The 50,362-nt window shown below is 72.8% G+C and carries 42 protein-coding genes; 24 read left to right on the forward strand and 18 right to left on the reverse strand.

The window, feature by feature from the left end:
* From B7P34_RS17105 to B7P34_RS17120, 4 genes are all read right to left on the reverse strand, one after another.
* A partial coding sequence (locus tag B7P34_RS17105) for an NAD(P)/FAD-dependent oxidoreductase (protein WP_146166839.1) occupies positions 1-1,114 on the reverse strand: 1,114 nt, incomplete at its 3' end.
* Positions 1,111-1,461: a (2Fe-2S)-binding protein gene (locus B7P34_RS17110; RefSeq protein WP_223267933.1), complete on the reverse strand. Its 351-nt coding sequence runs from the start codon at positions 1,459-1,461 to the stop codon at positions 1,111-1,113. The genes B7P34_RS17110 and B7P34_RS17105, both read right to left, overlap by 4 nt.
* Before the next feature lie 41 nt (positions 1,462-1,502).
* On the reverse strand, positions 1,503-2,720 hold the full coding sequence (locus tag B7P34_RS17115) for an NAD(P)/FAD-dependent oxidoreductase (protein ID WP_223267934.1): 1,218 nt from the start codon (positions 2,718-2,720) through the stop codon (positions 1,503-1,505).
* A 130-nt stretch (positions 2,721-2,850) separates the two neighbouring features.
* Positions 2,851-3,072, reverse strand: coding sequence for a hypothetical protein (locus B7P34_RS17120; protein WP_106677468.1), 222 nt, complete (start codon positions 3,070-3,072; stop codon positions 2,851-2,853).
* Between the two features lie 205 nt (positions 3,073-3,277).
* Between B7P34_RS17120 and B7P34_RS17125 the strand changes: the two genes are divergently transcribed.
* Both B7P34_RS17125 and B7P34_RS17130 read left to right on the forward strand, forming a co-directional pair.
* Positions 3,278-3,946 carry an XRE family transcriptional regulator gene (locus B7P34_RS17125; RefSeq protein WP_223267935.1) on the forward strand — a complete coding sequence of 223 codons (669 nt, stop codon included), beginning with the start codon at positions 3,278-3,280 and terminating at the stop codon, positions 3,944-3,946.
* A gap of 3 nt (positions 3,947-3,949) precedes the next feature.
* Positions 3,950-4,420 (forward strand): NUDIX domain-containing protein, encoded by a 471-nt coding sequence (locus B7P34_RS17130; RefSeq protein WP_106677473.1) that lies wholly within the window; start codon positions 3,950-3,952, stop codon positions 4,418-4,420.
* Positions 4,421-4,442: 22 nt separating this feature from the next.
* Here B7P34_RS17130 and B7P34_RS17135 read toward each other — a convergent pair whose 3' ends face one another.
* Positions 4,443-5,351 (reverse strand): SigB/SigF/SigG family RNA polymerase sigma factor, encoded by a 909-nt coding sequence (locus tag B7P34_RS17135; RefSeq protein WP_106677475.1) that lies wholly within the window; start codon positions 5,349-5,351, stop codon positions 4,443-4,445.
* A 256-nt stretch (positions 5,352-5,607) separates the two neighbouring features.
* Here B7P34_RS17135 and B7P34_RS17140 point away from each other — a divergent pair, with 256 nt between their 5' ends.
* From B7P34_RS17140 to B7P34_RS36770, 4 genes are all read left to right on the forward strand, one after another.
* Positions 5,608-5,970: an STAS domain-containing protein gene (locus B7P34_RS17140; RefSeq protein WP_223267939.1), complete on the forward strand. Its 363-nt coding sequence runs from the start codon at positions 5,608-5,610 to the stop codon at positions 5,968-5,970.
* Positions 5,971-6,205: 235 nt separating this feature from the next.
* Positions 6,206-6,781 (forward strand): ATP-binding protein, encoded by a 576-nt coding sequence (locus tag B7P34_RS17145; RefSeq protein WP_106677479.1) that lies wholly within the window; start codon positions 6,206-6,208, stop codon positions 6,779-6,781.
* A 180-nt stretch (positions 6,782-6,961) separates the two neighbouring features.
* Positions 6,962-7,777, forward strand: coding sequence for an LPXTG cell wall anchor domain-containing protein (locus B7P34_RS17150; protein ID WP_106677481.1), 816 nt, complete (start codon positions 6,962-6,964; stop codon positions 7,775-7,777).
* 10 nt (positions 7,778-7,787) lie between these two features.
* Complete coding sequence (locus B7P34_RS36770) at positions 7,788-9,668, forward strand: COG1470 family protein (RefSeq protein WP_146166840.1); 1,881 nt, start codon at positions 7,788-7,790, stop codon at positions 9,666-9,668.
* 56 nt (positions 9,669-9,724) lie between these two features.
* Here the strand turns inward: B7P34_RS36770 and B7P34_RS17160 are convergent, their stop codons facing one another.
* Positions 9,725-11,260 carry a peptide MFS transporter gene (locus B7P34_RS17160; RefSeq protein ID WP_106677483.1) on the reverse strand — a complete coding sequence of 512 codons (1,536 nt, stop codon included), beginning with the start codon at positions 11,258-11,260 and terminating at the stop codon, positions 9,725-9,727.
* A 468-nt stretch (positions 11,261-11,728) separates the two neighbouring features.
* Between B7P34_RS17160 and B7P34_RS17165 the strand changes: the two genes are divergently transcribed.
* Together B7P34_RS17165 and B7P34_RS17170 are read left to right on the forward strand one after the other, a co-directional pair.
* On the forward strand, positions 11,729-12,409 hold the full coding sequence (locus B7P34_RS17165; protein ID WP_030365213.1) for a response regulator transcription factor: 681 nt from the start codon (positions 11,729-11,731) through the stop codon (positions 12,407-12,409).
* A 76-nt stretch (positions 12,410-12,485) separates the two neighbouring features.
* On the forward strand, positions 12,486-13,739 hold the full coding sequence (locus B7P34_RS17170) for an ATP-binding protein (RefSeq protein ID WP_106677485.1): 1,254 nt from the start codon (positions 12,486-12,488) through the stop codon (positions 13,737-13,739).
* A 79-nt stretch (positions 13,740-13,818) separates the two neighbouring features.
* Here the strand turns inward: B7P34_RS17170 and B7P34_RS17175 are convergent, their stop codons facing one another.
* Positions 13,819-14,316, reverse strand: coding sequence for a GtrA family protein (locus B7P34_RS17175; RefSeq protein WP_106677487.1), 498 nt, complete (start codon positions 14,314-14,316; stop codon positions 13,819-13,821).
* Positions 14,317-14,519: 203 nt separating this feature from the next.
* Between B7P34_RS17175 and B7P34_RS17180 the strand changes: the two genes are divergently transcribed.
* From B7P34_RS17180 to B7P34_RS17190, 3 genes are read left to right on the forward strand one after another with little or no spacing between them, the layout of a single operon-like run.
* On the forward strand, positions 14,520-15,659 hold the full coding sequence (locus B7P34_RS17180) for a 5-(carboxyamino)imidazole ribonucleotide synthase (protein WP_286157485.1): 1,140 nt from the start codon (positions 14,520-14,522) through the stop codon (positions 15,657-15,659).
* Positions 15,656-16,195 (forward strand): 5-(carboxyamino)imidazole ribonucleotide mutase, encoded by a 540-nt coding sequence (gene purE / locus B7P34_RS17185; protein WP_106677491.1) that lies wholly within the window; start codon positions 15,656-15,658, stop codon positions 16,193-16,195. Before B7P34_RS17180 ends, purE begins: the two co-directional genes overlap by 4 nt.
* Positions 16,196-16,209: 14 nt before the next feature.
* Positions 16,210-17,415, forward strand: coding sequence for a dipeptidase (locus B7P34_RS17190; RefSeq protein WP_106677492.1), 1,206 nt, complete (start codon positions 16,210-16,212; stop codon positions 17,413-17,415).
* 330 nt (positions 17,416-17,745) lie between these two features.
* Here the strand turns inward: B7P34_RS17190 and B7P34_RS17195 are convergent, their stop codons facing one another.
* Positions 17,746-19,086 (reverse strand): UDP-glucose dehydrogenase family protein, encoded by a 1,341-nt coding sequence (locus tag B7P34_RS17195; protein ID WP_106677494.1) that lies wholly within the window; start codon positions 19,084-19,086, stop codon positions 17,746-17,748.
* A 194-nt stretch (positions 19,087-19,280) separates the two neighbouring features.
* On the opposite strand from B7P34_RS17195, the gene B7P34_RS17200 reads away from it, so the two are divergent.
* Both B7P34_RS17200 and B7P34_RS17205 read left to right on the forward strand, forming a co-directional pair.
* Complete coding sequence (locus B7P34_RS17200) at positions 19,281-20,441, forward strand: acyl-CoA dehydrogenase (protein WP_106677496.1); 1,161 nt, start codon at positions 19,281-19,283, stop codon at positions 20,439-20,441.
* A 231-nt stretch (positions 20,442-20,672) separates the two neighbouring features.
* Positions 20,673-21,476 (forward strand): VOC family protein, encoded by an 804-nt coding sequence (locus B7P34_RS17205; protein WP_106677498.1) that lies wholly within the window; start codon positions 20,673-20,675, stop codon positions 21,474-21,476.
* A 12-nt stretch (positions 21,477-21,488) separates the two neighbouring features.
* On the opposite strand, the gene B7P34_RS17210 is transcribed toward B7P34_RS17205, so the two are convergent.
* Positions 21,489-22,814, reverse strand: coding sequence for an LCP family protein (locus B7P34_RS17210; RefSeq protein WP_106677500.1), 1,326 nt, complete (start codon positions 22,812-22,814; stop codon positions 21,489-21,491).
* A gap of 118 nt (positions 22,815-22,932) precedes the next feature.
* Here B7P34_RS17210 and B7P34_RS17215 point away from each other — a divergent pair, with 118 nt between their 5' ends.
* A complete protein-coding gene (locus B7P34_RS17215) occupies positions 22,933-23,481 on the forward strand; it encodes an acyl-CoA thioesterase (RefSeq protein ID WP_106677540.1) in 549 nt (182 codons plus the stop codon).
* A 21-nt stretch (positions 23,482-23,502) separates the two neighbouring features.
* Here B7P34_RS17215 and B7P34_RS17220 read toward each other — a convergent pair whose 3' ends face one another.
* On the reverse strand, positions 23,503-25,032 hold the full coding sequence (locus B7P34_RS17220) for an LCP family protein (RefSeq protein ID WP_106677502.1): 1,530 nt from the start codon (positions 25,030-25,032) through the stop codon (positions 23,503-23,505).
* 248 nt (positions 25,033-25,280) lie between these two features.
* On the opposite strand from B7P34_RS17220, the gene B7P34_RS17225 reads away from it, so the two are divergent.
* A complete protein-coding gene (locus tag B7P34_RS17225; protein ID WP_106677504.1) occupies positions 25,281-26,297 on the forward strand; it encodes a glycosyltransferase family 2 protein in 1,017 nt (338 codons plus the stop codon).
* Between the two features lie 87 nt (positions 26,298-26,384).
* Here B7P34_RS17225 and B7P34_RS17230 read toward each other — a convergent pair whose 3' ends face one another.
* The 4 genes from B7P34_RS17230 to B7P34_RS17245 form a co-directional block, all read right to left on the reverse strand.
* Positions 26,385-28,268 carry an LCP family protein gene (locus B7P34_RS17230; RefSeq protein WP_106677506.1) on the reverse strand — a complete coding sequence of 628 codons (1,884 nt, stop codon included), beginning with the start codon at positions 28,266-28,268 and terminating at the stop codon, positions 26,385-26,387.
* 152 nt (positions 28,269-28,420) lie between these two features.
* Positions 28,421-30,292 carry an LCP family protein gene (locus B7P34_RS17235; RefSeq protein WP_106677508.1) on the reverse strand — a complete coding sequence of 624 codons (1,872 nt, stop codon included), beginning with the start codon at positions 30,290-30,292 and terminating at the stop codon, positions 28,421-28,423.
* Positions 30,293-30,522: 230 nt separating this feature from the next.
* Entirely contained in the window at positions 30,523-32,025 is a 1,503-nt protein-coding gene (locus B7P34_RS17240; RefSeq protein WP_189382842.1) for an LCP family protein, read from the reverse strand.
* Positions 32,026-32,213: 188 nt separating this feature from the next.
* Positions 32,214-32,966, reverse strand: coding sequence for a TIGR03089 family protein (locus B7P34_RS17245; protein ID WP_106677512.1), 753 nt, complete (start codon positions 32,964-32,966; stop codon positions 32,214-32,216).
* A gap of 138 nt (positions 32,967-33,104) precedes the next feature.
* On the opposite strand from B7P34_RS17245, the gene B7P34_RS17250 reads away from it, so the two are divergent.
* From B7P34_RS17250 to B7P34_RS17260, 3 genes are all read left to right on the forward strand, one after another.
* Positions 33,105-34,535 (forward strand): peptidoglycan recognition protein family protein, encoded by a 1,431-nt coding sequence (locus B7P34_RS17250; protein WP_106677514.1) that lies wholly within the window; start codon positions 33,105-33,107, stop codon positions 34,533-34,535.
* 82 nt (positions 34,536-34,617) lie between these two features.
* A complete protein-coding gene (locus B7P34_RS17255) occupies positions 34,618-35,718 on the forward strand; it encodes a sugar phosphate nucleotidyltransferase (protein ID WP_106677516.1) in 1,101 nt (366 codons plus the stop codon).
* A gap of 63 nt (positions 35,719-35,781) precedes the next feature.
* Complete coding sequence (locus tag B7P34_RS17260; RefSeq protein ID WP_223267936.1) at positions 35,782-36,684, forward strand: DNA-3-methyladenine glycosylase family protein; 903 nt, start codon at positions 35,782-35,784, stop codon at positions 36,682-36,684.
* A 187-nt stretch (positions 36,685-36,871) separates the two neighbouring features.
* Here B7P34_RS17260 and B7P34_RS17265 read toward each other — a convergent pair whose 3' ends face one another.
* The 3 genes from B7P34_RS17265 to B7P34_RS17275 form a co-directional block, all read right to left on the reverse strand.
* Entirely contained in the window at positions 36,872-38,197 is a 1,326-nt protein-coding gene (locus tag B7P34_RS17265; protein WP_106677518.1) for a coenzyme F420-0:L-glutamate ligase, read from the reverse strand.
* On the reverse strand, positions 38,194-39,171 hold the full coding sequence (gene cofD / locus B7P34_RS17270) for a 2-phospho-L-lactate transferase (RefSeq protein WP_106677520.1): 978 nt from the start codon (positions 39,169-39,171) through the stop codon (positions 38,194-38,196). The genes B7P34_RS17265 and cofD overlap by 4 nt, the downstream gene beginning before the upstream one ends.
* An 86-nt stretch (positions 39,172-39,257) precedes the next feature.
* Positions 39,258-39,815: a cysteine dioxygenase gene (locus B7P34_RS17275; RefSeq protein ID WP_106677521.1), complete on the reverse strand. Its 558-nt coding sequence runs from the start codon at positions 39,813-39,815 to the stop codon at positions 39,258-39,260.
* A 722-nt stretch (positions 39,816-40,537) separates the two neighbouring features.
* Between B7P34_RS17275 and B7P34_RS17285 the strand changes: the two genes are divergently transcribed.
* From B7P34_RS17285 to B7P34_RS17295, 3 genes are all read left to right on the forward strand, one after another.
* Positions 40,538-40,801, forward strand: a complete 264-nt coding sequence (locus B7P34_RS17285; RefSeq protein ID WP_004952403.1) for a WhiB family transcriptional regulator — start codon at positions 40,538-40,540, stop codon at positions 40,799-40,801.
* Positions 40,802-41,259: 458 nt separating this feature from the next.
* Positions 41,260-45,048, forward strand: a complete 3,789-nt coding sequence (locus tag B7P34_RS17290; protein ID WP_223267937.1) for a glycosyltransferase family 2 protein — start codon at positions 41,260-41,262, stop codon at positions 45,046-45,048.
* On the forward strand, positions 45,045-46,625 hold the full coding sequence (locus B7P34_RS17295) for a DUF5719 family protein (RefSeq protein WP_106677527.1): 1,581 nt from the start codon (positions 45,045-45,047) through the stop codon (positions 46,623-46,625). Before B7P34_RS17290 ends, B7P34_RS17295 begins: the two co-directional genes overlap by 4 nt.
* A gap of 28 nt (positions 46,626-46,653) precedes the next feature.
* Here the strand turns inward: B7P34_RS17295 and B7P34_RS17300 are convergent, their stop codons facing one another.
* A complete protein-coding gene (locus B7P34_RS17300; protein WP_223267938.1) occupies positions 46,654-47,070 on the reverse strand; it encodes a metallopeptidase family protein in 417 nt (138 codons plus the stop codon).
* Between the two features lie 410 nt (positions 47,071-47,480).
* On the opposite strand from B7P34_RS17300, the gene B7P34_RS17305 reads away from it, so the two are divergent.
* The 3 genes from B7P34_RS17305 to B7P34_RS17315 all read left to right on the forward strand — a co-directional run bounded on the left by B7P34_RS17305 (position 47,481) and on the right by B7P34_RS17315 (position 50,078).
* Positions 47,481-47,876, forward strand: a complete 396-nt coding sequence (locus B7P34_RS17305) for a DUF3499 domain-containing protein (protein WP_030365240.1) — start codon at positions 47,481-47,483, stop codon at positions 47,874-47,876.
* Positions 47,877-47,963: 87 nt separating this feature from the next.
* Positions 47,964-49,322, forward strand: coding sequence for a phosphomannomutase/phosphoglucomutase (locus B7P34_RS17310; RefSeq protein ID WP_106677531.1), 1,359 nt, complete (start codon positions 47,964-47,966; stop codon positions 49,320-49,322).
* A 570-nt stretch (positions 49,323-49,892) separates the two neighbouring features.
* A complete protein-coding gene (locus tag B7P34_RS17315) occupies positions 49,893-50,078 on the forward strand; it encodes a Trm112 family protein (RefSeq protein WP_106677533.1) in 186 nt (61 codons plus the stop codon).
* The last annotated feature ends 284 nt before the right edge of the window (positions 50,079-50,362 follow it).

The following is a 50,362-nucleotide window of genomic DNA, read 5'->3' on the forward strand; positions in this document are numbered from 1 at the left end:
GGTTCGCTGCCTCACCTGCCGCCCCGCCTGCCGTCCCGCCCACCGGTCCGGCCGTCCCGCCGGTGGCCGCCCACAGGCGCTCGGCCAGGTCCGCCACCGCCGCCAGGCCCGCCAGCTCGCCCTCCGCCGCGGCGGCCGGCGCTCCCGCGATCCCGGTGATCTCACCGGCCGCGTACACGCCCGGCACGGTCGTCGCCTGCCGCCCGTCGACGACCACGTGCCCGTCGCGCACGGCGCACCCCGCGGCCAGCGGCAGCTCCAGCTGCGGCGTGAACCCGTAGCCGACGCACACCGTGTCCACCGGCGCCAGGCGCTGCTCGCTGCCCGGGACCGGGTGCCAGCCGGCGTCCAGGCGGGCGACGGTGACGGCCTCCACGCGGTCCCGGCCGTGCGCCGCGACGACCGCGTGCCGGGTCCGGTACGGAACGCGCCCGCGGGCCAGCCCGGCCGCGTACGAGCCGAGCTCCGCGAGCCTGCCGGGACCGCCGTCGCGCAGGGCGGCGGCGGGGCTGCGCAGCCAGCGCGCCGGGTTCCCCGCCTCGTACACGCCCAGCACGTGCGCCCCGACGTCCAGCAGGGACAGCGCGACCGGCAGCAGGAACGGGCCGGTCCCCGACACCACCGCCCGGGCGCCGACGGCCGTCCGCTGCCCCTCCGCGAGCGCCTGCGCCGCGCCCGCCGTGACCACGCCCGGCAGCTCCCAGCCGGGGAACGGCAGCGTGCGGTCGAAGGCGCCGGTGCACAGGACGAGCGCGTCGGCCGTGAGCGTGCGCACCGGGCGGCCGCGGTCGTCCGCGGGGCCCTGCTGCAGGTGGACGAGGTGCCGGCCGGGCGCCGGGCCGGGCTCCAGCGCCCAGACCGTGGCGCCGGCCAGGTGCTCGATACGGGGCTGGACGGCGACGGCCGGCTCCAGCGGGTGGCCGGCGGACGTGACCGCTCCGTCAGTGACGGCGGCGGGCCGCCGCCCGTACCGGCCGCCGACGCGCTCCCCGCTGTCGACGAGGACGACGCGCGCCCCGCACCGGGCGGCGCTCAGCGCGGCCCGCGAGCCGGCGGGGCCGGCGCCGACCACGACCACGAGGGGAGGAGAAGGTATGGGGAGAGGGCCGCTCATGCGACCTCGTCCGCCTCGTCGTCCGCCTCTTCTGCGTCTGCTGTGTCGCGCACGGGTCGTACGGTCTCCGGGGCCTCCGTGCACGCGGGCAGACGGGCGCCGCGCAGGGTCTCCACCCGGTCGCCGTCGCGCAGTTCGCGCAGACAGGCCCGGACGTCCGGGAGGCCGTTGACGACGAGCAGGCAGTCGTAGCAGACGCCGATGCCGCAGAAGACTCCGCGCGGGCGGCCGCCGAGGCGGGTGGTGCGCCAGGACCGGTGGCCCGTCGCCAGGAGCAGGGCCGCCACGGTCTGGCCGGGCAGGGCCCGGTGCCGCTCGCCGTCGACGTACACCGTCATCAGTGCCATCCGTTCTCCTTCCGGATGCCGGGGGGTGTGTCAGGGGAGTGTCAGCAGGGCGCCGGTGCGAAGCGGCCGGCCCGGAACGGCTCCGGGTCCACGTGCGGCGGCTCGCCCGCCCACAGCTCGGCGAGCAGCTCACCGGTGGCGGCGGCCAGGCCGATGCCGGCGCCCTCGTGACCCGTCGCGTGCCACAGGCCGGGGCGGCGCGGGTCCTCGCCGACGACCGGCAGGTGATCGGGGGTGTACGGGCGGAAGCCCCCGTACGCCCGCATGACCGGCACACCGCCGAGCACGGGGAAGAGGCGCGCCGCCCCGCGCGCCAGCGCGCGCAGCACGTCGGTGCGCAGCGTCGTGTCGAAGCCGGCGCGACGGCGGCTGGAGCCGATCAGGACCGTCCCCGCCTGCGTCGCCTCGACCACGGCCGCCACCTGCAGCGCCGCGTCCGAGCTGCCGGCGGCGCGCACGTAGCCGGCGTCGTACACCTTGTGCCGCACCGTGCCGTGCGGGAGCGGCGCCGTGACAAGGACCATGCCCTGCCGGGGCAGGACGGGCAGGGGCGCGCCGGCCGCCGCGGCGAACTGCCCGGCCCACGGGCCGCAGGCGTTGACGACCGCGCCGCACGGAATGCGGCCCACCGAGGTGTGCACGCCCACGACGCGCTGCCCGTCCCGGCCGGTCTCCACGCCCGTCACCTCCACGCCGGTACGGATCCGGCCGCCCCGCGCCCGCACGGCGGCCAGCAGCGACGTGGCCGCCAGGACGGGCTGCAGCTGGGCGTCCTCCGGATAGTGCACGGCGGCGCGCACGCCCGGCGTCAGATGCGGCTCGAACGCGGCCGCCTCGCCCGGCGCGAGCTCCCGCGCGTCCACGCCCGCGGCGCGCTGGGCCGCGGCGAACGCGCGCAGGGCGGTGCCGGACGGGTCGTCGGTCGCGACCACGAGGCCGCCCTTCGCCTCGTACTCGCACTCCGCCCTGCCCGGACCGAGCTCCTCGCGGAGGGCGGCCAGCAGGCGGGGCCAGCGGTGCAGGGAGGCCTGGGCGAGGGCCAGTCCGGGCCCGGGTGCTCTGCCGGAGACGAGGAGGTTGCCCTCGCCGCACGCGGTCGTCCCGGCGGCCAGCGGGCCACGGTCGAGCACAAGTACTTGTGCCCCGCGCCGCGTCAGCGACTCGGCGCACGCCGCGCCGACGATGCCGCTGCCGACCACGACGACGTCCGCGCCGGCCGCGCCGTCTATGTAATCCCGCTCTTTCCGCAGAACGCGCACGCCAGTCGCACCGCCGTTCCCCCAGAGGCCGCCGCGACGCTATTCGCCCCGCGGCGGGCGGGTCAACACCTCCGGCGCGGTAAGGCCGCCCCATGTTCGTGCAGTGCCCCCCTATGTTTTGCGGGCCGCGTCAGGGCCGCCGCTGCCGCGCGGCGTTCACCTCGGCCACGCGGGCCCGCAGCCGCTCGTGCACGCCGACGGGCTCCACGTCCTCAAGGGCCGTGACCCACTCCCGGCCGCCGCCGAACGCGCGCAGGTAGACCCACGACGCGGTCGCGTCCATCACCTCCCCGACACGGTCACGTCGCTTGTCCAGCACCATCGTTCCGACTTCCACCTTGTCCACGTCCATGCCGTCAGGATCTTGCCGCTCCCCGGGACGAGGGAACCTCCACCAAATCCCATTCAGGGACGTCCCGAGGCGAGTAGAACGTCCCTGGCGGGTGACTAGAAGCCGAGAGCGCCGGGAGTAGGTGACAGGTATGCGGAACGAGCGGTTACGCATCGCTGTGGCTGCGGGGGGCTGGACTCATGCAACCCTTGCGGCGCAGGCAGGCGTGGACGCCAAAACCGTTGAGCGCTGGCTCAACCTCGGCCGCACGCCACGTCGCGTCACGGCCTTCGCTGTTGCCGAGCTGCTGGGCGAGGATGTCTTCGTGTTGTGGCCGGAGCTGCGGCAATCGAAGGCGACGCGGTCCGTGAGTCCCGAACTCGTGGCACTTTACGAACGGCGAGCAGACGTCCCCGTGTCGCTCTTCGCCGACCTCATGGCACAAGCCCGGCAACGCATCGACGTCCTGGTCTACGCCGGGCTCTTCCTGCACGAGGGCTACCCGCGCCTGCGGGAACTGCTCCGTGAACGGGCCGGGGAAGGGTGTGCCGTCCGAATCGCGGTCGGGGACCCGGACAGTCTCAATGTCCGGCAACGGGGGAGCGAAGAGAAGTTCGGGCACGGCATCGAGTCGCGGTGCAGGTTGGCTCTCATGCACTACGCGCCGCTCGGCCAGCTCGCTGGAGTCGAACTGCGCACGCACGGGACGACGCTGTACAACAGCCTCTACCGTGCTGATGACCAGTTCCTGGTGAATGCACACGTCTGGGGCGCCAACGCCTACGGTGCGCCGGTGTGGCACCTTCGGCGCAACGGGGATGGGGGCATGTTCGACATGTACGCGGAGAGCTTCGACGCCGTATGGGCAACGGCTGTCCCTGTGCAGGGAGGCTGACGAATGACCCGGACCGAGTTCTACGACGACCCCGCCGCGCCGGAGCCCAACAGTCTCGTCGTCGCCGCGTCCGCCGTCGTCACGGACGGCGAGGGGCGGATCCTGATGCAGCGTCGGGCGGACAGCGGGTTGTGGGCGTTGCCCGGGGGCGGGATGGAGATGGGGGAGTCGCTCGCCGGGGCGGTCGTGCGGGAGGTGCGGGAGGAGACCGGCCTCGACGTCGAGGTCACCGGGCTCGTCGGCACGTACACCGATCCCCGGCACGTCATCGCGTACAGCGACGGCGAAGTGCGCCGCCAGTTCAACATCTGCTTCACGGCGCGGATCGTGGGCGGGACGCTCGCCATGTCGGACGAGTCGACCGAGCTGCGGTTCGTTCCCGTGGACGGGATCCGGTCGCTGGACATGCACCACACGCAGCGGATGCGGGTGCAGCACTACCTGCAGCGGCGCCCTCAGCCCTATCTGGGCTGAGGGCGCATCACGTGCCGTGGCCTCACTCGTCGGTGAGCAGCCCTCTACGAAGGCGCCGGAGCGTACGCGACAGGAGACGGGAGACGTGCATCTGGGAGATGCCCAGTTCCTCGCCGATCTCCGACTGGGTCATGTTCGCCACGAACCGCAGGGACAGGATCTTCCGGTCCCGGTGCGGGAGTTCGGCGATCATCGGTTTGAGGGACGCGACGTACTCGATGCCCTCCAGGTCGTGGTCCTCGTAGCCGATGCGCGCGGCGAGCGTGCTCTCGGCCTCCTCGTCCTGGGACTGCACGGCGGCGTCCAGGGAGCTCGCCGAGTACGCGTTGCTCGCGGCCATGCCCTCGACGACCTCGTCCTCGGACAGGCCCAGCCGCTGGGCGAGTTCGCCGACGGTGGGGGCGCGGTCCAGGGTCTGGGCGAGTTCGTCGCCGGCCTTGGCGAGGTCGATGCGGAGCTCCTGGAGCCGGCGCGGCACGCGCACGGACCAGCTGGTGTCGCGGAAGAACCGCTTGATCTCGCCGATGATCGTCGGCATCGCGAACGTCGGGAACTCGACGCCCCGGCTGAGCTCGAAGCGGTCGATGGCCTTGATGAGGCCGATCGTGCCGACCTGGACGATGTCCTCCATCGGCTCGCTGCGGGTGCGGAACCTGGCGGCGGCGAACCGCACGAGCGCGAGGTTCAGCTCGACCAGGGTGTTCCGTACGTAGGCGTATTCGTGGGTGCCCTCTTCGAGCGCTTCGAGGCGGGCGAAGAGCGTTTTGGACAGGGCCCGGGCGTCGTGCGGGGCCAGTTCGCCGGGGGGCGTGGGGCCGTCAAGGCCTTCGAGGCCGCTGACGCCGTCGTAGTGGGCCGGGGACTCGGGGGGCGGGGGTGTCGACGACGCCGTACGGGGGTCCGTATGCGTGGCGTCGAGCCGGGGTGACATGGGGGTCTCCTCCATCGTTCTCGGCATATGGCTGCCGATGCCGTCGCGTCGTGCTGCGGTGAGCGGCGCCTCCAAAGCCGTTCGTGGTGGATGTCGTCCTACTAGCCCTACCTGCCCTCGCCCTCGCACCGCAAGTGCGTGATGTCCGTATATGTGCTTAATGCCGGACCTTCCGCTTCCGGAGGCCGTAGGGAAGGCGTAGTGTTCTCGGAGCGCCACGCAGGCACACCGAGAAGGGATGCGCATGGATCGCGGGATGGTCGGCAGCGCGAGGGGCCGGCTGAATGTAGCCGTCCGGCGGGACGGGTCGAGCGCGATCGTGACGCCGGTGGGCGAGCTCGATCACCACACGGCGGACGTGCTCCGCGAGCCGCTCGAAGCGGCCATCGCCGACGGCGGTGTGCACGTCGTTCTCGACTGCTCCCGGCTGGACTTCTGCGACTCCACCGGTCTCAACGTGCTCCTCGGTGCCCGGCTCCAGGCCGAGGCCGGCGGCGGCGGAATCCACCTCGCCGCGATGCAGCCCGTGGTCGCCCGCGTCTTCGAGATCACCGGCGCGGAAGCCGTCTTCACCGTCCACGAGACGCTCGACGCGGCGCTCGCCGGACTCGCCGGCTGACCCCGGCCGCCCGCGCCTCTTCGCGCGCATTCCTGTGTGTTATTCAAACGTTACGCGGCTCCGGTCTGGAACCGTGTCCCGCAGTTGTATGCATCACAGGACCGATGCCGAAGAAGTGGGTGTTCTCACGAATCGGTCGGGCAGGAGTCTGCTGAATCTGCTCCGTCGGGTCCGTTCCGTCCATATGTTCGTTACGTTCCGTTCTGAATCGGTGAATCGGTGAGGTGAAGCGCTGATGAGCACCACCCGGCCGTGCCCTCCGCCGGGCGACCCCGGTCCGGGGGCGGACGGCGCCGCCTCGTCCGGTACATCCGGTGCGTCCGGCGCTCCTGGTGCGCCCGGTGATGCCGGCGCGCCGTCCGGCACGCCGTCGCCGGAGGCGCCTTCGTCGTACGCGTCCCCCGGCGGAGTGCGCCGGCTGCACCTCGTCGGGGTCAGCGGCGCCGTGCCGATGTCCCGCGACTTCACCCGCCAGGCGCTCTACGACTGGGGCTGGCTGCCCGCCACCGGCGCCGACCACCGCGCCGCCGCCGAGGACGTCCTCCTCGTCGTCTCCGAGCTCGTCACCAACGCCTGCCTGCACGCCGACGGGCCGGAGGAACTGCGCGTCAGCTGCGCCGGCAAGGTGCTGCGCCTGGAGGTCGTCGACCTCGGCGCCGGCACGCCCGCCCCGCGCACCCCGCACCGGGCCGGGCGGCCCGGCGGCCACGGGATGTTCATCGTGCAGCGGCTCTGCCTGGACTGGGGGGTCGTGCGGAACGAGAGCGGGGCCGGGAAGACGGTGTGGGCGGAGCTGGCCGCTCCGGGGTAGGCCCTTCCGCCGCCCTTCGCTGCTCTCCGCCGCCTCGTCCGTCCCTTCCGTCGCTTTCCTCTTCGGCTTCTTTCTTCCTTCTCTTCCTTCCTCAAGGTCCCCGGCGTACTGTCTGCGCCCGATCTGATGTGCCGTCAGTAGTTTTCCCGGCGGCGGCACCGGACGAGAGGGGAACCAGAGGTGTCCCACAACCCACGCCGCGCACTCGCAGCCGCCGTGACCCTCGCCGGCGGGGCCGTCCTGCTCGGCGCCCCGGCCGCACACGCCGTCACGGTCGACGTCGCCTACGCCTGCAAGACCCCCATCGGCGACAAGAGCGCCGTCTCTCCCATCGACATCAAGGGCGTCGCGGACGGCGGTTCGTACAAGCTGACCATGTCCTTCGAGAAGGGCGTGTCCTCCAGCCCCATCGAGCTCGGCAAGGGCGCGATGAAGCCGAGCGCCGTCATCAAGCTGGGCGGCGCGGACAGCGGCACGGTGGCCGTCTCCGGGCCCGCCAACGCGGAGCCGATCCCCGCCAACACGCCGATCAAGATCAGCGACCTGTCCGGGACGTACACCCCGAAGAAGAGCGGCAGCGTCACGTTCACCGCCTCCACGCTGACCATCTCGGCCCTGGGGACCACCACGACCTGCACGCCCACGAACGATCCGAAGCCGTCGCTGACGCTGGAGATCAAGGGGGACGGGGGGACGGGAGGGACGGGGTCCGGAGGGGCCTCCTCCTCGGGGTCGTCCTCGGGGTCGTCCAGTGGATCCTCCGGTAGTTCCTCCGGCGGGTCCGCTACGGGCGGCTCGTCGTCCACCGGCGGGTCGTCTTCCACCGGTGGCTCCTCCGCCACAGGCGGTTCCTCCTCCACCGGCGGCGGTCAGCTCCCGCAGACCGGGCCCGCCGACTCCGCCATCGCCCTCGGCACCCTCGGCGGCACCGTCCTCCTCACCGGCATCGCCGGCACCCTCTGGCTGACCCGCCGTCGCCGCGCCGGCGCCCGCTGATGGAGCCGCCTTGCGTCCTCGTCTGCTGACGGCCCTGGCCTCGGTGATCCTGGCCGCGTCCGCCGCCCCCGCGGCCGGCGTCGCCCGCGCCGCTGCCGACGACCGGGCCGCCGCCGACGACCGGGCCGCGGCCTGGTCCGCCGCGCCCGCCCCCGCCGGCACGGCCGCGCCCGGACCGGACGACCGGACGTCGTTCTACCTGGAGGGCGCCCCCGGCGCGGTCCTCACGGACAAGCTGGCCCTCGTCAACCCCACGGACAGCGCGCGCTCCCTCGAACTCCGGGCGTCCGCGCCCTGGATCTCCCTCGGCCGGCGGCAGGTACGGGTGCCCGCCCGCATGCGCGCCGACGTCCCGTTGACCGTCACCGTGCCCGGAGACGGCAACGGCGACCGCTCCGCGGCCGTGGTCGTCACGGGAGAGGGGCGCGAGGCGCGGGTGCCCCTGGCGCTACGGGTGAGCGGCGCGCCCGCGCTGCCCGCGCTCGCCGTCGAGAACGTACGGGTCAGCAGCGCGGCGGACGGGCGCGGCGCGGTCATCCGGTACGCGGTCGTCAACCGGGGCAACACCGTCCTGGCGCCGCGCCTCGCCCTCCGTGCCGACGGCATCTTCGGCACGGTCCTCCGCCGCACGGTCAGTGACGCCCTGGCAGCCCTGCCGCCGGGGCGGGCCGTGCAGCGGGTGGAGCGGTGGGCGGACGCGCCGCGGCTGGACTCGGTGACGGTGCGGGTCACCGCTGCGGCGGAGGGCGGGGTGCGGGCCAGCGGGTCGGCGTCCTACACGCCGTGGCGGTGGGTCGTTCCGGTGGGCGGCGGGGGTGTGCTCGGCGTGCTCGGCGCGGTGGTGCTGGTGCGGCGCGTCGTGGTCCGGCGCCGGGGCCTCCGGGGCAGGGTCCTGGACCGTATATTTACGGCGCCCCACCCCCCTGCGCAGACTCACCCTGCACTTGGCGCCACAAATACACGTCAGCGTCCAGGACCCTGCCCCTGCGGCCCCGGCGCCTCCCTGGTCGCCCTTCTGCTGGCCGTGTTCCTTCTCCTGTCCTCTGCAGGTGCTGCTGTGGCTGATGGCCCCAGGCTCTCTCTGGATCGGCCGGAGGCCGGGAAAGGGAGCGCTGTGGTGGTGACGGGGGAGGGGTGGCGGCCCGGCGCTCTGCTGACCTTGTTGGTGTGCGGGCAGAACATGGTGGGTGGCACCAATGATTGTGCCAATGCTGACGGGCGGACAGTCACTACGGGGAGTGACGGGCGTTTTCGGAGGGAGCTCGTTGTCCCCGAGCCGCCTCGGCCCTGTCCTTGCGTTGTGCACGTCGCCACTGTCATGGGTGATGCTCAGGCTGTTGATGTTCCTCTTGTCGTTGCCGGGCATCCTGTCGTCCCCGTGCCCTCCGGCGCCCGGCTGGGCGTGCTCGCCGCACGGCTGGAAGGCTCCAGCGGGCTGCTCACGTGGTTCGGGGCGCCGCCCACGCGGCGGCTCGTCGTGACCGTCGGCAATCTCGGCTCCGGGGCCGTCAAGGATCCCGTCTTCCGCGTCGGCACCGCGCGGGGCGTTCTCGCTCCCGCGTGGGAGGAGCGGAAGTGGCACGGGACCGTTCCTGCGGGGCAGCGGGCTCGTGTGGTTTTTGATGTGGAGCTCGCCGCGGGTGCCCACGGGCCCTACGAGGTGTCGCTGAAGTACGGGGAGAAGGTGCTCGTCGCCGAGCCTTGGGATGTTGCCCGGCCTTGGGGAGTGGTTCTTTTCTGGGTGCTGCTGGGTGGTGTGGTGGCCGTGGGGCTGTTCCGGGTGGGGATGTTGTTTGTCGATCGGCTGGGGCCCCGGCCTCCTGTTCCTGAGACGGCCGGCCGTCCGGTTCTTCCCTGGTTCGCTCCCGGGACTCTTCCGCCGCCCGACTGAGGCGAACGCAAAGGGCCCCCGGCGCGATCGCGCCGGGGGCCCCTTCGTGCGTGTCCTTAGCGGACGTCGCCCATCTGGGCCTCGATCTTCTTGCGGGACATCCAGACCGCGAAGCCCGCCAGGGTGGCGGCCGCGGCCTGGCCCACGATCACGCCGATGCCGTTGAGGTCGACCTTGGCCTCGGCCAGCAGGGTCATGGTGCAGTCACCGGCGGTGACCGCCAGGAACCAGACACCCATCATCTGGCTGGCGTACTTCTTCGGCGCCATCTTCGTGGTGAGCGACAGGCCGACCGGGGAGAGGCACAGCTCACCCATGGTCTGGATGCCGTAGATCATCAGCAGCCAGGCGGGGGAGACCTTCGTGCCGTCCGAGGCCATCGCCATCGGGATGGCGAAGACGAAGAACGAGGCACCGATGATCACCATGGCCATGGAGAACTTCACCGTGGTGCTCGGCTCGCGGTTGCTGCGGGCGAGCCACAGCCACAGCCAGGCGAAGACCGGGGCCAGGGCCATGACCCACAGCGGGTTCACGGACTGGAACACCGTCGACGCGAAGCCGATGCCGAACACGTTGTCCGCGGTCTTCTTCTCGGCGAAGGTCGACATCGTCGAGCCCGCCTGGTCGAAGATCATCCAGAACACGGCGGCGGCGACGAAGAACCAGATGTAGCCGCTGACCTTGGTCTGCTCGGTCGCGGTCAGGTCCTTGTCGCGCTTGATGCGGGTCAGGACCGTGATCGGGACGACCAGGCCGACCAGCGCGAGCGGGATGGTGACCCACTTCTGCGTGAAGTGGCCGGTGCCGGTCACGACGCCGTAGAACGCGGCGGCGATGCCGAGCCACAGCAGGGCCTTCAGCAGCGTGGACTTGCGCTCGGCGGCCGTCAGCGGCTTCGGGACGACGCTGCTCTGCGGGCTGAGGTGGCGGGTGCCCCACAGGAAGAAGAGCAGGCCGAGACCCATGCCGAACGCGGCGATCGCGAAGCCCAGGTGCCAGTTGACCTCCTGGCCGATGGTGCCGATGACGAGCGGCGCGGCGAAGGCACCGGTGTTCACACCGATGTAGAAGATCGTGAAGCCGCCGTCGCGGCGCGGGTCCTGCGGACCGTCGTAGAGGTGGCCGACCATCGTGGAGATGTTGGCCTTCAGCAGGCCGGAGCCGATCGCCACCAGCGCGAGGCCGGCGAAGAAGGTCGGCTTGCCCGGGACGGCCAGGGCCAGGTGGCCGGCCATGATGACGCACGCCGCGATGGCGACCGTCTTGCGCGGGCCCCAGACGCGGTCGCCGAACCAGCCGCCGGGCATGGCCAGCAGGTAGACCATCGCCACGTAGACGGAGTAGATGGCCACCGAGCTCGCCTCGGGCATGGCCAGACCGCCGCCCTGGCTGCCGGGCTTAGCGTCCGGGCCGCCTGCGATCAGGTAGACGACGAGAAGGGCGCGCATGCCGTAATAGCTGAAGCGCTCCCACATCTCCGTCATGAAGAGGGGGGCCAGGCCGCGGGGGTGGCCGAGGAAGGTCTTGCCGCCGGACACAGGAGAGGTCTTCTCCTGCTCGGCCGCACCCTTCGTCAGGCTGGACGCCATGTCGATCCTTGTGTGCTCGGGACGCGCGGGTGCAGCTCCTACGCGCCCGGGTGGGGGTTGGCCGGCACCGGTCACCGCACCGTCCGCCCCCACGTCCAGGGGGTTCGCTCCCTCCTCCAAGAGAGCGGCGGGACGGTCGTCACCGGGATCCACGCCCCCCGCGCACCTTCGCGCGACGGACCCGGCCGCCAGGTCAATCACTGTGTAACAAGACTGGGGTATCCAGTCCTGCGCACGACAGAGGCCTTCGGCGCGCCGAGAACGATCCGAAAGGCCCCCTTGTAGCTACAGACGTCTGGTCACCATACGTCACACCCCGCCCGCAAACGGAAGGAGTTGAGACGCGGATCACATCACATCGGGGAACCGTTTTCGCACCCTCAAAGGTCTGTACCGGGCTGTCAAGGGTTGCCGCCGGTAGCCGCCGGTACGCCTCTGACGTGGGCCCGCGCGGACTACCATCACTGCATGACCCGAGTACTGCTCGCCGAGGATGACGCGTCCATCTCGGAGCCGCTCGCGCGCGCGCTGCGCCGCGAGGGCTATGAGGTGGAGGTGCGAGAAGACGGTCCCACGGCGCTGGACGCCGGGCTCAAGGGAGGGGTGGACCTGCTCGTCCTCGACCTCGGGCTGCCCGGCATGGACGGACTGGAGGTCTGCCGCCGGCTGCGCACCGAGGGCCACGGCTTCCCGGTCCTGGTGCTCACCGCCCGCGCCGACGAGGTGGACACCGTCGTCGGCCTGGACGCCGGCGCCGACGACTACGTCACGAAGCCCTTCCGGCTCGCCGAACTGCTGGCCCGCGTCCGGGCCCTGCTGCGGCGCGGCACCGTCGAGGCCCACCAGCAGCCCCCCGCCACGCACGGCGTGCGGATCGACGTCGAGTCGCACCGCGCCTGGATGGGCGACGAGGAACTGCAGCTCACGGCGAAGGAGTTCGACCTGCTGCGGGTGCTCGTCCGCGACGCCGGGCGCGTGGTCACGCGCGATCAGCTGATGCGCGAGGTCTGGGACACCACGTGGTGGTCCTCCACCAAGACCCTCGACATGCACATCTCCTGGCTGCGCAAGAAGCTCGGCGACGACGCCGCCAACCCCCGCTACATCGCCACCGTGCGGGGCGTCGGGTTCCGCTTCGAGAAGAGCTGAGTCCGGCCGCCGGGCGGGCCGAGCCGGTCCGCCCGGCGGGGGCCAGCGTTCGTACCACCCGCCCGGAGGGCAACCCGTGCGCCGCCGACTGATCAATTCCACGCTCGCCGTCGTTCTCGTCGTGATCGCCGTCTTCGGCATCTCGCTCGTCATCGTCGAGACCCGCACGATCGAGAGCAGCGCCCAGGAGAGCGTGCAGTCCGAGGCCGTACGGCTCGTCAGCATCGTCGACAGCCGGCTGGTGGGGGGCGAGCGGGTCGAGTCCGGGATCCTCAGCGAGCAGATCACCGCCGACCGGTACGCCCGGATCGAGATCCCCGGGCGCGCGCCGATCGAGATCGGCGACCGGCCCGAGGGCGGCGTCATCGCCAACACGCAGAAGGGCGAGCAGGGCGAGCTCGTCCGCGTCGAGGAGTCCCGCTCCACGGTCAGCCGCGAGGTCGGCCGCACGCTGCTGGTGATCCTCGCGGTCGCGCTGCTCGCCGTCGTCGCCGCCGTCTTCCTGGCCGTGCGGCAGGCCAACCGGCTCACCGCGCCGCTGACCGACCTCGCCGAGACCGCCGAGCGGCTCGGCTCCGGCGACCCCAGGCCCCGCCACCGCCGCTACGGGGTGCCCGAGCTGGACCGCGTCGCCGACGTCCTGGACAGCAGCGCCGAGCGGATCGCGCGGATGCTCACCGCCGAGCGGCGGCTGGCCGCGGACGCCTCGCACCAGCTGCGGACGCCCCTGACGGCGCTGTCCATGCGGCTGGAGGAGATCACGCTCACCGACGAGCCGGAGACGGTCAAAGAGGAGGCGACGATCGCCCTCGCCCAGGTCGAGCGGCTGACCGACGTCGTCCAGCGGCTGCTCACCAACTCCCGCGACCCCAAGTCCAGCTCGGCCGTCACCTTCGACCTGGACGAGGTCATCAAGCAGCAGATCGAGGAGTGGCGGCCCGCCTCGCGCAGCGAGGGCCGGGCCATCGTGCGCTCCGGCAAGCAGGGGCTGCGGGCCGTCGGCACGCCGGGGGCGGTCGCCCAGGTCCTCGCCACCCTCATCGAGAACTCGCTGATGCACGGCGACGGCACGGTCGCCCTGCGGACGCGCGTCACCGGCAACCAGGCGGTCGTGGAGGTCACGGACGAGGGGCCGGGGGTCCCGCCGGACCTCGGAGCGCGGGTCTTCGAGCGCACCGTCAGCGGGCGGAACTCCACGGGGCTCGGGCTCGCGGTCGCGCGCGACCTCGCGGAGGCGGACGGCGGCCGCCTGGAGCTCCTCCAGGCGAACCCGCCGGTCTTCGCCCTCTTCCTCAGCCGGGAGACGGACGAGGTGGAGGGGGGCCTCTGAGGGCGCCCCAGGGGGCGTCTGAGGGCGCCCCCGCCGTACGGGCTGTTACGTCGTGCGTGCCGTTACGTCGTGCGTGCCGTTACTTGTGCGCGTCCACGCGCGCGACCGCATCCGTGGTCAGGAACGATTCCGCAGTCTCCACCGCCTGCGCGCGGAAGACCCACGTGCGGTAGGACCAGAAGCGGAAGACCGTTCCTATCCCCAGCCCGATCACGTTCTTCGCGATGTTGTCCGCGAGCGGGGACGTCAGGCCGAGGCCGTAGTGCGAGAGCGCCAGGATGCCGTTCTCGATGATCAGCCCGGCGCCGCTGAACAGCAGGAACAGGCTCATCTCGCGGCTGCGCCGGCTCCGGTCGCAGTCGCGGTAGGTCCAGTACCGGTTGCCGACGTAGTTGGTGGCGATGGCCACGGCCGTGGCGATCACGCCCGAGCGCACCACCGCGAGGTGGAACCCGTGGACGCAGATGTTGAAGACGAGGAAGTTGACCACGAACCCGATGGCCCCGACCGCGCCGAACTTCGCGATTTCGCGGGCCAGCCGCTCCAGCCGGGAACGCACTGCGCGCCGTTGACTCATGAGATCGTCAGGCTCCGTTGAATGGGCGTCTTGGGGGCGTGGGGCAGCTTTCATGCTAGCGAGCGCGTTCCGCCACCGATGGGCGGAGTCGGTGAACGTGAGACGAACGCGAGTCATATCGGCCAACGGGGCAGACACCGCCTTTTCGGATGATCCTCCGAACGCGGTCCGGGGCTGTTCCCTCGTACGGATACCCTGGGGGCGTGACGTTCCCGGTAGTCGGCATGGTCGGCGGCGGCCAGCTCGCCCGCATGACCCACGAGGCGGGCATCCCCCTCGGCATCAAGTTCAAGCTGCTCAGCGATACTCCGCAGGACTCGGCGGCCCAGGTGGTCAGCGATGTCGTCATCGGCGACTACCGCGACCTGGAAACCCTTCGTGCTTTCGCACAAGGGTGCGACGTGATCACCTTCGATCATGAGCACGTCCCCACCGAGCACCTCCGGGCCCTGGAGGCGGACGGCATCCCCGTCCGCCCGGGGCCCGACGCATTGGTGCACGCCCAGGACAAGGGCGTGATGCGGGCCAAGCTCGACGCGATCGGAGTGCCGTGCCCGCGGCACCGCATCGTCGAGGACCCCGCCGATGTGGAGCGCTTCGCCGCCGAGGGCGACGGTTTCCCCGTCGTCCTGAAGACGGTGCGCGGCGGATACGACGGAAAGGGGGTTTGGATCGTCCGCAGCGCAGAAGAGGCGAGTGAACCCTTTCGGGCCGGCGTACCCGTCCTCGCGGAGGAGAAGGTCGCGTTCGTGCGCGAGCTCGCGGCCAACGTCGTCCGCTCCCCGCACGGCCAGGCCGTCTCGTACCCCGTCGTCGAGTCCATTCAGGTCGACGGCGTCTGCGACACGGTGATCGCCCCCGCGCCCGGCCTCTCCGCCGAGCTCTCCGCGCAGGCGCAGCAGCTCGCGCTCAAGGTCGCCAAGGAGCTCGGCGTCGTCGGGCACCTCGCCGTCGAGCTGTTCGAGACCGCCGACGGCCGCATCCTCGTCAACGAGCTCGCGATGCGCCCGCACAACTCCGGCCACTGGACCCAGGACGGCGCGGTCACCTCGCAGTTCGCCAACCACGTGCGCGCCGTGCTCGACCTGCCGCTCGGCGACCCCCGCCCGCGCGCCAGGTGGACCGTCATGGCCAACGTGCTCGGCGGCGACTATCCCGACATGTATTCCGCGTACCTCCATTGCATGGCGCGCGACCCGGGCCTGAAGATCCATATGTACGGCAAGGACGTCAAGCCCGGCCGCAAGGTCGGACACGTCAACACCTACGGCGACGATCTGGCGGATGTGCGCGAGCGCGCGAGCCACGCCGCCGGATATCTGCGAGGAACGATCACGGAATGACTGGTTCCACCGCTGTCGGCCCCGTCGTCGGCATCGTCATGGGCTCCGACTCCGACTGGCCCGTCATGGAAGCCGCCGCCAAGGCTCTTGAGGAGTTCGAGGTCCCCTACGAGGTCGACGTCGTCTCCGCGCACCGGATGCCGCGCGAGATGGTCGCCTACGGGGAGCGGGCCGCGGGCCGCGGCCTCAAGGCGATCATCGCGGGCGCGGGCGGCGCCGCCCACCTGCCCGGCATGCTCGCCTCCGTCACGCCCCTGCCGGTGATCGGCGTGCCCGTGCCGCTGAAGTACATGGACGGCATGGACTCGCTGCTCTCCATCGTCCAGATGCCCGCCGGCGTCCCCGTCGCCACCGTCTCCGTCGCCGGCGCCCGCAACGCCGGCCTCCTGGCCGTCCGCATGCTCGCCGCCCACGACGACGACCTGCTCGCCCGCATGCAGCACTTCCAGGAAGAGCTCAACGAACAGGCCACGGACAAGGGCCGCCGGCTGCGCGCCAAGGTGCAGGGCGCCACGGGCTTCGGATTCGGCAAGTGAACGGGGAAGCGGCGGTGACGGAACGACTGCTGGAACGCGCCCGCGAGCTCCTCGCCGGCCACCCCGTCGTCGACGGCCACAACGACCTGCCCTGGGCGCTGCGCCAGCAGGTCCGCTACGACCTCGACCGGCGCGACATCGCCGCGGACCAGAGCGCCACCGGGCTCCACACCGACCTGCCGCGGCTGCGGGCCGGCGGGGTCGGCGCCCAGTTCTGGTCCGTGTACGTCCGCACCGACATGGCCGGCGACGAGGCCGTCAGCGCCACGCTCGAACAGATCGACGTCGTCCGCCAGCTGGTTGACCGCTACCCCGGCGACCTGCGGCTCGCCCTCACCGCCGACGACATGGAGGCGGCCCGCGCCGAAGGGCGCATCGCCTCCCTGATGGGCGCCGAGGGCGGGCACAGCATCAACTGCTCCCTGGCCACGCTGCGGGCGCTGCACCGGCTCGGCGTGCGCTACATGACCCTCACCCACAACGACAACATCCCGTGGGCCGACTCCGCGACCGACGTGCCCGCCGCCGGCGGGCTCACCCGCTTCGGCGAGGAGGTCGTGCGCGAGATGAACCGCGTCGGCATGCTCGTCGACCTCTCGCACGTCTCCGCCGACACGATGCGGGACGCGCTGCGCGTGAGCGAAGCGCCGGTGATCTTCTCGCACTCGTCGGCGCGGGCGGTCTGCGACCACCCGCGCAACGTGCCCGACGACGTGCTCGGCGCGCTCGCCGCGAACGGGGGCGTGGCCATGGCCACGTTCGTCCCCAAGTTCATCCTGCCGGCGGCCGTCGCCTGGACGCAGGCCGCCGACGAGAACCTGCGCGCGCACGGCCTCCACCACCTCGACACGTCGCCCCGGGCCATGGAACTGCACCGCGCCTTCGAGGCGGAGCGCCCGCGGCCGCTCGCCACGGCGTCGACGGTCGCCGACCACCTCGACCACATGCGCGAGGTCGCCGGCGTCGACCACATCGGCATCGGCGGCGACTTCGACGGCACGGCCTTCACCCCGGCCGACCTCGCCGACGTCGCCGGCTACCCCAACCTCATCGCCGAACTCCTGCGGCGCGGCTGGTCCGACGCGGACCTCGCCAAGCTGACGTGGAAGAACGCGGTACGGGTGCTGCGGGGCGCGGAGGACGTGGCGCGGGACGTCTCCGCGAAGCGGGGGCCTTCGATCGCGACGATCGACGCGCTGGACGGCCCGCCCGTGCGGTGACCTGCGCCTTCACCGTGTGGTGAGGCCCGGCCTCACAGAATCCGCCGCCGCGGCGCGCAACCACCATGGTGCGGTCCGGCGGTGCCCTCCCGGGCTCAGCCCGGCCCGGCACCGCCGGTTTCGTCGTTTCGGTTGCTCGCCGTCGCGGCGGGAGAGAGGCCCCGGACCCACCCTTTCGCCGTTTCCCGGGGCGGTGCCCCGGACCCCGGGCGGGTGTGGTGAGGCCGAGCCTCACCTGTCCGCCGCCGCGGCGATCAGCCACAGCGAACGCGGTCCGGCGGTGCCGGACACCGCTCAGCCGACGCGGCGAGGGCAACCGGCGGCAAGCCGTTACGCCCGCGGCCGCCCCATCGCGCGGAACGTCCAGCCCGCGTCACGCCACGCGGCGGCGTCCAGCGCGTTGCGGCCGTCGATCAGGTGGCGGTCCGCCACGACCGCGGCGACCGCCGCCGGGTCGAGCTCCCGGAACTCGCCCCACTCCGTGAGGTGCAGCACCACCCGCGCCCCCCGGCACGCCTCCAGCGCGCTCGGCGCGTAGGCGAGGGTGGGGAAGAGGCGGCGCGCGTTGTCCATGCCCTTCGGGTCGTAGACCGTGACCTGGCCGCCCTGCAGGTGGATCTGCCCGGCGACGTTGAGCGCGGGGGAGTCGCGGACGTCGTCCGAGTCGGGCTTGAACGTCGCGCCGAGGACGGCGACCCGCTGTCCGAGGAAGCTGCCGCCGACCGCCTCGCGCGCGAGCTCCACCATGTGCGCGCGGCGGCGCATGTTGATGGAGTCGACCTCGCGGAGGAAGGTCAGTGCCTGGTCGGCGCCGAGCTCGCCCGCCCGGGCCATGAAGGCGCGGATGTCCTTGGGCAGGCAACCGCCGCCGAAGCCGACGCCGGCGCGCAGGAACTTCTTGCCGATGCGGTCGTCGTGCCCTATGGCCTCGGCGAGCTTCACGACGTCGCCGTCGGCGGCCTCGCACACCTCGGCCATGGCGTTGATGAACGAGATCTTCGTGGCGAGGAAGGAGTTCGCGGCGGTCTTGACCAGCTCGGCGGTCGGGTAGTCGGCGACGACGAAGGGCGTGCCCTCCCCGATCGGCCCGGCGTAGACCTCGCGCAGCAGCTTCTCGCCGTGCTCGCCGGCGACGCCGACGACGATGCGGTCGGGGTGCAGGGTGTCCTGGACGGCGAAGCCCTCGCGCAGGAACTCGGGGTTCCAGGCCAGCTCGACGTCGTCGCCGGCGGGGGCCAGCTCGGCGAGGAGCCGGGCGAGCCGGGCGGCGCTGCCGACCGGGACGGTGGACTTGCCGACGACGAGCGCGGGCCGGTGCAGCACGGCGGCGAGGGAGGTGACGGCGGCGTCGACGTAGGACATGTCGCACGCGTACTCGCCGTGCTTCTGCGGGGTGTTCACGCAGACGAAGTGGACGTCGCCGAACTCGCCGACCTCCTCCCAGGAGGTCGTGAAGCGCAGCCGCCCGGTCGAGCCCTCCAGCCCGGCCACGTGCTTCTGCAGCAGCTCCTCCAGCCCCGGCTCGTACATCGGGACCCTGCCGCGACCGAGCATCTCGATCTTCCCGGGGTCCACGTCGAGGCCCAGCACCTCGAAGCCGAGCTCGGCCATGGCCGCGGCGTGGGTCGCGCCGAGGTAGCCGGTGCCGATCACGGTGATCCTGGGGGCCATGCGTGCTCCATGTGCTGACGGGCGGGACTGCGGTGCCCGAGCATAGTCGGGCCCCGACCAGGGAAGGAGCGGGGTGATGCGCCGCGGCGGCGGGTGCGGCGCGGCGCTGTCGGCAAGCTCACGTAGTCCGTGTCCGGGGGCCGCCCCTAGAATCTGGGTTACTAAACGGTAGTTAACTCTCAGGGGAGTACGCCTTGGCGGGAAACACGGACTTCGACCTCTACCGGCCGTCCGAGGAGCACGACGAGCTGCGCAAGGTCGTGCGCCAGCTCGCCGAGGAGAAGATCGCCCCGCACGCCGCCGCGGTGGACGAGGAGGCCCGCTTCCCGCAGGAGGCCCTGGACGCCCTCGTCGCCACGGACCTGCACGCGGTGCACGTCCCCGAGGAGTACGGCGGCGCCGGTGCGGACGCCCTCGCCACGGTGATCGTCATCGAGGAGGTCGCCCGCGTCTGCGTGTCGTCCTCGCTGATCCCCGCGGTCAACAAGCTCGGTTCGCTGCCGGTGATCCTCTCCGGCTCCGAGGAGCTGAAGAAGAAGTACATGGGCCCGCTCGCCAAGGGCGACGCGATGTTCTCGTACTGCCTCAGCGAGCCCGACGCCGGCTCGGACGCGGCCGGCATGAAGACCCGCGCCGTGCGCGACGGCGACTTCTGGGTCCTCAACGGCGTCAAGCGCTGGATCACCAACGCCGGCGTCTCCGAGTACTACACGGTCATGGCCGTGACCGACCCCGAGAAGCGCTCCAAGGGCATCTCGGCCTTCGTCGTCGAGAAGGGCGACGAGGGCGTCTCCTTCGGCGCCCCGGAGAAGAAGCTCGGCATCAAGGGCTCCCCGACCCGCGAGGTCTACCTCGACAACGTCCGCATCCCCGCCGACCGCATGATCGGCGCCGAGGGCACGGGCTTCGCCACCGCGATGAAGACCCTGGACCACACCCGCATCACCATCGCCGCCCAGGCGCTCGGCGTCGCCCAGGGCGCGCTGGACTACGCCAAGGGCTACGTCCAGGAGCGCAAGCAGTTCGGCAAGCCGATCGCCGACTTCCAGGGCGTCCAGTTCATGCTCGCCGACATGGCGATGAAGATCGAGGCCGCCCGCCAGCTCACCTACGCGGCGGCCGCCAAGTCCGAGCGCGGCGACGCCGACCTCACGTTCCAGGGCGCGGCCGCCAAGTGCTTCGCCTCGGACGTCGCCATGGAGGTCACCACGGACGCCGTCCAGCTCCTCGGCGGCTACGGCTACACCCGTGACTACCCGGTGGAGCGCATGATGCGCGACGCCAAGATCACGCAGATTTATGAAGGCACGAACCAGGTCCAGCGCATCGTCATGGCGCGCAACCTGCCGAAGTAGCCCGGCAGGGCGGGCCTCCATCGGGCGGTACGTCCGGGGCCGGGCCGGTTCGGCACCGCCGGTCGCCACCGTCGTGGCTGAGCGCCGTTGCGGCGGGTTGAAAGGTGCGGGGCACCTTTCAACCCCCGTGGGTACATGCCCGTACGGCCGTACATCGCTGGCGGGCGGGCTCCCAGGGGCCGATCCTTACGACGAGGACGCCCTGACCGCCCGCCGCCTGGAGGCACCGTCATGCCCGACGTCACCGGCCCGTACGCGCCCGGCACCCCCTGCTGGGTGGACCTCATGGTTCCCGACCAGCAGGCGGCGCTCGACTTCTACCGCGACCTGTTCGGCTGGCAGGGGCAGGTCGGGCCGCCGGAGACCGGTGGGTACGCGGTCTGCGAGCTGGACGGCAAGCCCGTCGCCGGGATCATGGCGGCGATGAACCCGGACGGCAGCAAGCCGGACCCGATGCCGCCGGCCGTGTGGACCACCTACCTGGCGACCGCGGACGTTGACGCCACGCAGTCCCGGATCGTCAGCAACGGCGGCACGGTGATGATGCCCGCCATGGACGTCATGACCATCGGCCGGATGGCCGTGGCCTCCGACCCGACGGGCGCCGTCTTCGGGCTGTGGCAGGCGCGCGACTTCGCCGGCGCGAAGGTCGTCAACGAGCCCGGTGCCGTGATCTGGAACGAGCTCAACACCAGCGACACCGCCACCGCCTCCGGCTTCTACGCCAGCGCGCTCGGCATCAAGGCGACCCCCATGGAAGGGGCCACCGGCTACTTCTCGCTGGAGGTCGACGGCCGCATGGTCGGCGGCCTGCAGGGGCTCGCGAACATCGAGGGCATGCCCGAGGACGCGCCCTCGCACTGGCTGACGTACTTCTCCGTGGACGACACCGACAGCACCGTCGACGCGCTGGTGCGCGCCGGCGGCAACGTCCTCAAGCCGCCGTTCGACATGATGGCGGGCCGGATGGCCGTCGTGCAGGACCCGCAGGGCGCGCCGTTCGCGGTCATCAACGCCTCGGAGCCCGCGAAGTGACCCCGCGGGGCGTCACTTGTCGGAGACCGTGACCTTCTCGTCCTTCTTCAGCTGCCCGAAGAGCTGGTTGGCCTTGGTCATGTCCCACTTCACGGCCACGCCGTCGCTGGGCGTGGGCAGGTTCGGGTTGGCGATCGGCACGGTCATCTGCTTGCCGTCGCCGCCCGTGACGCCCTTCATCGCCCAGAACATGTCCATCAGGTCGAACAGGCCCATGTCCTTGTCGACGATGAGCGTGTCGAGCCCCGAGCCGATCACCGGGTAGAGGCGGAAGGGGTTGAGGACGGTCGACGGCGAGGCGGCCTGCTTCGCGAGCGTGTTCAGGAACTTCTGCTGGTTGCGCATCCGGCCCAGGTCCTGGTCGGCCTCCTGGTGGCGCTGGCGGACGAAGGCCAGCGACTGGGCGCCGTTCAGCTCCTGGCAGCCCGCCTTGAAGTCCGCGCCCGAGTCCCGGTCCTTCAGCGGCTTGTCCAGGCACATCTCCACGCCGCCCAGCGCGTCGACCAGGTTCCGGAAGCCGCCGAAGCCGATCTCCGCGTAGTGGTCGATGTGCAGGCCCGTGTTGAACTCGATCGTCTGCGCGAGCAGCTCCGGGCCGCCGTCCGAGTACGCCTGGTTGAGCTTGTGGGTGGACTTCGGGAAGCGCTTGCCGGACTTCTGGCCCGTGAAGGCCGGGATCGTGACGTACGAGTCGCGCGGCAGGCTCAGCATCGTGGTGCCGTTGTCGCCCGTGTGCAGGATCATCATCGAGTCGGTGCGCTTGCCGTCCGCCGACCCCGTGTGCAGTTCCTTCTTGTCCTCGTCGGACAGGCCCTCGCGGCTGTCGGAACCGACGATCAGGTAGTTCGTGCCCGCGCCCTCCGCCGGCCGGTCCTTCACCTTGCTCAGGTCCACTTCGGTGCGAAGCTTCGAGTCGGCCCAGAAGTACGTGCCGACCGAGACCACCAGCAGCACGCCGAGGAGGGTCACCAGGCCGACCGTGATGCGCTTGCGCCAGTTCGGGGGCGTGGTGCGCCGGGGACGGCCGCCGGTGCCGGGGCCCGCGGGGCCGCCGGGACCGCCCGGCCCGTTCGGGGCGCCGCGGCCGTAGACCTGTCCGGTGTTGTACCCGTCACCGTCGTGGCGGCCGTAGCCGTCACCGGGGCCGCCCTGGCCGACGACGCGGTGGCCGCCGGCGACCGGGGCCCCGTCGTAACCCTGGGGCGGGCTGTACTGCTGCGGCGGCACGGGACGCCGTACGTGCGGCATGGCGCGCGCGCCCTCGGGCTCCGCGCCCGCGCTGCCGCGCCCGTACGCCTGCCGACGGTCCTCGCTCCGCCCTCCGGGCCAATCACTCATGCAGGAAGTGTGCCCCCTGGGCGAATGGACCGGCCGGTCGGCTACGGGTTCGGGGCACCCCTGTTGCAGAGCTGATGCAATCGTCCGCCCCGCACGCACCCGGCATACAGTGGTGGACATGACCATTCAGGACCGGAGCCCGGAGCAGCAGACAGCCGGCAAGCCGACCTCCGCCGCCCGCACCACCCTCTCGCACATCATGACGGGCAGCGACACCAATCTGCTGGGCACCGTCCACGGCGGCGTGATCATGAAGCTGGTGGACGACGTCGCCGGCGCCGTCGCCGGCCGGCACTCCGGAGGTCCTGCGGTCACCGCCTCCATGGACGAGATGGCCTTCCTGGAGCCGGTCCGGGTGGGCGACCTCGTGCATGTGAAGGCCCAGGTCAACTGGACCGGGCGGTCCTCCATGGAGGTCGGCGTCCGGGTGCTCGCCGAGCGCTGGAACGAGTCGACGCCCGCGGTCCAGGTCGGCAGCGCGTACCTCGTCTTCGCGGCCGTCGACGAGAACGGCAAGCCCCGGCCCGTGCCGCCGGTGCTCCCCGAGACGGAGAAGGACCGGCGCCGCTACCAGGAGGCCCAGATCCGCCGGACGCACCGCCTCGCGCGGCGCCGCGCGATCAAGGAGCTCCGGGACGCGCGGGCCGCCGAGGGCATCGAGGACTGACCCTCCCCCCGCCGGCCCCGGCTACACCAGGCTCTTCTCCGGGCACAGCACCTTGTCCCCGGACACCGCCCCCGGCCGCTGCGCCCGCGGAGGCTGCGGCTTCACCGGGGTCCCGGGGCTCACCGGTGCCACCGTCCTGAAGTCCGTGCCCACCGTCACCTTCATCAGAGGCCCCTGTCCCGCCACGGGCCGGAGCTCCGCGTCCGGCAGGGCCGCGGCCAGCGTCCGGACCGCGTGGTCCCAGTGCGGGTCGTACTCGATCACCGTGCGCCGCACCGCCGGCCCCGCCGCGTCCGCGGGCAGCCCGGTCGTGGCGAAGCCCATGGCCCGCAGCGCGCGGTCCGTCTCGCGGGCGAGGCCCCGCCGGCCGGAGCCGTTGTAGACCTGGATGCGGATCTGCCCCGGCGCCGCCTCCGGCACCGAGGGCGACGGCGAGGGGGAGGCCGGCAGCGCGGGCCCCGGCACCGGCGGCTTCGCGTCGTGGGCCTGCCGCTGCGGCCGGGCCGTCGCCAGCGGCCGGTCGTCCCGTACGGACTCGAAGAGGCGCCCGGCCGCGGCGTCGTCCCACTTCACCGTCGAGCCGACCCGCGGCACGGGAAAGTTCGCGGAGACCACCGGCACCGACACGAACTCCGCCGACGCCGGCGACAGGTTCTTCATCGCCCGGCCGAGCCCGATCAGCGTCTCGCCGTCGAAGCCCCGGTCCGCCCGCACCGAGCCCAGCAGCGTCGCGGCGAGCTGCTGGAACTTCACGGGGTTCAGCAGCGCCCCGCCGTCCGTCGCCGTGTGCAGGAGCGCGGCGAGGAAGCGCTGCTGCCGCTGCATCCGGCCCAGGTCGGAGGCCCCGTCGAGGTGGCGGGAGCGGACGTACTGCAGGGCCTGCCCGCCGTTGAGGGTGCTCGTGCCGGGCGGCAGGTCGAGCCCGCTGTACGGGTCCTTCAGCGGCCGCGCCGAGCACACCTGCACGCCGCCCACCACGTCCACGGTCCGCATGAAGCTGATGAAGTCGACCTCCAGGTAATGATCCACGTGCACGCCGGTGAGCTGCTCCACGGTCCGTACGGTGAGCCCGGGCCCGCCCTCGGCGTAGGCGGCGTTCAGCTTCTGCGGGTGGGCGGGGCGCGGCCGGCCCGCCCGGTCGACGTGCGCCGGGATCTCGGCGTAGCTGTCGCGCGGCAGGCTGATCACAGAGACCCGGTCGCGGGCGGCGGACAGGTGCAGCAGCATCACCGTGTCCGTGCAGTGGCAGGCCGCACCGCCCAGGTGATAGCGCTCCCGCTCCGCGGGGTCGAGCCGGTCCCGGGCGTCGGTGCCCACGAGCAGGATGTTCATGCCCTTGCTGGCCACGACGGGCGGCCGGTTCGACAGGCCGCGGAAGGGGTCCACGCGGTCGATGCGGTGGTCGATGCCCGTCATGACCGCGTGCCCGAGGCCGCTCGCCGCCAGGACGACCGCCGCGCCGCACACGGCGAGGCGCAGTCCCCAGCGCGGCCGGCGGGGCGCGCTGTGGCGGGCCCGGGACGGGGACGGGCTCTCCTCCGGTGCGGTCATGGCGGGCCTCCACGGGCGGACGGGCTCGGACAGGGGGCCGGGACCGGCGGAACGGCCGGACGGGCCGGCGGGCCGGAACAGGGAGGGCAAACGTAGGCCAATACGATCAGCAGCCCGCGTGTCCACGCCGTCCGGACGCCCGCTGCCACCCGGGCGGGAGCGTCCGTTCCGCCATTAGCGGTAACGTGACGGACGACTCCGTCGGCTTCCCCCATCCGTCCGGGGGGACCCCGTATCCCCGAGGAACCATGTCCGAACTGCAGCCGCCCGCCGTTTCCGTGATCATGCCGGTGCTCAATGAGGAGCGGCATCTGCGCACGTCAGTGCGGCACATCCTGGAGCAGGAGTACGCCGGCGAGCTGGAGGTGGTGATCGCCCTCGGCCCGTCCACGGACCGTACGGACGAGATCGCCGCCGAGCTCGTGCGCGAGGACCCCCGGGTCCACACGGTGCCGAACCCCACCGGCCGGACGCCCGCCGCCCTCAACGCCGCGATCAAGGCCTCCCGTCACCCGATCGTGGTGCGCGTGGACGGTCACGGCATGCTGTCGCCGAACTACATCGCGACGGCCGTGCGCCTGCTCGACGAGACCGGCGCGCAGAACGTCGGCGGCATCATGCACGCCGAGGGCGAGAACGCCTGGGAGCAGGCCGTCGCCGCCGCGATGACGTCGAAGATCGGCGTCGGCAACGCCGCGTTCCACACCGGAGGCGCCGCCGCCCCGGCCGAGACCGTGTACCTGGGCGTCTTCCGGCGCGAGGTGCTGGAGAAGCTGGGCGGGTACAACGAGGAGTTCATCCGCGCCCAGGACTGGGAGCTGAACTTCCGGATCCGTGAGGACGGCGGGCTGATCTGGTTCTCGCCGGAGCTGAAGGTCTCCTACCGGCCGCGGCCGAGCGTGAAGGCGCTGGCCAAGCAGTACAAGAACTACGGCCGCTGGCGCCACGTCGTGGCCCGCTACCACCAGGGCTCGATCAACCTGCGCTACCTCGCCGCGCCGACCGCCGTCGTGGCCATCGCCGCGGGTGTCGTGGTGGGCGCCGCGGTCACCCCGTGGGGCCTGGTCGTGCCGGCCGGGTACCTGGCGGCGATCACCGCCGGTTCGCTGCCCGCGGGCAAGGGCCTGCCGCTGAAGGCGCGGGCGCAGATCCCGGTGGCGCTGGCCACGATGCACATGTCCTGGGGGTTCGGCTTCCTGACCAGCCCGCGCTCGCTGGCGAAGAAGGTCATCGCCAGCCGGCGGGAGCCGGTGCGGGCGGGCTGACCGCGCTGCTGTGTAGCTGACCGCGCTGCTGTGTAAGGGGCGGGCGCCCATAGTGCCCGCCCCTTACACATGCTCGGACGCACCCGCTCAGAAACGATTCAGCGAGTTCACCTTCATGCAGGCGGAGGTGTCGTTGCCGTTGAGCGGGTCCGAGCTCTCGGGGGCCTTGTTGTCGGCCTCCTTCGTGGGCTTGCCGTCCTTGGGCTTGTCGTCGTCCTGGGCCTTGTCGTCGTCGCCGGGCTTGGCGGAGGACTTCTCGCCCTGGCCGGCCTTGCCGGCCTGGCCGGACTTCTCGCCCTTCCCGGGCTTCGCGCCCTTGTCGTCCGCGGCGTCGTCGCCGGCCTTCGGGTACGTCGTCCCCGTACGCCAGTCACCGCCGATCACCAGCGTCAGCCCGTCGACCGCGGTGGACATCCGCACCGCCCGCTCCGGCAGCCCGAGGGCCTTGGCCAGCGCCTCGGCGTCGGCGCGCTGGGACGTCTTCGCGTAGCTGAGCGTCGTGTCGGCCTGGGCGCGCGGCGTCGAGTCCGAGGTGGCCTTGGCGAAGCCCTGTTTGACGAGCGCGGCGGCGACCTCGGCGCCGCGGCCGGTGACCACGGGCTGGGTGGCGGTGCCGGTGCCGTTGAAGACCGTCACCGCGATGGAGCCCTTGGGCGAGGCCGGGCCGGACGGCGCGGGGCCCTTGTCGTCCTTCTTCGGGTCCTTGCCGTCGAGCGCGATGTCGCTGCGGACGAGGGAGAACAGCTTCTCCGCGTCGCCCGGCTTGGGGATGACGTGCGCGTCCGGGTCCCACGGGTCGGACACCCACGGCATGGTGGTCATGGTGATCCGGCCGGACGGCACGCGCTTGAGGTCGTCGGCGAGGTCGTAGAGCTTCTTGACCGAGCCGAGGTCCTTGTCGACGGTGAGCGCCTTGGTGGCGGCCTCGGCGAGGTCGGTGAGCTTGTCCGGGTCGCTGAGCTTGGTACCCGACTTGAGCTGGCGGACCATCGCGTTCATGTACATGTGCTGGGCGTGGGTGCGGCCGATGTCGCTGCCGTCCTCGAAGCCGTGGCGCGTGCGCAGCCACTGCAGGGCCTGCTCGCCCTTGACGTTGTGGGTGCCCTTCTCCATGCGCAGCCCGGACAGCTTGTCGTAGACGTTGTTGTCCACGCAGACCGGGACGCCGCCGACGGCGTCGGCCATGTTCACCACACCGGCGAAGTCGATCATCATGAAGTGGTCGATGGGGATGCCGGTGAGCTCTTCCCAGGCGGCGACGGTGCAGCCGGGCCCGCCGTTCATCAGGCTGGTGTTGATGATCTGCCGGTTCGTCTCCTTGTAGACCTTCCCGTCCTCGGGGTCGGTGCACTTGGGGATCGTGACCCGGGTGTCGCGCGGGACGCTGATGACCGACATGTTGCTGCGGTCGGCCGAGACGTGGACGAGCATCTGCACGTCGGCGAGCGGCTTGCGGTCGGCGTCCTCGCGGGCGCCGCCGAGGGCGACGTTCTCCGGCGAGTTACGGCTGTCGGAGCCGAGGAGCAGGATGTTCAGCGGGCGCTGGCCCGCGGCGTTGGCGGCGCTGCGGTCGAGCCGCTTGTCGCCGAGGTTGAGCGCGTCCTTCTTCAGGTTGCCGTTGAGGTGCTGGTAGTAGAACCAGCCCGCGGCGGAGGTGCCGAGGACGAGGACCGCGAGGCAGAGCGCGGCCCAGCGGGCTATTCGGGCCGCGCGGGCGCGCCGGCCGGGCGGGGCCTTGCCCTCGGCGCCGCCCTTGCCGGGCTTCCCGCCTTTGCCGGGCTTTCCGGCCTTGTCGGTCTGCGTGCCCTTGTCGTCCGGTATGCCCTTGCCGCTGCCCCCGGCCTGCTCTTCTCTCCCGGTCTCCTCGGACGGCTCGGCCGCCTCGTCGGCCGGTGCGCCGGAGCCGTCCTTCTCGCGTGCCCCCGGCACGCTCTTGCGCGCCCGTGGCCCCCGCACGCTGTTCTGCCGCATCAGGCCTCCCCTAAATGGTGCGTCCGGCCCGATGGGCAGGCGTGTCGTATCTCTTCGATCGGTGCGCGCCGGTCCGGGCGCGCGGCAGGGCCGGCCTGCGGTTCAACAGACCGGCCGTCCGATAGTGAGATGCATCTGGGCGGTGCCTGGGTTCACTTGGCGCAGATGTTCTTGTCGTCCGCTTCGACCCTTTGGATGTCCTCCGGAGCCTTTGCCGGCGCCTGGACGTGGATCGGGGTGCCCGCGGCCTTGAAGTCCGAGCCGAGGGTGAGCGTCATCTCGGCCGGGGCGGGCGCGGAGCCGTCGCGCTGCTTGAGGGCGTCGGCTTCGAGGCCCATGACGTCGGCGAGGCGGCGCGCCTGGTCGGCCTGGGCCGGGGCGAACTCCAGGACCGTCTTGTCGACCTTCTTGCCGCCGGCGGCGTTGCCGCCGTTGCTGGAGCGGACCATGCCCTTGCTGTTCTGCATCCAGCTGACGGCCTCCTGGGCCGCGCCCATCCGGCCGCTGCCGTTGAGGACCTTGACCCGGACGGCCGCGGGCGCCGAGCGCGGGCCCTGCAGCAGGGCGGCCTGCTTGGCGTCGGCCTGCTCCTGCTGCTTCTTCTCCTTCTCCTTCACCTCGGTGAGGGAGACGTCCTGACGGACCATCGCGAACAGCGGCTCGGCCTTCGCCTTGTCGAGGACGACCGTCTTGTGGTTCTTGCCCTCGGCGGGGTTGTCGAGGACGGGGACGGTGGCGAAGGTGATGTTCTTGAGGTTCACCCGGCTGAGGTCCTTCGCCAGCCTGGTGAGGTCGCTGACGGAGCCGATGCCGGAGTCGACGGTCAGTGACTTCGTCGCCGCGTCGCCCAGGTTGTAGAGCTTCTTGGGGTTGGTGAAGGTGTCGTCCGACTTCATCTCGCGGATCATCGAGCTCAGGAACTGCTGCTGGAGCTTGATGCGGTCCAGGTCGCTCTCGAATCCGACGCTGTGCCGGGTGCGGACGAACGCGAGCGCGTCCTCGCCCTCGATCTTGTGCCGGCCCTTGCTGAGCTTGAGGTGCGACTTGGGGTCGTCGATGTCCTTGCCCAGGCACACCTCGACGCCGCCGACCGCGGACGACATCTTCTTGACGGCGTTGAAGTCGGCCATCATGAAGTGAGTGACCTTCAGGCCCGTGAGCTGCTCGACGGTCCGCCAGGTGCAGCCGGGGTCGCGGTCCTCCTGGCCCAGGCTCTCGTTGAAGCGGACGCCCTTCGAGCCGGGGATGGACTTGGTCGTCCCGTCCTTCTTGGTGGTGCACTCCGGGATGTCGGTGATCATGTCGCGCGGGATGGAGAGCGCGGTGGCGTTCGACCGGTCCTCGGAGACGTGGAAGAGGAGGGTGGTGTCGGCGTGGCCGACGCTGCCCTCGTCGCCGTAGCCCTTGTTGCCCTCGCCGTCACGCTTGTCGGTGCCGATGACCAGGATGTTGACGGGGCCTTTGGTGACGGCGCCGTTGTTGATGCCGACGTCGACCTTGTTGAGGTTGTTGTTGAAGTGCTCGTAGAGCAGGTAGGCGCCCAACGAGCCGCCGACGAGGACGAAGGCCAGCGTGCCGCCGGTCCAGAGCAGGACCTTCTTCTTCGTGGACTTCTTCGGCTTGGGCTTGCGCCGGCCCGTCGCGGCGGCCTTGGCGGCCGCCGCCCTGCTCCCGGCCTTGGTCCCGGCCTTGGTCCCCGGCCCGGCACCCGGCTTGGTGCCCGCCGCGGCTCCGGGCTTGGCCCCGGGCGCACCCCGCCGGCCGGTCGCGCGCGGGCCCGGCACGTCCCGGCCGCCCGGCTTGGGGCGCGGCGCCGGCCTGGGAGAGGCCTTCGAGGAGGGCACGAAGGAACTCGCGGAGCTGCCGGGGTCGGTGATGGCCGAGGGGGTGGAGCCCGGCCCGGGGGCCGGCTCCGCCCCGTCGGCATGGTCGAGACGCAGCTCGTAGCTGCCGGTCTTCGGGTCGAAGACCCACTGGTCGGCGGGGTCGATACCGCCCGCCCGCCCACGGCCTTGCGCGTCCACGGTCGCTTGAATCCTCCGTCGGTGCCACGCGGCGCCTACCCCCCCGAGGCGCTCGGTCACGTCGTCTGTGCAGTGCGCGGTCAGCCCGGCCGTGCGCACCGGATCGCTCACACTATCCGCCCAGTTCAGCGTCAAGCGACGCCGGTGACAAATTCCACTCCCCTACAACTGGGCAATCTGCTCAATCCCTTCGACCGGGCCGGGAAACCCGTTCGTGCGTTTTGAGCGATTCATCCACAGATGCCGCGTGCGGCCGTGGTCCCTTCGTACGTGGGAGGAGCGCCCGGCGGGGGCGAACCGGCGGAGGAGGCCGGCGCGCTCGCATTTGCCGAGAAATTACCACCGGGGGGCACGGCCGTACCGTTCTGCCCGCCCGTCCCGCGCGGTGCGCGGGGAACGCCCGGCGCTGCCGGGCCTCCCGTCCCCCCGGTGCCCGGCGTCCACGCCGGCCCCCCTGTTCCCCCTGTTCCCCCCGTGTTTCCGGTCCCCGAGGGCCCCTGCGGGCTGCCGGGTCCCTCCTGGCTCCCCGGTCCCGTCGGACCCTCCGAACCGTCAGGCCCCTCCTCGGTCCCGGGCTTGCCGGCCCCGGGCCGCCCGCCGCCGGGCTTCGTGCCCCCCGGCTTGTTCTCCGCCGCCCGGACGCTGCCGCTCACCGACACCGGCCGGTCCTCGCGCAGTTGCTTGAAGAGCTGGTCGGCGTCCGGCTGCACCAGTTCGTCCCGGTTGGGGTTGTACGGGTACGGGCGGCGAGGCACCGTCAGGAACAGCGCCCGGTCGCTCGGTACGGTCCGCACGGTGCGCACCAGGTCGTACATCTTCCGCAGCGAGTCGAGCCCGGAGTCCGTCGTGAGCGAGCGCGTGGCCGCGTCCAGGACCGGGTAGAGCCGGGTGGGGTTGAGCAGCACCCCGTCGCTCTTCATCTCCTTGAACAGGGCGCCCAGGAACTGCTGCTGCCGCCCCATCCGCTCGGTGTCGCTGCCGCCGCCGAGGCTGTAGCGCGCCCGTACGTAGCCGAGGGCCTGCTCGCCGTGCAGGGTCTGCCGGCCGGCGGGCAGCCTCAGCTTCGCCTCCTGGTCGTCGACCGGCTGCTTGAGGCACACCTCGACCCCGTCGACCGCGTCCACCAGCCGCTTGAACCCGTTGAAGTCCAGGATCACGTGGTGGGTGATGCGGATGCCGCTGATCTTCTCGACGGTACGGATCGTGCACGCCGCGCCCGCCTGCTCGTAAGCCCAGTTGAACTGCGCGAAGCGCTCGTTCGTCTCCGTGCCGTCCGGCCGCCGGCAGCGCGGGATCATCGACATCAGGTCGCGCGGCAGGCTGACGGCCGTCGAGCTCTTCCGGTCGGCGGCGAGGTGCAGCAGGATCGTGGTGTCCGAGCGCTGGGTGCCGCTGTCCTCGCCGTACTGGCCGTTGCCCGCGCCGCTGCGCGTGTCGGAGCCGATGATCAGGATGTTCTGGGCGCCCTTCACCAGGGCGACCGGGCGCTCCTTCTCCCAGCGCCGCAGCTCGTCCGCCGTCGCCGTGTCCGTGGTGATGTTGCTGTTCAGCCGCTCGTAGAGGAACCAGCCCAGCGCCACCACGCCCAGCACCGTCAGCGCCGTGGCCAGGGCCAGCCAGCGCAGCCAGCGGCGCCGCCGCCGGGGCGCGGGCGGCCGCTCGTCCGGCTCCTCGAAGAAGGCGGAGCAGGACGGGGAAGCCGGGGGGCCGGGCCTTCCTGGGCTGTGGGTCACGGCTGCGCTGCGTCCTCCTCGGGGTCGGGGCGGTCGTACGGGCCTCAGGGGCCCGCGGACCGGCGGCCGTACGGACCCGGGGATTCCCGCGGACCCCGCGATCCTTGCGGACCCGCGATCCGGGGACCTCGCGGTCCGTACGCCCGATCATCGCCCGGGAGCGGCGGAGCGGCAGCGCGAGAGGGCCGTCAGAGGGCCGTCACGGTGACGCGCTCACTCTCCCGGCGCTTGTCGAGGCCGCCGCCGGAGAGCCGGTCGAGGTGGCGGCACAGCACCACCGACCCGCCCGCGGCCAGCGGCGCGAACAGTCCGGCGGACAGCCCGTCCCAGGTGTCGTAGGGCAGGCCGGACAGCATCCGGGAGCCCGCGCCGAGCCCGTGCTGGAGGGCGTCCGTGCGCGCCCGCTCCACCAGCTGGGCGCCCGTCAGCTCCAGCCCGCCGACGGCGAGCGCGGGTGCGTCCGGGTCGACCGGGGCGTAGGGCGCGAAGCGGTCTCCCTGGCTCGGCACCTCGACGGCGTAGTCGGCGAAGCCCGCGGGCGGCTGGGGGAAACGGCCGCCCAGGGGGCGCAGGGCCAGTGCCACGCGCTCGCCCGGGCACGCGCGCGCCTCCTCCAGCGTGTCCGGCCCGCTGACGACGAGGTCCGCGGCGGCCGGGTCGCCGCCGACGTCGGCCAGCACGCCGGTGGAGGAGCAGGCCAGCAGCCAGACGGCCGTCTGCCAGTGGGCGGGCAGCAGCAGGGCGAGCCGGTCGCCCGGCTCGGCGGCGAGCTCGCCCTGGAGCAGGTTGGCGGTCTTCGCCACCCAATTGGCGAAGGTGGCCACGGACAATTCCACGCGCTCGCCGGTGGCGTCGTCGTAGAAGGTCACGAGCGGGCGGGCCGGATCCGCGGAGAGCGCGGATCGCAGCAGGTCGGCGGGGGTGCGATCGGTGGCGTTCATCGGCGTCAGCGTACGCGCCGGGGCCGCGGCCGGTCAGCCGGACGGACGACGCCGAGGGGGTGGGAGGGGCCGTGCGGCGCCGTCCGGCCACCGCTTGACGAATGGACAGCTTTAAGGCTTATGTCCAAGATTTTCGTTATGCGTGGAATCCTTGTCTCCTCGACCGTGACCGCCTGCGCCGCCCTCACCCTGCCCTTCCTCGCCACCCCCTCGGCCGCCTCGCCGTCCACCCACGACCCGGGCGTCACCGCGCGCTCCGTGCCCGGCAGCACCCAGTCGCTGCCGCTCGTCCCGCTCCGCGGCGCGCACCGCGGCGGCGGCCATGCCAAGAGCCACGGCAAGAACCGCACGGCGGGCCCCGAGCCCACCTCCACGGAACAGGGCCTGCCCCAGATGGAGGTCAAGCCGTTCTCGCTGGTCGGCATCGTCTGGGACGACGCCGCCGCCGAGCTGCACGGCCACGCCCAGGTGCGCACGCGCCCGGTCGGCAGCCGGGACTGGGCGGACTGGCAGGAGGTCTCCACCCACGACGACGACCGTCCCGACACCGACTCCACCGAGGCGCGCGCCGGGCGGCTGCGCGGCTCCACCGCACCCCTGTGGGTCGGCGCCTCCGACGCCATCCAGGTGCGCGTGCGCCCCGAGGCCGCGAGCGGGCGCACGCCCGGCGGCTCCCTGCCCGCCGGGATGCGCCTCGAACTGGTCGACCCCGGCGTGGACCGCGCCCGTTCCGCGGCGCCGCCCGTCCCCAGCGAGAACGAGCTCGCCGCCTCCGCCGCGAACGTCCCGCTCGCCCCCCTCGGCGCCACCGAGATCCCCGCCCTCGGCAAGCCCGAGTCCGAGGCCGACGTCGAGCACACGGGCGTGGGCGAGCTGCCGACCGACGACGAGGAGGACGGTTATCCGCCCGACGGCGACGACCCGGACGACCCCGACCGCCCCGGCCCCGCCGACGGCGGTCGCTACGTAGGCCCGCGCCCCCGCATCGTCACCCGCGCCGGCTGGGGCGCCGACGAATCGCTGCGCGAGTCCGGCTTCTCCTACACCGGGGCCGTCCGCGCGGCCTTCGTGCACCACACGGCCTCCGGCAACCGCTATTCCTGTTCACAGTCGGCATCCGTCATTCGCGGTATCTACCGCTACCACGTTGTGAGCAGCGGCTGGCGGGACCTGGGCTACAACTTCCTCATCGACAAGTGCGGCACCGTCTACGAGGGCCGTGCGGGTGGTGTGGCCAGGCCCGTCAAGGGCGCGCACACCCTCGGTTTCAACAGCAACAGCATGGGCATCGCCGTTCTCGGAACGTACGGAACCACCAATCCGTCCACCGCGGCGGTTGACGCGGTGGCGGACCTCACCGCATGGAAGCTCGGACTGTTCGGCGCCAACCCGGCCGGCACGACGAGCCTGGTGTCCGGAGGCGGAAATCTGTTCAAAAAGGGCACCAAGGTCCGCCTCAAGGTCATCTCCGGGCACCGCGACGGCTTCTCCACCGAGTGCCCCGGCGACCGCCTCTACCGCAAGCTCGGCACCGCCCGTGCCGTCGCGGCACGCCTCCAGGGACGCTGACCCGGCGCGGGGGCACCCTCCGGTCTGCATACACTGGCCGCCGATCACGGCCCGGCCCCAGCAGGAAAGCAGAGACGAACCCTTGACTAAGACGTCTTCTTCGCCGGAAGCGATCCTCCTGGTCGGCGGCAAGGGAACCCGGCTGCGTCCGCTCACGATGAACACGCCCAAACCCATGGTGCCGGCGGCGGGCGTGCCCTTCCTGACGCACCAGCTGGCGCGGGCCCGCGCGGCGGGCGTGGAGCACATCGTGCTCGCCACGTCGTATCTGGCGGAGGTCTTCGAGCCGTACTTCGGCGACGGCTCCGCCCTCGGCCTCCACCTCGAGTACGTCACCGAGGAGGAGCCGCTCGGCACCGGCGGCGCCATCCGCAACGTCGCCTCCCGGCTGCACTCGGGACCGGACGACCCGGTCCTGATCTTCAACGGCGACATCCTCACGGGCTTGGACATCGAAGCCCTCGTGCACACCCACCGCACCACGAACGCGGACGTCTCCCTCCACCTCACCCGGGTCGAGGACCCCCGCGCGTTCGGCCTGGTGCCGACCGACGCGACCGGCAGGGTGACGGCGTTCCTGGAGAAGCCGCAGACGCCGGAGGAGATCGTCACCGACCAGATCAACGCGGGCGCGTACGTCTTCAACCGCTCGGTGATCGACAGCATCCCGGCGGACCGCCCGGTCTCGGTCGAGCGCGAGACGTTCCCGGGCCTGCTGGCGGCCGGCGCGCACCTGCAGGGCATGGTCGACTCGACGTACTGGCTGGACCTCGGCACGCCGCAGGCCTTCGTCCGCGGCTCGGCCGACCTGGTCCTGGGCCGGGCCCCGTCGCCCGCGGTCCCCGGCCGCTGCGGCGACCGCCTGGTCCTGGACACCGCCGACGTCGCGCCGGACGCCAAGCTGACGGGCGGCACGGTCGTCGGCGAGGGCGCGCGCGTGGAGCCGGGCGCCCTGGTGGACGGCTCGACGATCCTCGACGGCGCGGTCGTCGAGGCCGGCGCGCAGATCCGTGACTCGCTGGTGGGCGCGGGGGCGCGCATCGGGGCGCGCACGGTGCTGGACGGCGCGGTGATCGGGGACCGGGCGCACGTGGGCGCGGACAACGAGCTGCGGGCGGGAGCCCGGATCTGGTGCGAGGCGAGGATCCCGGCGGGAACGATCAGGTTCTCGTCGGACCAGTAGGGGACCGGATGAATCCGGCATACGCCGCCATTTATCGCCAAGGGTGGAACGTACCCTGACAGGGTGAAGACCCGCACCTGGCCCCCGCCGATGGCCTATGACCTGGGCCGGACGCTGGGCGTCCTCGCGCGGGGCCCGGGCGACCCGGCCTACCGGGTGGACCCGGACGGCTCCGTGTGGCGGGCCAGCCGTACGCCGGAGGGTCCCGGCACGCTCCACGTGACCGACCGGGGCGGCCGCGTCCACGCGGAGGCGTGGGGCCCCGGCGCGGACCGGCTCCTGGAGACGCTCCCGGCCCTCCTCGGCGCCGGCGACGACCCGGGCGCCTTCACACCCCGCCACCGCCTGGTCCACGAGGCGCACCGCCGCCACCAGGGACTCCGGCTGGCGCGTACGGGCCTGGTCCTGGAGTCACTGATCCCCTCGGTCCTGGAACAGAAGGTCACGGCGGACGAGGCGTACAGGGCCTGGCGCCTCCTCCTGCAGCAGCACGGCGAACCGGCCCCGGGCCCGGCCCCCCGCATGCGCGTGATGCCCAGCCCACAGGGCTGGGCGGCAATCCCGTCCTGGGACTGGCACAAGGCGGGCGTCGACGGCAAGCGCTCGGCGACGATCATCCGAGCGGCCCGGGTGGCGGCACGCCTGGAAGAGGCGGCAGCCATGGACGACGTCCAGGCATCCCGGCGCCTGCAGGCGGTCCCGGGCATAGGCCCCTGGACGGCGGCGGAGACGCTCCAGCGCAGCAACGGCTCACCCGACGCGGTAACGGTGGGCGACCTGCACCTACCGAAGATCATCGGATACGCCCTCACGGGCTTCCGGGGAGCCGACGATAAGGCGATGCTGGACCTGTTGACCCCCTACGAGGGCCAACGCCACAGGGCATGCCGCCTGATCCTGCTCACGGGCAGAACACCCCCGAGACGGGCGCCACGCTTCTCGGTGAACGACATCAGGACGCTCTGACGGGGGACGGATGACGACGGCGGGAGGGGGCCGGGGCCGCAGGGGCAGGGTCCCTGGACGCTGACGTGTATTTGTGGCGCCAAGTGCCGGGCAAGAAGGCGCAGGGGCGAGGGGCGCCGTAAATATACGGTCCAGGGACCCTGCCCCGGAGGCCCCGGCGCCCGGCCCCCACGACGGACGGACGGACCTACCGCACCGCGATGAACGCGTCAGCGACCCGCACCGGCCGCTCCCGCGGCGCCGCCGCCGCGTGCCCCACCGCCACGGCCCCCATCGGGTCCCACCCCTCCGGCAGCTCCAGCACCTCCCGCACCACATCGCGGCAGAACATCGTCGACGAGATCCACGCCGACCCCAGCCGCTCCCCGGCCAGCGCCACGAGGAAGTTCTGCACGGCCGCGCCGGCCGCGACGACGAACATCTCGCGCTCGGACGCGTTCCGCCGGGCGTCGGGGTAGGTGTGCGACCCGTCCATCACCAGGCAGGGCACCACCAGGTACGGAGCGTTCCGCAGCACGTCACCGCGCCGCACCCGCTTGGCGATGCTCTCCTCGCCGAACCCGTCCCCGCGCAGGTCCGCGATCCACGCCTCCCGCATGGCGTCGAGCAGCCGCACCCGCGCCTCCTCGGACTCCAGCAGGACGAACCGCCAGGGCGTCGTGTGGTGCGGGGCGGGGGCGGTGACGGCGGCGGCGACGGCCCGCCGCACGGCGGCACCGTCGACGGGCTCACCGGTGAACTCCCGCACGGTCCGCCGCAGGGTCACGGCTTCCCGTACGGCCTCGGACGTCCCGAGCCGGAACATGTCATCGCCGGCGGAACGCACAAGGGCCCGGGCCCCGGGGGCACGGTCACCGTCCTCGCCCACCACGTGGGGCAGTCCGCGCACCACGGCGACCGGCAGCCCCGCGACCTTCCCCTTGACGAGGTCACCGGCGGCGGCCAGCTCGTCCGCCGTGGCGACGACGGTCGCGCTCAGCGGATTGCCGTGCGCGTCGGTGCCGCCCCGCAGGTCGTCCAGCACGCGCACCCCGGCCGCGCCGATGGCGACGTCGGTCAGACCGTTGCGCCAGGGCCGGCCGAAGGTGTCCGTCACGATGACGCCGACGTCGACGCCGAGGGCCTCCCGGAGCCCGTCGCGCAGGGCGCGGGCGGAGGCGTCGGGGTCCTCGGGCAGCAGCAGTATCGTCCCGGCGGCGGTGTTGGACGCGTCGACGCCGGCGGCGGCCATCACCAGGCCCAGCCGGTTCTCGACGATGCGCAGGGGCCCGCGGCGGGCGACGACCCGTACGGTCTCGGCGTCTATGGCCGCCTCGCGGTCACCGGCCCGGACGATCCGTCCCTCGGCCTTGCTGACGATCTTCGAGGTGACGAGCAGGACGTCGCCGTCGGCGAGCCCGGGCAGGCCCTCGCCCGTGACGGCCCCGGCGAGGAGCTTGACGAGGTCGTCGCCGGCCCGCACCTCGGGGATGCCGGGCACGGCCCAGACCCGGTACCCGGGGACCTCGCTCACGCGCGCACCTCCTCGGCCAGCGCCAGCGCCTCCCGGGCCATGGCGGCCGTGGCCTCGGTGTCCGTCATCATCAGCGGCACGGCACGGCACCGGATGCCCGCGGCCTCGACCGCCTCCACGGCGCCGGCGTCGACGGTGTCGACCAGCCAGCCGTCGAGCAGCCCGGAGCCGTAGTGCCCGGCGACGGCCGCGGCGGTGGACTCCACGCCGACGGCGGCGAGGACCTTGTCGGCCATGCCGCGCACGGGCGCGTCCCCGACGATGGGGGAGAGGCCGACGACGGGCGCGGAGGCGGCGGCGACGGCCTCGCGGACGCCGGGCACGGCGAGCACGGTGCCGATGCTGACGACGGGGTTGGACGGCGGGAAGAGGATGACGTCGGCGGCGGCGATCGCCTCCAGGACGCCGGGCGCGGGCTTGGCCTCCTCGGCGCCGACGGGGATGATCGCGTGCGCGGGCACGCCGGCCCGCAGCCGCACCCAGTACTCCTGGAAGTGCACGGCCTTGCGCGCCGGAGCCCCGGCGTCAAGGTCGTCGATCAGGACGTGGGTCTCGACCCGGTCGTCGCTCATGGGAAGCAGCCGCACCCCGGGCCGCCACCGCTCGCACAGCGCCTCGGTCACGGCGCTCAGCGGATAGCCGGCGGCGAGCATCTGCGTACGGACGATGTGCGTGGCGAAGTCGCGGTCGCCGAGCCCGAACCACTCGGGCCCGACGCCGTACGCCGCCAGCTCCTCCTTCACGGCGAAGGACTCGCCGGCCCGGCCCCAGCCCTGTTCCTCGTGGATGCCGCCGCCGAGCGTGTACATCACGGTGTCGAGGTCGGGGCAGACCTTGAGCCCGAAGAGGTGGATGTCGTCGCCGGTGTTGCCGATGACGGTGATGTCGGCGCCGGGGACTGCTGACTTGAGGCCGCGGAGGAAGCGGGCGCCCCCGATTCCACCGGCCAGAACGACGATGCGCTGCGTAGGCATGGCAGACAGTCTGTCAGCCCGCTGATCGACGGCCGAGAGGCGGTGGCCGGGAGACGACCGAGGGGGCGTCCGCCGGGCACGGGGCCTCAGTTGGCGAGGACGCCCCTGACGGCGGGCGCGGGTGCGGGCGCATGAGCAGGTGCGGCCGCCGGCTCCCCGGCCGCCGAGACCGACGTCCGCATGGGCATCTCGGTGAGCCCCGGCGAGTACACGTGCAGGCTGACGGCCGGCGCGAGCGAGTCGTTGACGATCTCATGAGCGTATCCGGGCGCGAAGACGCGCTGGGCTCCGGCGCGCAGCACCTGCCGCGCGCCGCCGGGCGTCCCGGTGCTTCCGGTGATCTCGGTCAGCTCACCCTGGAGGACGGTCAGCACCCCGGAGGAGGGGCCGTGGTCGTGGGCGCCGCTGCCCTGGCCGGGCACCCAGCTCAGCAGCCACACCTCGTAGCCCGGGCCGACGCGGAGGCGGTGGTACCAGCGGCTGGTGGCGTCGTACTGGACGAGGTGGGCCCAGGAGGCGCGGTCGGCGGCGACGGAGCGGGCCAGCCCGGCGAACTCGGCGACGGTGCGCGGGTGGGCGGGGGCGGGCGGCATGAGGTGGGGGATGGCGAGCGGGTCGCCGGCGATCTGGACGTCGCTGTTCATGTGCGGGGGTTCCTCGGCGGAAGCGGCGGAAGCGGCGGGAGGTGCGGGGGAGCGCGTGACGTGCGGTGGAGCGTGGGGGTGCCCGGAGCTACGGGTGGCGCGGGGGCGCACCGTGGACGGCCGGGATCACGGCCGCGCGGGCGCGGGGCGCAGTGGTGCTGCGGGAGGTCAGCCGGAGCTCTGGGGCGTCGACGGCATCAACAGCTGGAACAGCGACAGCGAGCCTGCACGGCGCAGCGGGACCCGTAGCTACGGGTCAGGCTGAGGGCGGCGTTCACTGGCATGCCCACCACGGTGACGGGCCCGGACACGTTGTGTCAACTGCATGTCCCTTTTGGGGTCAATGTTTCACCTCATCCGGTAACTGTGGGTGCTCCAAGGTTTGCGGGGGTGTGACCATGGAGAGGTGGCGCTGCGACCGGGGCCGCAAACATCGTTCGGCCGGACGGTGCAACGGGATTGCCGCGCGTGACGTCCTCTCCTCACAGGGGGGAACGGGGCGGCCGTGGCCCGGCGGAAGCGGCGCAGAGGGGTCTGTCCGGACTTGTAATCTTTTGGACACTTTCTGCTTGGCTTTGGTTCCGCAGAGTGAATAAGGGGCCCAATAGCAGATCTCGGCTTGACTGGCCCGGATCGGCACACTTGTAATTTCACCCGTGTCGTTCTGCCGTACTTGATGAAGGCGACGACACGGGGACGTAAATGACAGACGAGGGGCGCACATGACCGAGCTGTTTCAGCAACTGCTGGTCGAGGAGGCGGACGAGGAGCTCGGCTGGCAAGAGCGCGCGCTGTGCGCTCAGACCGATCCCGAGTCCTTCTTCCCCGAGAAGGGCGGATCCACGCGGGAGGCCAAGAAGGTCTGCCTCGCCTGCGAAGTCCGCTCGGAATGCCTTGAATATGCCCTTGCCAATGACGAGCGCTTCGGCATCTGGGGCGGCCTGTCCGAGCGTGAGCGCCGCCGCCTGAAGAAGGCGGCGGTCTGAGCTTCCGATAGGCCTATCAGTCCTATGGATCCCCGGATCCCCGATGGTTCCGCAGCGGATCCCATGGGTCGGACAATCGGGCTTATTGGTTTCGGTGATTCCAGGGCCAGTGATTCGCCGGTAAATGTGGGAATTAATGGGCCGGTAGTTACCGTAAGTTAAAAGCAAAGGCCATGCATTGGCTCCCCGTTGCCGGGAGGGCCTTCCGCAGACCGTGACGTACGCCATGCCGCACCCCATGACGTCCGCACGGCGTACGCACCGCGTACGGGACATCCGGTCCGCCCGCCGCGCCACCGGCGCGAGGCGGACCGCTGTGTGCGCAGCCACTAGTGTGGGGGCCCGTCCGAGACGCACCGCCGCCCCGACGGGCGCACCCGCGGCCGGCGCAGTCCAGCACAGCAGTCATCCGGGGCCCCGCCCCGGACCCCGGCCGGAGGGCCCGTACCCCGATGTCCGTGCACAGCAATGCGGCGCACTCGAATACGACGGACGCGTCCGCCGCCGCCAGCCGTCTGCCCGCGTTCGACCCCGCCGTCCCGCCGGCCTTCCCGCGCCACGTCGTCACCGCCGTGATCGTCAGCCACGACGGCTCCCGCTGGCTCCCCGACGCCCTGTCCGGCCTGCTCGGCCAGGAGCGGCCCGTGCAGAGCGCCGTCGGCGCCGACACCGGCAGCACCGACGACTCCGCCCAGCTCCTCGCCGACGCCCTCGGCCCGGACCGCGTCCTGCACCTCGCCCGCCGCGCCGGCTTCGGCACCGCCGTCGACGAGGCCCTGCGCGCCGTCCCCGCGCCCGACCCCGAGGAACTGCCCTACCTCAAGCGCTCCAGCGGCTGGGACCCCGTCAGCCGCACCTGGCGCGAGGACGGCCACGACCAGCCCGGCGACGGCCGGCGCCACGGCGACGCCGACCTCGAACCCGTCCAGTGGCTGTGGCTCCTGCACGACGACTGCGCGCCCGAGCCCGGCGCCCTCCACGAACTCCTGCGCGTCGCGGACTCCGAGCCCGGCGCCGCCGTCCTCGGCCCCAAGCTGCGCGGCTGGTACGACCGCCGCCAGCTCCTGGAGGCCGGCGTCTCCATCGCCCGCAGCGGCCGCCGCTGGACCGGCCTCGACCGCCGCGAACAGGACCAGGGCCAGCACGACCAGATCCGCACCGTGCTGTCCGTGTCCACCGCCGGCATGCTCGTCCGCCGCGACGTCTTCGAGCAGCTCGGCGGCTTCGACCCCCGGCTGCCCCTCATGCGCGACGACGTCGACCTGTGCTGGCGCGCCCACGCCGCGGGCCACCGCGTCCTCGTCGCCCCCGACGCCGTCCTGCGGCACGCCGAGGCCGCCGCCCGCGAACGCCGCCCCGTCGACTGCGCCGGCCGCCGCCCGGTCAACCCGCACCGCGTCGACAAGGCCGGCGCCGTGCACACCCTCCTCGCCAACACACGGGGCCCGGCCCTCGCCTACGTGATGCTGCGGCTCGTCCTCAGCACCCTCCTGCGGACCGCCGGCTATCTCCTGGGCAAGGCCCCCGCGCAGGCCCTCGACGAGCTCACCGGCCTCTTCCGCGTCCTCCTGCGGCCCGGCCGCATCCGCGCCGCCCGGGCGAAGCGCGGCGCCCCGGCCGTGGCGCCGAGCGAACTCAGAGCCCTGTTCCCGCCCCCCGGAGCCACCCTCCGGGCCACCGCCGAGCAGCTGGCGACCAGCATCGGCGGCCGCTGGGACGACGGCCCGGCAGGCGGCCGCCACGGCGCCGCCGAATCCGGGCCGACCGGCGAGGACGCCGACTTCCTGGAGATCGAGCAGTTCGCCCGCCTCAAGCGGATCCTCCGCAAGCCCGCCCCCGTCCTCTTCGGCCTCCTGCTGCTCGTCTCCGTCGTCGCCTGCCGCGAGCTCTTCGGCACCGGAAGCCTCTCCGGCGGCGCCCTCCTGCCCGCCCCCGACGGCGCCTCGGCCCTCTGGGCGCAGTACACGGACGCCTGGCACCCCGTCGGCGTGGGCAGCACCGGAAGCGCACCGCCCTACCTGGCGGTCCTCGCCACCCTCTCGTCGCTCTTCCTCGGCTCCACGGGCTTCACTCTCACCCTGCTGCTCGTCTGCTCGGTGCCCCTGGCCGGGCTCAGCGCCTACTTCGCCTCCCGTGCGCTGGTCTCCTCCCGCCCCCTGCGCGCCTGGGCCGCCGTCGCCTACGCCTTCCTGCCCGCCGCGACCGGCGCCCTCGCCGGAGGCCGCCTCGGCACCGCCGTCCTGGCCGTCCTGCTGCCGCTCATGGCGCGCACCGCCGTCGCCGCCACCGGCCTGCGCGTCCCGGGCGCCCGTCCCACCTGGCGCGCGTCCTGGGCGTACGCCCTCCTGCTCACCGTCACCACCGCCTTCACTCCGGTCATGTGGCCGCTCGCCGTCGTCCTGGGCCTGGCCGCCCTGGCCTTCCACGGCGCCCAGGGAGGCCGCCCGCGGCTGCTGCTCCACGGCCCGCGCTTCCTCGCCGTCACTCTCACCCCCCTTGCCGTCCTGGCCCCCTGGTCCCTGGGCCTGTTCGCGCACCCGGGCCGCTTCCTGACCGAGGCCGGCCTCGGTCAGGCGAACGCCGCCCCGTCCTCCCCGCTGTACCTGCTCACCGCCGACCCCGGCGGCGCGAAGACCATCGGCGGCGCGCTGCTCGCGGGCGTCGTCCTGGCCGCGCTCGCCGCCCTGCTGCGCGCCGACCGGCAGCTCGCCGTCCGCGGCGCCTGGCTGACCGCCCTGGCGGCCCTCGCGGCCGCCGTGCTCTCCGCCCGCTCGGCCTGGGCCGGACCGGCCACCCTCCTCTACGGGCTCGCCCTCATCGCCGCAGCGGTCGTCGGTGCGGAAGGCGCCCGGGCGCGCGTGGCCGCCCTCAGCTTCGGCTGGCGGCAGCCGGTGGCCGTGCTCATCGCCCTCGCCGCGGCCGCCGCCCCCCTGGCCGCCGCCGTGGGCTGGGCGGCCGGCGGGGCGGACGGCCCGCTGCAGCGGCGCGACGCGGCGCAGGTGCCGGCCTTCGTGGCCGAGGAGGCGGCCACCCGCGACCAGGCCCGCACCCTGGTGCTCGACGGCCGCGACGGGCGCGTCACCTACGCGCTCGTCCGGGGCTCCGGCGCCCGCCTCGGCGACGCCGAGACGGCCGCGGCCGCCGGGGCCGACCCGAAGCTCGACTCCGTCGTCGCCGGCCTCGTGGCGGGCTCCGGAGCCGACCAGGCCGGCCTCCTCGCCGACTACGCCGTCGGCTACGTCCTCGTCCGCGACAGCGCCCCCGCGGCCATGGGCCGCGCCCTGGACACCACCCCCGGCCTGACGCGGCTCAGCCGCCAGGACCACGCCTCCCTGTGGCGGGTGGACCGCGAGGTCGCCCGCATCACCGTCGTCGCGGGGGCACAAGGGAGCGGCAAGGACGGCGGTGAGCAGTCCGCCCCCGCGCCGGTCGCCGCCGGGCCCGTCGAGTCCCGCGCGAAGCTCCCCGCGGGCCCCGCGGGGCGGGTCCTGCGGATCGCCGACAAGGCCGACCCCGGCTGGCAGGCCACGCTCGACGGACGCCCCCTCAAGCGCACCACCGTCGACGGCTGGGCACAGGGCTTCGAACTCCCCGCGGCCGGCGGCAGGCTGGCGCTGACGTACAAGGCGCCCGGCACGCACAGCACGTGGCTGTGGGCGCAGGGCCTCCTCGCGGCCGTCCTCGTGGTGCTCGCCCTTCCCGGGCGCAAGCGCCAGGTGGACGACGACCTCCCGGAGGAGGAGAGCGCGCCCGCGGCCGTCGCCGCGCCCGCCTCCGTACCGGCCCAGGCGGCCGCAGGCGAGGGCCGCCGCGCGCGCAGGCTGCGGGCCGCCGCGGAGGCCGCCCGGCCGGACGCCGCCCCGGCGCCGGAAGCCCCTCCCGTAGAGCCCGTCGCCGACTCCTACGCCGACCCGTACGCGGCCTCCTATGCCGACGCGTACACCGATCCGTACGCGCAGCAGCACGTGCAGCAACAAGGCCAGGAGTACGGGCAGGAGTACGGACAGCAGTACGGGCATGAGATGCCCTACGGCACGTACGGCGAACAGCACTATCAGGGCAGCCAGGAGGGCACGTACGACGCCACCTACGGTGGCGCCCACCACCAAGCCCCGTACCCGTACCCGGCGGAGCCCTACGCGAACGGGCAGACCGGCACGTACGACCCGTACACCTACGGCGGAGCACACGACACGACGTACGGCGGCGGTGACCGGCACCACCGCGACGGGAGCGAGCAGCAGTGAAGCGCACCACCCTGTCCCTGTTCGCCGCGGCCGCCGCGCTCGCGGCCCTGGGCGGCGCGGCCGTCCTCACCCTGCCGTCCGGCGGCGAGGGCGGTGGCAGCGCGGCCGCCCGCACGGCCGCGAAGGCGCCCGCCCGGCTGCCCGTCCAGCGCTCCATGGCCCTCTGCCCGGCCCCGACTTCGTCGGACGTGGGGGAGACGGCGTACACCGCCTTCACTCCGGTCAGTGGGGCGAAGAGCGCGCAGAAGGGCGCGGCCGAACTGCTGTCGGCAGCAGGCAGCGACAAGAAGGACGACAGCAACAAGAAGGAAGATAAGGGTAATAGCAAGGACAAGAAGGGTGAAAAGGGGAAGAAGGAAGACAAGGAGCCTGCGGCCGCGGGCACTTCGGTCCTGTCCCTGAAGGAGCCCGGCAAGCCCGCCACGGCGACCACCGGCCGCTCCGACGCCCCCGCCCTCATCGGCAGCGCCGACGGCGCGCTCGCCCCCGGCTGGACCGTCCAGCAGACCACCGTGATCGCGGCCGGCAGCGGCCGCGGACTGCACGGGCTGACCTGTACGGCGCCCGACACCTCGTTCTGGTTCCCCGGCGCGAGCACCGTCAAGGGCCGCCAGGACTATGTCCACCTGACCAACCCCGACAGCGCGGCCGCCGTCGTCGACCTGGAGCTCTACGGCAAGGACGGCCGGATCAAGTCCGGGGCCGGGGAGGGCGTCACGGTCCCGCCGCGCTCCACCGTCCCCGTGCTGCTGTCCTCCCTGGCGGATCAGCCCGCGGAGGACGTCACGCTGCACGTGGCCGCCCGCTCGGGCCGGGTCGGGGCGGGCCTGCAGACGGCCGACGACAAGAAGGGCGGCGACTGGCTGCCGGCCTCCGCAGAACCGGCCGCCGACGCCGTCCTCCCGGGCATCCCGGGCGACGCGACGTCCGTACGGCTCGTCGTCTTCGCCCCCGGCTCGGACGACGCCGACCTCAAGGTGCGCTTCGCCGGCCCGAACGGCACGATCACCCCGGCCGGCCACGAGACCCTGCACGTCCGCAGCGGCATGACCGTGGCCGTCGACCTGGGGGACGTCACCAAGGGCGAGGCGGGCTCGCTGCTGCTCACCGCGGACGGCAGGAGCGCACCGGTCGTCGCCGCGCTGCGCGTCACCCGCGGCAAGGACGACAAGCAGGAGACGGCGTACATCCCCGCCGTGCAGCAGCTCGGCGGGCGGGCCACGGTGGCGGACAACCGCCCCAAGGCCAGCACGCTCGCCCTGGTCGCGCCCGGCAAGGAGGCGGCGCAGGTCAAGGTCACCTCCTCGGCGGGCAGCGAGGGCGGCGAGCCGGCGGAGAAGACGTACACGGTGAAGCCGGGCACCACCCTCACCGTGGAGCCGCCGCAGCCGGCGGGCGCCAAGGGGTCGTTCGCGGTGACCGTGGAGAAGGTCTCCGGCGGGCCGGTGCACGCTTCGCGGATGCTGGCCCTGCCCAAGGACGGCGTCCCCATGTTCACGATCCAGCCGCTGGCGGACGACCGTTCGTCGGTGAAGGTGCCGCAGGCGGAGCAGGACCTGTCGATGCTCAACCGCTGAGCGGCGGCGCGCCCTCGCGGCGGCCCGGTCAGTCCTGGCCGTAGCGGGGGTCGACCGACTCCGGGGCGAGCCCGAGGAGTTCGGCGACCTGCTCGACCACGACCTCGTGCACCAGCAGGGCGCGCTCCTCGCGGCCCTTGGCGCGGATCTCCACCGGGCGGCGGTAGATCACGATGCGGTCCGGGGCGTCGCCGCGGGCGGCCACGTAGCGGCCGAGGGGCACGGACTCGCCGTCGAAGTCGAAGGCGTCCAGGCCGTCGGGGTCGCTCAGCGCGCCCCCGGCGTCACTCCTGGCGACCGGCACCTCGCGCACCACGAAGTCGACGGACGCGAGCTGCGGCCAGCGCCGCTCCAGCCGCTCCGCGGAGTCGTGCACCAGGTCGACGAACGCCTCGCCGCGGCTGACCGACAGCGGCACTTGGGGCGGCGCGACCGGCCCGCGCATGCCGCGTCCATGACGGTCGCGGTGGCGGGGACGCGGCCCGGATCGGCTGGGGACACCCCCGGGGGTGGCCGGAGGAGGTACGCGGTTGTCCATCACTCTTGAGGGTATCCGTCGGCCGCCCCGTCGCACGTGGCTGTCGTGCATCCCGGGAATGTCGCCTGATGAACATTCCGGCCAGCCCTGTGATCAATTATGGTCAGATACCGGACCGTCCGGTCTGCTTGCGCGGGTTCGGGGAGGGGCGCCGGTGCGCGCACCCGCCTCTGGTGAGACCCTGTTCACCAGCCCCCGCGCAGGTCAGTCGGGGTGGGGAGAAGCAAGCGTCCACAGGACGAACCAGGACGACACGGAGGGGTGAGCCGGGGGTGAGTCGTCGCGGCCCGCTCAAGAGTGCGGTACCGTCCAACCTCGTGAGCCCTGTACGTCGCTGTTCGCGCACCGCGTGCGGCCGCCCGGCCGTCGCGACGCTGACGTACGTCTATGCCGACTCGACCGCCGTCCTCGGACCGCTCGCCACCTACGCCGAACCCCACTGCTACGACCTGTGCGCCGAGCACTCCGAGCGCCTGACCGCCCCCCGCGGGTGGGACGTCGTCCGGCTCGCCCTCGACAGCGGCCCCGCCCGTCCCAGCGGCGACGACCTCGAAGCACTCGCCAACGCCGTGCGGGAAGCGGCCCGTCCGCAGGAGCGCGCCGTCCAGCCCGGCCCCCCGCCGGGCGCGTCCGGCCCCGGCGGCCGCGAGGCCGATCCCATGGAGGTGGCCCGCCGAGGCCACCTCAGGGTCCTGCGCTCGCCCGACAACTGACACCGCGCCCGGCCGCCCCGGGCCCGGACCGTCACTTCCTCCCGGTAGGTTTGTCTCCCCCGTACCGGACCCAGGAAGGCGTTGGCTGTGGCTGATCTGTCGCAGATCGTGAAGGCATACGACGTACGCGGTGTGGTCCCGGACCAGTGGGACGAGACCCTCGCGGAACTCTTCGGCGCCGCCTTCGCCGAAGTCACCGGAGCGAGCGCCGTCGTGGTCGGCCACGACATGCGGCCCTCGTCGCCCGGCCTCTCGGGCGCCTTCGCCCGCGGCGCCGCCGCCCGCGGCGTGGACGTCACCGAGATCGGCCTCTGCTCCACCGACCAGCTCTACTTCGCGAGCGGCCACCTCGGGCTGCCCGGCGCGATGTTCACGGCCAGCCACAACCCCGCGCAGTACAACGGCATCAAGCTGTGCCGGGCCGGCGCCGCCCCCGTCGGCCAGGACACCGGCCTCGCCGAGATCCGCGCCCTCGTCGAGGGCTGGCTCGAAAACGGCGCCCCCGAGCCCGCGGCCGCCCCCGGCACCGTCACCCGCCGGGACGTCCTGGACGACTACGCCGCCCACCTGCGCTCCCTCGTCGACCTCAGCGGCATCCGCCGCCTCAAGGTCGTCGTCGACGCCGGCAACGGCATGGGCGGGCACACCGTCCCCACCGTCTTCGCCGGGCTGCCCCTCGACCTCGACGCCCTGTACTTCGAGCTCGACGGCACCTTCCCCAACCACGAGGCCAACCCCCTCGACCCCAAGAACCTCGTCGACCTGCAGGCGCGCGTCCGCGAGGTCGGCGCCGACATCGGCCTCGCCTTCGACGGCGACGCCGACCGCTGCTTCGTCATCGACGGCAACGGCGACCCCGTCTCGCCGTCCGCGATCACCGCGCTCGTCGCCGCGCGCGAGCTCGCCAAGCACCCCGGCGGCACGGTCATCCACAACCTGATCACCTCGTGGTCCGTGCCGGAGGTCGTCAAGGAGTGCGGCGGCACGCCCGTGCGCACGCGCGTGGGCCACTCCTTCATCAAGCAGGAGATGGCCACCACCGGCGCCATCTTCGGCGGCGAGCACTCCGCGCACTACTACTTCCGCGACTTCTGGAACGCCGACACGGGCATGCTCGCCGCCATGCACGTCCTCGCCGCCCTCGGCGGCCAGGACGGCCCGCTGTCCGAGCTGGTCGCCGAGTACGACCGGTACGCCGGCTCCGGCGAGATCAACAGCACCGTCGCCGACCAGGCGGGGCGGACGGCCGCCGTCCGCGCCGCGTACGGGGAGCTGCCGGGCGCGGAGGTGGACGAGCTCGACGGCCTCACCGTCACCACCCCCGACTGGTGGTTCAACCTCCGCGCCTCCAACACCGAGCCCCTCCTCCGCCTGAACGTCGAGGCCCGCGACGCGGAAACGGTGGCCCGCGTACGGGACGAGGTCCTGGCAATCGTCCGGGCGTAGCGCCCTCCGGGCGGGTCAGCGCACCAGGGCCCCGGCCACTGATTCCGCCGCGGCGGCGAGCATGTGAATCCGGCCTTTCCGGCGGTGCCGTTCCGGCCTTGGCCGGGTTCGGCGCCGCCGGTCTGCGCCGTTGTGGCTGATCGCCGTCGCGGCGGGGGAGACGCCGGGGCCCGGCAGGGGCAGACGGGCTGGAACTGGCCGCTCGTGAACTCCTCCGCCGGGATGCCGGGGCCAGCAGGCGTAGACGTAACCTCGGCCACTGATTCCGCCGCGGCGGCGGGTATGTGAATCCGGCCTTTCCGGCGGTGCCGTTCCGGCCTTGGCCGGGTTCGGCGCCGCCGGTCTGCGCTGTTGTGGCTGATCGCCGTCGCGGCGGGGGAGATGCCGGGGCCCGGCAGGGGCAGACGCAGCCCCGCGGCACCGCCGCCCCCCGTCGCGGCGTAAGGGATCGCCCCCCGTGCGGCGGGCGGACGGAGCCGTGCGCACGCACACCCCGCATGCCGCGCTTCCCCGAGCGGAGCGCGAAGGTACCCTGGCCGCACAGAGACGTACATCCCGAAGGGAACCCTCATGCCGCTCGAAGCCGGTCTCCTGGAGATCCTCGCCTGCCCGGCGTGCCACGCGCCTCTCCGCGACGAGTCCGCCTCCGAGGAGTCCCCCGAGCTGGTGTGCGAGGGCGACGGCTGCGGTCTGGCCTACCCCGTCCGGGACGGCATCCCCGTGCTGCTCGTGGACGAGGCCCGGCGCCCGGCCTGACACCGGCGCGCCCGCCCGACCGCCCGACCGGTCACCGACCCGCCGGGAGGGCACACCGCACGGCGTACACCACGGCGTACACGACGGCGACCCGGAGGCTGATCCACGGTGTTCGACGAGTCACTCCTCGATGATCCCGACGCCCTGTCCCGCGCCGACCTCCACGGCCTCCTGCGCGGCGCCGCCGAGTCGGGCGCCCGGGTCCGCACGGCCGCCCGCAACGCGGCGGAGGCCGGCGTCTCCGCGCTCCGCCCGGACGGCCGCCCCCGCGCGGTGCTGGTCGC

The organism is Streptosporangium nondiastaticum (assembly GCF_003011965.1).
GTDB classification, from domain to species: Bacteria; Actinomycetota; Actinomycetes; order Streptomycetales; family Streptomycetaceae; genus Streptomyces; species Streptomyces nondiastaticus.

What these genes read in the sequence shown, in the direction of transcription:
- B7P34_RS17110 (WP_223267933.1), bottom strand. Translation starts at nt 1,461, where the DNA reads ATGGCACTGATGACGGTGTACGTCGACGGCGAGCGGCACCGGGCCCTG.
- B7P34_RS17120 (WP_106677468.1), bottom strand. Translation starts at nt 3,072, where the DNA reads ATGGACGTGGACAAGGTGGAAGTCGGAACGATGGTGCTGGACAAGCGA.
- B7P34_RS17130 (WP_106677473.1), top strand. Translation starts at nt 3,950, where the DNA reads ATGACCCGGACCGAGTTCTACGACGACCCCGCCGCGCCGGAGCCCAAC.
- B7P34_RS17135 (WP_106677475.1), bottom strand. Translation starts at nt 5,351, where the DNA reads ATGTCACCCCGGCTCGACGCCACGCATACGGACCCCCGTACGGCGTCG.
- B7P34_RS17140 (WP_223267939.1), top strand. Translation starts at nt 5,608, where the DNA reads ATGGTCGGCAGCGCGAGGGGCCGGCTGAATGTAGCCGTCCGGCGGGAC.
- B7P34_RS17145 (WP_106677479.1), top strand. Translation starts at nt 6,206, where the DNA reads ATGAGCACCACCCGGCCGTGCCCTCCGCCGGGCGACCCCGGTCCGGGG.
- B7P34_RS17160 (WP_106677483.1), bottom strand. Translation starts at nt 11,260, where the DNA reads ATGGCGTCCAGCCTGACGAAGGGTGCGGCCGAGCAGGAGAAGACCTCT.
- B7P34_RS17165 (WP_030365213.1), top strand. Translation starts at nt 11,729, where the DNA reads ATGACCCGAGTACTGCTCGCCGAGGATGACGCGTCCATCTCGGAGCCG.
- B7P34_RS17175 (WP_106677487.1), bottom strand. Translation starts at nt 14,316, where the DNA reads ATGAGTCAACGGCGCGCAGTGCGTTCCCGGCTGGAGCGGCTGGCCCGC.
- purE (WP_106677491.1), top strand. Translation starts at nt 15,656, where the DNA reads ATGACTGGTTCCACCGCTGTCGGCCCCGTCGTCGGCATCGTCATGGGC.
- B7P34_RS17195 (WP_106677494.1), bottom strand. Translation starts at nt 19,086, where the DNA reads ATGGCCCCCAGGATCACCGTGATCGGCACCGGCTACCTCGGCGCGACC.
- B7P34_RS17205 (WP_106677498.1), top strand. Translation starts at nt 20,673, where the DNA reads ATGCCCGACGTCACCGGCCCGTACGCGCCCGGCACCCCCTGCTGGGTG.
- B7P34_RS17210 (WP_106677500.1), bottom strand. Translation starts at nt 22,814, where the DNA reads ATGAGTGATTGGCCCGGAGGGCGGAGCGAGGACCGTCGGCAGGCGTAC.
- B7P34_RS17215 (WP_106677540.1), top strand. Translation starts at nt 22,933, where the DNA reads ATGACCATTCAGGACCGGAGCCCGGAGCAGCAGACAGCCGGCAAGCCG.
- B7P34_RS17220 (WP_106677502.1), bottom strand. Translation starts at nt 25,032, where the DNA reads ATGACCGCACCGGAGGAGAGCCCGTCCCCGTCCCGGGCCCGCCACAGC.
- B7P34_RS17225 (WP_106677504.1), top strand. Translation starts at nt 25,281, where the DNA reads ATGTCCGAACTGCAGCCGCCCGCCGTTTCCGTGATCATGCCGGTGCTC.
- B7P34_RS17230 (WP_106677506.1), bottom strand. Translation starts at nt 28,268, where the DNA reads ATGCGGCAGAACAGCGTGCGGGGGCCACGGGCGCGCAAGAGCGTGCCG.
- B7P34_RS17245 (WP_106677512.1), bottom strand. Translation starts at nt 32,966, where the DNA reads ATGAACGCCACCGATCGCACCCCCGCCGACCTGCTGCGATCCGCGCTC.
- B7P34_RS17250 (WP_106677514.1), top strand. Translation starts at nt 33,105, where the DNA reads ATGCGTGGAATCCTTGTCTCCTCGACCGTGACCGCCTGCGCCGCCCTC.
- cofD (WP_106677520.1), bottom strand. Translation starts at nt 39,171, where the DNA reads ATGCCTACGCAGCGCATCGTCGTTCTGGCCGGTGGAATCGGGGGCGCC.
- B7P34_RS17275 (WP_106677521.1), bottom strand. Translation starts at nt 39,815, where the DNA reads ATGAACAGCGACGTCCAGATCGCCGGCGACCCGCTCGCCATCCCCCAC.
- B7P34_RS17285 (WP_004952403.1), top strand. Translation starts at nt 40,538, where the DNA reads ATGACCGAGCTGTTTCAGCAACTGCTGGTCGAGGAGGCGGACGAGGAG.
- B7P34_RS17300 (WP_223267938.1), bottom strand. Translation starts at nt 47,070, where the DNA reads ATGCGCGGGCCGGTCGCGCCGCCCCAAGTGCCGCTGTCGGTCAGCCGC.
- B7P34_RS17315 (WP_106677533.1), top strand. Translation starts at nt 49,893, where the DNA reads ATGCCGCTCGAAGCCGGTCTCCTGGAGATCCTCGCCTGCCCGGCGTGC.